This is a genomic window from Pedobacter miscanthi, assembly GCF_003315595.1.
Lineage (GTDB): Bacteria > Bacteroidota > Bacteroidia > Sphingobacteriales > Sphingobacteriaceae > Pedobacter > Pedobacter miscanthi.
Map to the genome: position 1 here is coordinate 228,916 of NZ_QNQU01000005.1, position 40,826 is coordinate 269,741.

The window sequence follows — 40,826 nt, forward strand, 5'->3', positions numbered from 1 at the left end:
AAGTTATTGGCCGATCAGATTAAACAGATGAAAGATCAGATGGGCATGATGGACAAGCAACAACAGGTTCGTTACAGATAGTATTAAACGTATTCGTTTGAAGCCATTTCATAATTGAGATGGCTTTTTTTATGGAGAAAACGTCATTTCGAGCGAAGTCGAGAAATCTACCTTGAGATGGATCTCTCCACTCCACTATGTTCCGGTCGAGATGACGACCCTTTAGTATTGGAAACGATGCAAATACTGATGCCATAATTACAAAGGATCCCTTCCGATAAACCTTTCTTCACCTAATAAAAAACCAATTGCTTTGTTAACATTCTTCTCTACCGATTCATCCGTTTTAAGGTTGGCTATGTAACGAACAATTTCTTTTTGCAGGTAAGGGGCGAGGCTATCGAATATATCTTTTGCTTTTTTATTTCCCGCTAAGGCCTGCTCCAATTTTGGATTCATTTCAATGAAACGTTCTTCAGCATCAAATTCAATTTCGAAAATAGCATTATCGCCAATATCCTTCTTAGCAGCTTTTCGCATCGGCGTGTTGAGATACAAACGCCAATCGCCGGCATATTTTACCAGAGTCTGTTTAAACTCATGGCCATCAATTTTCATGATAACGGGTAATTGTCCTTTATTTTTACCTGCCTGTTTAAAGATATATTCCAAGGTTTTTACGGGTATAAAAACAAAGGGGTTAATGCCTATAATTTTAATCTCAGCCTTAAAAGGTTTAGGTTTTTTGATCTCCATTGTTTAAAGATATTGCGTTTCATTAAAAATCCATAATCATAAATCACTAAACCTTATCTCTGCGACTACGTTTATATTCATCGCCAGCCGCTAAGCGCCTTTCGCTCTGCGCTCTTCTTAAAAAATCAAAACCAAATGCCATTTTTCATTGTAGTTTATATAAAAATCTTAATCCCATGGCAACATCACAAGAAGGAAGTACAAACAATACTCAGGAAGAAAATAATATTAAAGATCTTGGTGGCAAAGCAGCCATCGAAAAACTCAGAGAACTGGCAGATAAGGCCGAAAGCTGTTTTTTCTGTACCAATATTAAAACGGGTATTCCATTATCAGTTAGGCCAATGGCTATCCAGCAGGTCGACGATGAAGGTAATATCTGGTTTATGAGCATGAAAGACAGTCATAAAAATGAAGAGATTTCTACTGATCCCTTTACCCATTTATTATTTCAGGCGGGCGCACATTCGGGCTTTGTTAATATTTATGGTATTTCAGAAATCAGCAGAGATCAGGCTAAGATTGATGAACTTTGGAGTCCGTTTATTAAAACCTGGTTTCAGGGAGGAAAAGACGATCCGAATATTACACTGATTAAAGTAATCCCTTCTGAAGGATACTATTGGGATACAAAACACGGAACTGCTGTAGCATTTTTGAAAATGGCAGCATCCGTAATTACCGGAAAAACAATGGATGATTCGGTAGAAGGAACTTTGGAGGTGGATTAAGCTAATCGTCATGCTGAATTTATTTCATTAGCTATTTCCATTGTTTTTTAATTGTCTAATGGCTACTTCGTGGTCAGCATCTAGCTCGAGTAGACCCTGAAATGAATTCAGGGTGACGTATAGTTTATTTGTCTCCTAAATAATCGAATCCTTCAAATTCTTCTCTTTGAGCTCTTTTGCTTAAGATATCTTCATCTTCAGCCTGGTTTCTTGAGAAAAATAAGGCTTCGGCCTGGATTCTTTTTATTAATTGGCGAACTAAAGTTAAATCAAAAGCATCTTTGCTTAATTTAATGCAGTATTCTCTTTCGTTGATTTCTAAACTTGACGTATTCATAAGGCAATGATTTATTTATCGATTGCTGTAAATATAGAAAAGGCTTGCTAAACAATTGTTAGCAAGCCTTTTAAGTTTTTGTTATGTTTGTGTTAACACTAAAAGCGTATTTTCACCGTTAGGAAAGCCTTTTTTAACTATTTATGTGATAAAAACAAACCATCATCGGTTTTGGCAACCTTTAAAATGCCTTTACCGGTTAATGCTTTTAAAGTAGTATCCCACTTTTTATTGCTCCAATCGGCCAGTTTTGCCTTTACATCTGTTAACAGATATTGTTCGCCTTCTGAAACCAATGCATATAATTCTGCTTCTTCTGGTGTTAACTCTAATTTCTTTTTCTCCGGACGCATCTGCGGGAAGAATAACACTTCCTGGATGGTACTTTGATTGGTCATTAACATTACGATACGATCGATACCAAAACCTAAACCCGAGGTAGGAGGCATACCATATTCTAAAGCACGTACAAAATCGTCGTCCATTGCCATAGCCTCGGCATCACCACGATCGGCCAGTTTCAGCTGATCTTCAAAACGTTCTTTCTGATCAATCGGATCGTTCAGCTCTGAATAAGCATTTCCGATTTCTTTACCATTCACAAAAATTTCGAAACGCTCTACCAATCCTTCTGCGCTGCGGTGTTTTTTAGCAAGCGGTGTCATTTCGATTGGGTAATCGGTAATAAAAGTAGGCTGGATTAAATTGGCTTCTACTTTTTCGCTGAAAATTTCGTCTACTAATTTACCACGACCCATGGTAGAATCGGTTTCGATACCTAAAGAAGCACAGGTTTGCAAAAGTTCTTCTTCAGTCATTTTCGAAACATCAATTCCGGTGTATTTTTGGATTGATTCGTACATGGTCAGTTTTTCGTATGGTCCTTCGAAATTGATTTCGTTTTCGCCAACTTTAACTACAGCAGAACCATTGGTTGCAATGGCTACCTTTTCCAAACATTCTTCAACCATAGCCATCATCCAGATATAATCTTTATAGGCTATATAAATTTCCATTGAGGTATATTCCGGATTATGTGTACGGTCCATGCCTTCGTTGCGGAACATTTTACCGAACTCGTAAACACCGTCGAAACCTGCAACAATCAGTCTTTTCAGATACAGCTCATTTGCAATACGAAGGTAAAGCGGCATATCCAAAGTATTGTGGTGCGTAGCAAAAGGACGTGCGGCGGCACCACCATGGATAGGCTGCAGGATAGGGGTTTCTACCTCCATCCAGCCTTGCTCATCAAAGTAATTGCGCATGCTGTTAATTACCTTGCTGCGTTTGATAAAAATCTGTTTGTAATCAGGATTTACCGTTAAATCTACATAACGCATGCGGTAACGCAGTTCAGGATTGGTAAAGCCATCATATACATTGCCTTCATCATCACGTTTTACAATAGGTAAAGGGCGTAAAGATTTAGCTAAAACGGTAAAACCGGTAACATGGATAGAAATTTCTCCTGTTTGAGTGGTAAAAACGTAACCCGTAATCCCGATAAAATCGCCGATATCCAAAAGCTTTTTGAATACCGTGTTATATAAGGTTTTATCATCGCCAGGACAAAGCTCATCTCTCTTTAAATAAATCTGGATACGGCCTGTCGAATCCTGTAATTCTGCAAAAGATGCTGCACCCATAATGTTACGGCCCATAATACGGCCTGCTAAACTAACGGTCTTATAAGCAGTTTTATCTTTTTCGTAATTTGCTAAAATGTAGGCAGCAGTTACATTAATTTCGTATGCTTCTGCCGGATAAGGCTCAATGCCTAACTGGCGTAGTTGTTTTAACGACTCACGTCGTAATACTTCTTGTTCTGATAATCCTATACTCATTTCGGGTATTTTTTGCAAAAGTAATGAATTACTTCGTTATTGCGAGGAACGAAGCCATCTTAAAGCAGTAGAAATTGATTTTTTAATTGATAATGATGTTGGATACAATCTGGTTTTAACTAAGATTCTGCTTCTACGCCTTCTTCATACATCTCATTAATCGCATCCGCATATTTCTTTTCTACAATGCGGCGTTTAACTTTCATGGTTGGGGTAATTTCTCCTTCATCGATATTGAAAGGATTACGTTTGATCTTGAAGTTTTTAATGCGTTCAAATTTAGCCAGTTCGTTAGAGATTTTCTTAATATCCTGCTCCATCCAGTCGATAATTTCTTGGTTACGGATAAAAGGATCAGCTTCATCGAAAAAGGATGGTTGAAGTTTAAAGGTTTCTTCGAGTGTTTCCCTGTTTGGGATAATGATGGCGGTAATAAATTCGCGTTTATCGCCAATCAAAAATAACTGGTCAATTTTTGGACTCTTTAAATAAATATTTTCTACCGGTGTAGGATATACATTTTTGCCATAGGCATTTACGATCATGTTTTTTAAACGATCGGTAATCTGCAGGTTTCCTTTATAAAACCGGCCAATATCGCCGGTGTGGAACCACATATCTTTATCAATTGCTTCGGCAGTTTCTGCAGGTTTGTTAAAATAACCTTTCATTACACAATGTCCGCGTACAATTACTTCACCTTCTGCACATTCAAAATCTTCGTTAAAAGTGTTGTGTGTTTGGATACTGAGCATTTCTTTGCTTTCCACATCCTGTATCCCAACCTCAATACCGGGAATTATGCGTCCTACTGTACCATAAACTTGTCGGTGGTATTCCGTAACCGACATTACCGGCGAAGTTTCTGTTAAGCCAAAACCTTCCAGTATTTTAATGCCCAGATCGCCAAAAAACTCACCCACATTTTTAGGTAAGGCAGCACCTCCGGAAATCATGAATTTTAAACGCCCACCAGTTTTTTCTTTGATTTTGCTGAACACCAGTTTCTCGGCTATGCCTTTTTTTGCAGATAGAATTAACCCGGGATTTTTGCCAGCTTCTTTTGCTATGCGGTATTTATTCCCGGTTTCTAATGCCCAGGTAAATATTTTTGCTTTTGTTCCACCACCTGCGGTTCCTCCTTTTATTGCTTTATCATGTATACGCTCCAGCAAACGGGGCACACAGCTCATCACGGTTGGACGCACTTCACCCATGTTTTTTGCCAGTAACTCTAAACTTTGTGCGAAAGCAATTTTACAGCCCTGAGCACAGCAAACATGATAGGTAGCAGTACGCTCGAACACATGCGACAATGGTAAAAACGAAAGGAAAGTTTCTGTTTGGTCAATCACCGGGATCTGCTGCAAACAAACCTCTACATTTTTGACGAAGTTATAATGGGTTAACATTACCCCTTTTGGCGTGCCGGTAGTACCAGAGGTATATATTAAAGAAGAAACATCTTCCGGTAATACTAAGCTTCTGCACTGGTCTATTTCGGCCCTTTCAGCTGCGGTAACCTGGTGTTTAAGTGCCAAGATATCGGAAAAAGCGATTACTTCTACATTTACATCTGCAGAGATAGTAACTTTTTCAAAATCCTTAAAAGCCGGGATGATATATTTTAATGCTTTACAATTGGCAGCAACTTTTAAAACCTTGCGGTATAGGAAATTATTCCCAACAAGAATGGCTTTTACGCCAGAGTCATTAATAATATAAGCTACTTCCTGCTCAGATAGCGTAGGGTAGATAGAAACATTAATTACACCAATCTGCTGGATTCCCTGATCATAATAAACGTATTCAGGCGAATTTTCGATCATTAAACCTAAACGATCGCCTTTTTTTATGCCTTTTTCCAAAAAGAATGCAGAAACTGCATCGGCTCTTTTTAGGGTATCCTCGTAAGAAATTTCAACCCATTCTGCACCCTGTTTATGGATCAGAAAGGTTTCTTGTGGTTGGTGTATATTTTTTACAACATTCCGCAACAGGGTAGGGACCGTTGAAAATTCGTTTATTAATGGCATTGCTCGTAATTGGTTCGCTGAATATAATTAACAATTATAAGGCTTTTTGGTTTAAAAATACAAATTGGCGTTAGGGTTTCTTCCATACCTGTCATCCTGAGTGCAACGAAGGATCTTTATAGAATACACTAGCTTTACTTCGATACGACCTTTACGTAATAATATTTGTCCGCCCATCTGCTCAGTATTGCCTCGGCTCGCCGCCGCCGAAGGGCTCTTACCTTTTTCTTGATAAAAAGGTAACCAAAAATCAAGGCTTGGATCTGATGTCGGATAAATTCTTTAAAGCTTTGACGGCGGCAGAATCTAGGCTTTTTTCCTTGCTTTATTCCACCGCTCTCGCTTGATTCTGCTTTGGGTTGTGCTGGGTTGAATAGAAATGCTAAAGCTTTAACGTTTTCTCCTTCCATCATGTCCTATGCCGGATGGGCAGGGCGCAGAGTAAGTTTTCACATTATTTCTATTGCGCTTACTTCATCAGCAAAGACTGTTACTTTTTTTTGATATGCCTTAGCCATGATGACGATTTTATATGAATGCAAGTGAAAAGAATAATAATCTGCCTTATCTGCTGATTTTAAATCTGCGAATATCTGCGGGAAAAATGGGAGAATAAGCCTGTGAAAACAAACTTCCTGAAACGTAAAAAAGGTTCCATAAAATGAAACCTTTTCTTATAAATTTTAGATCCGATTAAACTGAAAAACTCTCACCACAGCCACAGCTACGGCTTGCATTCGGGTTGATAAAATTAAAACCTTTTCCGTTTAAACCATCCGTGAAATCAAGTTCAGTTCCGGCCAGATAAAGGAATGATTTCATGTCTAACGCAATTTTGATTCCTCTGTCTTCAAAAAACTGATCGCCTTTTTGCTCTTCGTTATCAAAATCAAGATTGTATGATAAACCCGAACAGCCACCACCTTTTACCGAAACACGTAAAAAGTAATCAGAACCCATTTCCGAATCCTGCATTAAGTGGGTGATTTTTTCTTTTGCTTTATCTGTTATCGTAATCATAGTAGTATCAAGTTTTTTAGTATTAAGTTATTAGTATCAAGTATCAAGTATAAGTTATCTTGATACTTGATACTCCAATACTTGCTACTAATCCTAGTGGTGCGATTTTTCTAATACAATAGCTTCTAAGCCATTTTTAACGCGGTAATCGTTAATCGCAGATTTAATTGCGTCCTCTGCCAAAACTGAGCAGTGGATTTTTACCGGAGGTAAAGCCAATTCTTCAACAATATCCATGTTATCGATAGATAAAGCTTCATCAATTGTTTTTCCTTTTAACCATTCTGTAGCTAAAGAAGAAGAAGCGATAGCCGAACCACAACCAAACGTTTTAAATTTAGCATCAGTGATTACGTTATCTTCGCCAACTTCAATCTGTAAACGCATTACGTCGCCACACTCAGGTGCACCAACTAATCCTGTTCCTACAAATTTGCTGTCTTTATTTAAAGTACCTACGTTACGTGGGTTATTGTAATGGTCAATTACTTTTTCTGAATATGCCATGATTTTATTTTTTTAATCTCCTTACGGAGCAATTTTTTAATTATTTGTTTAGCGTTGGGCGGTTGGCGCCAGGCGATTATCCTTATGCCTTATAACCTTCCAGCCTTCTACCTTTCTTAGTGTTCTGCCCACTCGATTTTACTCAAATCGATTCCTTCTTTAAACATTTCCCAAAGTGGAGAAAGTTCTCTTAAATGGTTAACCGCTTTTTGGGTTACTTCAATCGCCTGGTCAATTTCTTCTTCTGTCGTAAACCTTCCTAAACCGTAACGGATAGAAGAGTGTGCTAAATCATCAGATAAACCTAAACTTTTCAATACATATGACGGTTCTAACGAAGCTGAAGTACAAGCCGACCCTGAAGATACTGCTAAATCACTCATCGCCATCATTAAACCTTCACCTTCAACATATTTGAACGAGATGTTGGCTACATGTGGTAAACGGTGTTGTGTATTACCATTAACATAACTCTCTTCCATTTTGTTCAGCGTGGTTTCCAACTTATCACGCAAAGCTGATAAACGTGCTGATTCACTTTCCATTTCTAAACGGCAAAGTTCGCAGGCTTTTCCTAAACCAACAATACCAGGAACGTTTAACGTACCCGAACGCATACCACGCTCGTGGCCACCGCCATCCATTTGTGCAGTTACTTTAACCCTTGGGTTTTTACGGCGAACGTAAAGTACACCAACACCTTTCGGACCATACATTTTATGTGCCGAGAAAGCCATTAAATCAATACCATCAGCATTTACATCAACCGGAATTTTACCAACTGCCTGTGTAGCATCAGTCATAAATAAAGCACCGTGTTTGTGTGCAATGGCTGCAATTTCTTTAACGGGTTGAATTACACCGATTTCGTTGTTGCCATACATGATAGAAACTAAAATCGTTTCAGGTGTCATAGCAGCTTCTAATTCAGCTAAATCAATTAAACCGTCTTCTTTAACACCTAAATAAGTAACGCGTGCGCCATTTTTCTCTAAGTGTTTGCAGGTATCTAAAACCGCTTTATGTTCAGTAACCGCAGTAATGATGTGGTTACCTTTTTCTTTGTACATCTCAAATACACCTTTAATAGCCAGGTTATCGGCTTCGGTAGCACCTGATGTAAAAATAATTTCTTTTTCAGTACAGCCGATTAATTTGGCTACCTGCTCACGGGCGTAATCAACACCTTCTTCGGCCACCCATCCAAAGGCATGGTTACGGCTTGCGGCGTTTCCAAATTTTTCAGTAAAGTAAGGTAGCATTGCTTCCAGCACACGTGGATCTAACGGTGTTGTAGCATTATTATCTAAATATATCGGCTGTTTCATCTCTATTCTGTTAATTATACCACAAAGATACGAAAAAACTTATTTAACAATTATAAATAATAGCTATGAGCTTATAGAGAAAAGCTGCATTTTTACATTCACATAACCTTATAATCTATGAAAAAGATAGAACACATCGGTATCGCGGTAAAAGACCTTAATCGTTCCATCGCCATTTATGAGAAACTGCTCAATACCGATTGCTATAAAACAGAGCAGGTTACTTCCGAAGCCGTAAGCACAGCCTTTTTTAAAACAGGCGAAAACAAGGTAGAATTACTCCAGGCCACGACTCCGGATAGTGCAATTGCCAAATTTATCGAGAAAAAAGGAGAGGGGATTCACCATATCGCTTTTTTAGTTGATGACATCCTTGCCGAAATGGAACGTTTACATCAAGAAGGATTTGTGTTGCTAAACGAGTCGCCTAAAAAAGGGGCGGATAATAAAATGGTGTGTTTTGTGCATCCCAAAGATACCAATGGTGTGCTGATCGAGATCTGCCAGGAAATTAAATGGGTTTAGGGGATGGAAAATGGGAGAGGTAAAATGGGAAATGGCTTAGCTCCGGCGTCACCTTGAATTTATTTCAGGGTCTTTTGAAAACGAATGGTTCCGTATTCCATCGTATCTGTAGTCCTGCTGTACATTCTAGGCCCTCTTTTCAATCGGGCGCTGCCATTTCCATCAGGTTTATTTAACTTTGGCCTGCGGTGCTTGGCTTTAGCAAATTGCCTAATAAAACTTGATCTTAAAATCCTATAATCTCAAAAATCCTAATTCCGTGTCATTAACCAGCATCATCAGTAAAGATTTCGATATTCCGGATCAACTCTCCGAAAGCCAGTTACGCGCTGCAATGGTTGATGCTTTTGCCTATCTCATCGATAACGATTTTCCAAAACTGGTACAGATCTTATATAAGGCAGATGTAGATCAGTATAAACTAAAAGAACTGCTGGAAACCGTAGAAGGGCTTAGCTCTGCCGAAGTAATTGCTGATGCATACATTGCCCGTCAGAAAGCTAAAATAGAAACCTGGGCAAAATATAGTCCGAAGAAAGATTAGTCTGGCGTATTTATTCCTGCGAAGGATTAAAGCGGTTGTACATATCCATGTCAAAAAAAGAGATGGAATTGATCTTATCCGCTTTTAATACAAGATCGGTTTTTAATTCATCTGTATTGGCAACGGAACCATCTTCAATATAACTGGCATAAACCGTTAAATACTGGGTGGTAAAAACCAATTCCTTATCATCAGTCTTGCGGTAACCACTAAAAGCAGGCGTAATGCGGATATAACTTGTGGTGAAGGGTTTAGGGAGCTCTTTTACCCAGCCGATGTAAAATTTTCCGCTATCCATGGTAAACTGTAAAAGATGTGCGTCAAAAAAAGAGGAACTTAGTAATAATTCAAATTCATTTCCCGAAGTAGATATGGCCCTCTTAATAGCTTTAAGCCTGTTGATAAATAAATTGGCAATTTCTGTAGCCACTACGGCAACAAATAACGACATGCTGGTTGTACCGAAATAAGGCGCATGGATAGGAAGTAGTTTGCTAAGATGTGTTATGGTTTCAGGCCAGATGGCAATCAGGATTGCCCTTAATAAAAAACATGCACCTAATAACAGAATGCCTGCAAAAGCAGAATTTAATAAAATGCGCTGACTTTCGAGCCGGTATTGTACGTAACGCAGATACCTGAACCTGATTAAAATATAGTAGCCGCCTACAAGGGGAAATAAAAGTAGGTTAAAAGGCATCTATAAGGCTATTTCTTATTTTTATCCTTTTCTATTTTCTTAAAAATACTCGATTCCATTAATGAGCTTACCATTTGGATAATCCTGGGTTGCGCAAAAAAATCGGGACTTTTAATATAGAGCTTTCCGCTGCTATTGGCATGGATAATACCATCTAATTCGCCGTGTTTTCTCATATAACAAATTTACACATATTTTTTAAATATCTGAAAAACAATATTAAGATCAAAAAAGTTTAGTTTTGCAGCGTGTTTTCAGCTAAAGAAGAAGTAGAAAAAACCGATAATTTAAAATTCTTTAATTAGGCTTGTAAATCAAAAATAAAATTAAGATATTTGCATCCTCTAAAATAGAGGTAGAAAGACTAATAGGAAATGTCATAAGCGTTGTTGCCAGCAAATTGCAAGAATGTTCTTGATGCTTTCACACAAATAACTAAAAATAATATTCAAATGAAAAAAGATTTGCACCCAACAAGTTACAGACCAGTTGTTTTTAAAGATATGTCTAACGAATATGCTTTCTTAACAAAATCTTGCGTAGATACTAAAGAAACAATTAAATGGGAAGATGGTAACGAGTATCCTCTTTATAAATTAGAGATTTCTCATACTTCACACCCTTTTTATACTGGTAAAATGAAATTGGTTGATACTGCAGGACGTATCGATAAATTCAAAAACCGTTACGCTAAGAAATAATTTTAGCTGTAAAAAGCATTTTTTGAAGTCCCTTTGCCAAAAGCATCGGGACTTTTTTTATTTTTGCAGCTTATGACAATCAATTTATTTGATGATTCTTGCTGGGCGTCGCTCCGCCCGCTAACTTTTACCAGGCCTGTGGCCGATCTGCGTATTGGTATTTTAACCATTGCCGAAAAATGGGGCAGATATTTAAATGCCGATTTTGGTTTTTATACCCAGGATTACCTTTCCATAAAATTTGCGCCGAAACCTAATGCAGATTTATTTATAAACGGATCTGTTTGTCCGGATGAAGCTTTGCTTAATGCCATTGCTAACCTTAAATCAGGCGAAGCACTTTATAAAAAAGATGTTGTTATAGCTTATATTGCCGATCAGCACGATCTTGAAGCCGTTAAATCATTAAAACAAATTGAATACAAGGAAGATTTTGTACAGATTGTTCATCCCGAACATATTTTCGGTCATAACCCTGTCGAGATCAGAAAAGATTTTAAATTATTAACCGAAGGACGTACTTCGGCCAAAATAAGTAATACCAACCAATTGCTGGGCGAGGATATTTTTCTCGAAGAAGGTGCTAAAATTGAATGCAGTGTGCTTAATAGTGGCTACGGACCGATCTACATCGGTAAAAATGCCGAAGTTTGGGAAGGATCTTTAATCAGGGGATCTTTTGCACTTTGCGAAAATTCTTCGGTAAAAATGGGGGCTAAAATATATTCGGGTACTACAATCGGTCCGAATAGTCGCGTAGGTGGTGAAATTAACAACGCTGTAATCTGGGGCAATTCGGCCAAAGGGCACGAAGGTTATTTAGGCAATTCCGTAATGGGCGAGTGGTGTAATATCGGTGCCGATACCAACAATTCGAACTTAAAGAATAACTATGCAGAAGTTAAACTTTACGATTACGAAAACCAGAAAATGCGGAATACCAATCTGCAGTTTTGTGGTTTAATTATGGCCGATCATGCTAAATCCGGCATCAATACCATGTTTAATACCGGTACTGTAGTAGGGGTTAGCGCTAATGTTTTCGGCGGCGGACTTCCACCAAACCATATTCCTGATTTTAGCTGGGGAGGGGGCAATAGTTTTGAAGCGTATAAACTGGATAAAATGCTCGAAACCACCGAAAAGGTATTCGCCAGAAAGAATCTACCTTTAGGAGAAGTTGATAAAAACATTATTGCAAAAATATTTGAATTAACCGAATCGTATAGACGATTTTAATATAAAACCTTGATCTTAAAAGATCAACCAACCATTAAATAATACAAAATGAGAAAAAAGATTGTTGCCGGTAACTGGAAAATGAACTTAGATTACAACGAAGGTATTTCGTTGTTCAGCGAAATCGTAAATATGGTTAAAGATGAGCGCAAAGGCGATCAGCTGGCTATTATCTGCTCACCGTTTGTTCATTTAAACAGCTTGGCAAAATTGGGTGGTAACGATGTTAAAATTGGCGCTCAAAACATCAGCGATAAAGAAAGCGGTGCTTATACAGGCGAAACTTCGGCTAAAATGGTAAAATCTGTTGGTGCAGAATATGTGATTTTAGGTCACTCGGAGCGCAGACAATATTTTGCTGAAAGCGATGAATTATTGGCTGCCAAAACCAAAACAGCTTTGGCCAATGGTTTAACTCCTATTTTCTGCATCGGCGAAACTTTGGATGAGCGCAACAATGGCAGCTATTACGAAGTGTTGAAAAAACAGCTTGTAGAAGGTATTTTTGGCTTAACCGAAGAAGATTTCAAAAAGATTGTGATTGCTTATGAGCCGGTTTGGGCCATCGGAACAGGTTTAACTGCTTCACCTGAGCAGGCACAGGATATCCATGCTTTTATCCGCAGTGAAATTGAAGCAAATTATGGTTTCAATGTGGCTGATGATACCACAATTTTATATGGCGGTAGCTGTAACCCTGGTAATGCGGCGAGTTTATTCTCTCAAAAAGATATTGATGGTGGCCTGATTGGTGGAGCATCATTAAAATCACGCGATTTTACAGATATTATTAAAGCATTAAATAGCTAAATGCAATACATTAAAGCAATATTTACATTCCAAGGTATCGAAGACTATCAACAGGATCTGCTCATCAGCGATCTTGCCGATTTAGGCTTCGATACTTTCGAAGATAGTGAGGGTGGATTTACGGCTTTCATAATCAGGGATAATTTTAACGAACAGGAATTAAAAGATCTGCTGGGTAATTATAGTGAAGAATTTGCAACCGAATATACTTTAGAAGATGTTGCCGACGAAAACTGGAATGCCGAATGGGAGAAGAACTTTAGTCCGCTGATTATTGATGATGTGTGTTATGTGAGGGCAACCTTCCATGAGCCACAGCCATCGTATCCTTACGAGATCTTAATTGATCCTAAAATGGCTTTTGGTACCGGTCACCACCAAACCACTACCATGGTGATGCAGTATATTTTAGCTGCTGATCTTAAAGATAAAAATATCCTTGATATGGGCTGCGGAACTGGAATTTTAGCCATTCTGGCGGCGAAACTGGGCGCTAAAAGTTTAATGGCCATCGATTATGATGACATCTGTTACCAAAGTACCATCGAAAATGCTGCACTTAATCATGTAGATAATTTAAAGGCACTTTGCGGCAGTAAAGAAGTTATTCCTGATGACGAATATGATGTTATTTTTGCTAATATTAACCGCAACATCCTTTTAGATCAGATCCACCGTTATGCTGAAGTTTTAAAAGCAGGAGGCAAAATTTTCTTTAGTGGGTTTTATTTAGATCCCGATTTAAGCATGATTACAGCCGAATGTGCTAAATATGGCATTAAATACGTTGACCATAAACAAAACGGCGACTGGGTAGCGGCACAATTTGAAAAGAAGTAAGATGTATGATGGAAAATGGATGATGTGGGAAGCACACATTCAATAATTCATTCATTCAAAATTCAATCATTCTCTAATTCCTCCATTCAATAATTAAAAATATGCGCATACATTTTATAGCAATCGGTGGAAGTGCCATGCACAATCTCGCCATTGCCTTACATAAAAAAGGATATCAGATTTCGGGTTCTGATGATGTGATTTTTGAACCTGCAAAATCCCGTTTGGATAAATATGGGCTTTTGCCTGCCGAAATGGGTTGGGATGAAAACCGTATTTCGCAGGATCTTGATGCGGTAATTTTAGGCATGCACGCAAGGATCGATAATCCTGAATTGTTAAAAGCGCAGGAGCTGGGTGTCAAAATCTATTCTTATCCCGAATATATTTACGAACAGAGCAAAAACAAACTGCGTGTAGTAATTGGTGGCAGTCATGGTAAAACAACCATTACCAGCATGATTTTGCACATATTAAATTATTATAAACGCGATTTCGATTACCTCGTTGGTGCACAGCTGGCCGGTTTCGAAACCATGGTTAAAGTAACCGAAGAAGCTCCCGTAATGATAATTGAAGGTGATGAATATTTATCGTCGCCGATTGATAGAAGACCTAAATTTCACCTTTATAAAGCAAATGTTGCCGTAATTAGTGGTATTGCCTGGGATCACATCAATGTTTTTCCCACTTATGCTGATTATACGTTGCAGTTTGATAAATTTATCGATACCATCGAAACTAAGGGTACTTTGATTTATTGTAGAGCAGATGCCGATCTGAACGAAATTGTAGCAAATTCGAAAGCAGACATTACTAAAATCGGTTATGCCATTCCGGAACATGAAATCAGAAATGGGATAACTTACCTGCTTCCGGAAGAAATGGCGCTAAAGATTTTTGGCGATCACAACCTGATGAACCTGAATGCGGCTAAATTAGTATGTAAAGAGTTGGATATCAGTGAAACAGAATTTGATGCTGCAATTGCTTCATTTACTGGCGCAGCCAAACGTTTGGAAGTAATTTCTGCTGATGATTCGACAAATGTTTATAAGGATTTTGCGCATTCGCCATCAAAATTAAAAGCTACTATTGATGCGGTTAAAGCGCAGTTTACCAATCGTAAATTGGTAGCCTGTATCGAATTGCACACTTTTAGCAGTTTGAACAAAGATTTTTTAAAAGAATATACCGGTGCAATGGATAAAGCTGATGAGGCTATTGTATTTATCGATATCAAATCTTTTGAGCAAAAACGCATGGAACCTTTTTCTGAAGATGACGTGCAACAGGCTTTTGCCAATCCCAGATTGAAATTTTTTAACGATGCTGCCAAACTGAAAAGTTATTTGTTAAGCCTCAATTATAAGGATACCAACCTGCTAATGATGAGCTCCGGCAATTACGCAGGTTTCGATCTGCCCGAACTTGCGGCTTCGTTAGATAAATAGATATGAGACGTGAGATTTGTGACATAAGATAACCCCATCTCATATCCAGCATCTCAAGTCTCATATCTCACATTTAGTATCTCAAATCTATAAATGAAAAGCATCGGAGACCGCATTAAACAAAGCAGATTGGCCTTAGGTTTAAGTCAGGCTGATGCTGCCAAAAAATTAGATATTTCTACCCCGGCTTTCTGCAAAATAGAGACAGGACAAACCGATCTCAATATTTCCCGTTTACTCCAGATTTCCAAAACTTTTAAAGTTTCTGTTGCACTATTGATCGATGGTAAATCAATATCGGCAGATTCTTCTTCAGAATTGGCGGCGCTTAAAAAAGAACTGATCGAAAAAGAAGAAGAAATTAATAAACTCCGTAAAAAGGTGATCGATCTATACGATAAACTCGGAATATAAAATTCGGATTTCCACTTGTTAAGCCGACTAATTATCGTAATAAAGCTATATAATAGAATAAAATTCATTTTTATTTAAAATATTTTGAATTATGTTCTTAATATTTATAGTTTTACAGAATGGTAATCGAAAACAATTTTAGCCTTGATCATGTCGATCTGGCTATACTCAGACTCATGCAGGATAATGCCCGGATCTCAAACGTAGATTTGGCTAAGGCATTGGATCTCGTTCCTTCAGCTGTACTGGAGCGCGTAAAAAAACTTGAAAAAAAGAACGTGATTACAGGGTATAATGCCAAGGTAAATCCTGTTGCGGTCGATTTAAAATTGTTAGCATTTATTTCGATGAAATCTGCGCAAAGTTTCAGCTGTAACGATACGGCGAGCGAACTGGCAAAAATTCCCGATGTGCAGGAAGTACATGTAATTGCAGGCGATGATTGTTTCTTGGTGAAGGTGAGAACAACAGATTCGGCTTCATTAATGGCTTTGCTGCGCGATGAGTTTAGCAAAGTGCCCAATATTTTATCGGTAAAAACAACTATTGTGTTAGAAACGGTAAAGGAACAACAACAACTGGTAATTCCTCAAAAATAAAATCATGACAAATTTAAATAAAACAGCATCTCCGGTAATGGTTTATCTCGCCTTTGCCATTGTTTATATTGTATGGGGCTCTACCTATTTTTTTATCCAGAAAGCACTGGCCGGTTTTCCTCCTTTTATATTAGGGATTGTAAGGTTTGCCATCGCAGGTATTTTGTTATTAGGCTGGTGCAAAATAAAAGGGGAGGAGATTTTTAACCTGAAAACGATTAAAATTGCAACGGTAAGCGGTATTTTAATGCTGGGTTTTGGAAATGGTATTGTTATCTGGGTAGAACAGTTTATTCCCAGCGGTTTGGTGGCTATCATGGTGGCCTCGGCAGCAATCTGGTTTGTAATCCTGGATAAATCGCACTGGAAAGAGAATTTGAGTAATAAATATATTGTTTCGGGTTTGATTATCGGCTTTTTAGGTGTTGTAATCTTGTTTGGCGATCAGATTATGCAGACGCTTGATAAACCACAAAGTAATCTGCAGGTTATTGGTATGGTACTACTCGTTTTTGGACCAATTGCCTGGGCTGGCGGTTCGCTTTATTCGAAATATCATCCCACTACCGAAAGTTCAGTTTCGGTTAATACTGGCTGGCAAATGTTAATGGCAAGTTTGGCTTTTCTACCAGGAGCGGTATTAAAATCAGAGTTTAAGCAGCTTGATTGGGGCAACATACCGCTCGATGCATGGCTATCGATCATATATTTGATCCTGTTTGGTTCAATCGCAGCCTTTAGCGCTTACGTATGGTTGTTAAAGGTGCGTCCGGCTACACAAGTGAGTACTTATGCTTATGTAAACCCGGTTGTGGCAGTACTGTTGAGTTTAACTTTTACCAATGAAGTAATTGGAATTACACAAGTGATCGGTTTGGTCATTATTTTGGGAAGTGTGTTGTTGATTAATTTACCAAAGTATAAAAAAGCGTAGGCGAAAATAAAAATGGTTCTTGGTGCCACGAGCTACGGCATATCGTCATTTCGACTGAAGTGCAACGGAATGGAGAAATCTGCTGCATAAAACTTAAAAAAAACTGAAATTAAGTTATCCGTGTTTTCAGCGAATCCATGGCAAAAATAAATAAAAAAAGGTTCGTGGTGACACGAACCTTAGCGAAGAGAAAATATAGTCCTCTTTTTTAACGAGGATTAGCGAAATTCGCATTTGTAATGCGAAAAAGAAGTTTTGTTGGCGATACAATCGCCGTTCTCCTTCATCCTCGTTACAAACGAGGACGATGAAAGGGATGGAAAGTTGTCCGTATTTTTAGTGAATCCGTAAGACGGAAATAAAAAAAAGGTTCGTGGCGACACGAACCTTAGCGAAGAGAAAATATAGTCCTCGTTTGTAACGAGGATTAGCGAGATTCGCATTTATAATGCGAAAAAAGAAGTTTTGTTGGCGATACAATCGCCATTCTCTTTCATCCTCGTTACAAACGAGGACGATAAAAGGGTATTTTTAGTGATTCCGTGGCAGGAAAATAAAAAAAGGTTCGTGGCGACCACGAACCTTGGCGGTTAAAATATTTTGCGCATCGTTAAATGCTTTTTGCCAAAGGTAGCGCCCGTAGCCTTGTGTATCGCGATCATCTGTTCGTTAAAATCGCCAACCCAGCTTAATTCAAGCTCCTTGTATTGGTTTTTGGGTAACACATACTCGCCCAAACGAATAAAAAGAACTGATTCCAGGCCATGTTTCTGGAATTTAGGTTTTGTACCCATCACAATGGCCCTCATGCGGGTAACACCCACCCATCGACGGTATGCAAACTTTAATTTTTCAATTAAACCCAATTTGCCATCAAAACCTTTAATCATCTGGTTGGCATCAGGAATTAACACCACAAAAGATGCCGGCTCACCATTAAAATAGGCAAACTGGATCAAATGTTCGTCCATAATGGGTTCCATACTTTTAAAACTTTCTTCGAGTGTTTCTTTTTTGATCGGAACAAAGTTTTCAAAATCCTGCCAGCCATCATTGTAAATTTCCATTAAATCGTTAATGTATTTGCTTGCATTGGCCTTGCTGAAATATTCGAAGGTATAGCCTGGTTTATTTCTTACCCAATTGGCAATTTTGGTAAAACGCTCGGGAAAAGGAATGGTAAGGTTAATGTGATTGGTTAATTGTTCGTATTCGGTTACAAAACCATATTTATCGAAAAACTTTTGATAATAGGGGAAGTTATAATTCATCCCAAAAGAAGGAGGGGTAAATCCATCAACCAATAAACCCCAAAAGCTGTCGTTTTCGCCGAAGTTAATTGGCCCGTCCATGGCTTTCATACCATTTTCAGTTAACCAGGCTTTAGCGGTATCGAATAACAGAAAGGCTGCTTTTTCATCATCAATACATTCGAAAAACCCCATACCGCCGGTTGGCTGGTCGTAGTGGTAAGCTTTTTTCTCGTTAATAAAAGCTGCTACGCGACCGATCAATTTACCGGCGTCATCTTTTAAAACCCAGCGCGTACATTTTCCATGTGCAAAAAAGGTGTTTTTATCCGGGTTAAAAACATTTTCTACTTCGCTATCCAACGGACAGATCCAGTTCTGGTCGTTTTTATATAAGAGTTTAGGGGTATTTAGAAAATCTTTTTTTAATGATGGATTGCTTACGGATATAATTTGCATGGGCACATTTTAAAATTAAAAAGCATCCTACCAAGCGGGCGGATGCTTTTTCAAATATATGTTTTTTTAAATATTAATAATCGTCGTCGTCATCGTCGAAATTATCGAAGTTATCAATATCATCTAATGGAAGATCAAAATTGTCGTCATCATCATCATCTTGAGACTTCTTTTTCGTTGTTTGAATATCGTCATCATCTTCAAGATCATCATCTTCGTCTACCTGTTTTTTAGTAGTCGGCTTAGTTGGGAGTTTCTTTGGCGCTTTCATAACACAAAAATAAAAATTGCTTTTATAGTTTAAAAATACAAAAAAACTTTTTTTAATAACAACCTGTAAGCAAAGAAATTAAATTATTTATTCAACTTTTTCGCCTACACTATTTTCCTCTTTTACGATATCTTTTAACTGTGGAAGCTGGCTTAAGTTATTTAAACCGAAATAATCCATAAATAAGGTGCTGGTGGTATACAGGATGGGCCTGCCAGGTGTTTCGGCTTTGCCTTCTATACTGATCAGTTCTTTTTCCAATAAACGTTGTACGGAGTAGTCTGAATTTACCCCCCTGATCTGTTCGATTTCGAGTTTGGTAATGGGCTGGCGGTAGGCAATAATGGCAAGGGTTTCCATTGCAGCCTGACTCAATTTTTTCTTCGAGCGGTGAAGCTGTAACTGGTTAACAGTGTCGTGGTAGTCTTTTTTGGTAAGGAACTGATAACCGTTGTTCAAATAAACCAATTCTATGGCGAAATCTTCCTGACTGTATTTTTCTTTGATCTGTTCGATGCTTTCGAATACCTGGCTTTCGATAAACTCTTCGTTAAAAACGGCGTTAAGGGCTAATATGATTTCCTGAGTACCGATACTTTGGCTGGAAGAGAATATGAGGGCTTCGATGTGCCTGGTGATGTTGTGATTGGGCATATACAAAAATAGAATTTTTGGGCATAAAAAAAGCGGTCTCGCTTTTAAAAACAAGACCGCTTTCAACACACAAATGAAACCTGAATTAAGATATAGTTTTAGGTTAGGTTATTAAATATCTATATCAATTCTATAAGAACGTCTTTGATAAACACTATCGTTTATTTCTAACACAAGTTTAAGGCTAAACAAGGTTCGATCAAGGTTCTATTTAGTGAGTGGTATTAATAATTGAGTAAACGGTAAAATTTCTATTTTAACGGTATAGAAATGGATACTGTGGTACCGTTTATAACATTTTGTTTCACATTTAGGTGTATAGGTTTTGCTCCAATCTGCCCTAAAAGGTGTAATCTTTCTTTGGTAAGCTGCATACCTTTACTGATATGGCTTTCCTTTTTATCCTTTAACGAATTATCTATGCCAATCCCGTCGTCAATAATTTCGATGTTTAAATAGAATTCATCCTGCAGTTTAATATTGATCTGGATTTCGCCACCGGTTTCTTTTGGCATAATGCCATGCCATATTGCATTTTCTACATAGGGTTGTAACAGCATGGATGGGATAAAGGTTTCTTCTTTATCGATATCTTCATCAATATTAAAAATATATTCAAGTTTATCGCCGAAACGGTTTTTTTCAAGTTTCAAATAAAGATTAAGATATTCCAGTTCTTCTTCCAATGAAATATAACTTTTTGTACAGATTTCGAGGTTTTTTCTGATCAGTCGTGCAAATCCTGTTAAAACTTTATTTGCTGATGCCGTATTCTGCGTATTGATGTAATGCTGGATAGAATTCATTACGTTAAATACAAAATGCGGATTCATCATTGCCTGTAAGGCCTGCTGCTCGAGCATAAGTACCTTGTTTTTGAGTAATAACTGTTCCTGTTCTTTATCTTTCTGCTTGCGGGTAATATAAACAGCCACTTTATAAAAAATATAAGCCACTAAAAGGATTAAGATGGATAAAAACCACAAACTTTGCCAGAAATGTTTTTTAATGGTGAAAGAGATTTTTGCCGATTCGCCCCAGTTGCCGTTCTGGCTTTTGGCACTTACCTCAAAAACATAATCGCCGGGCTGGAGCGACGAGAAATCCAAACGCCTGGTACGGGTTTCTATCCAGGGCGAATTTTCGTTTAAACGATAACGGTAAGTAATATCACTTGTGGTAAAATCAACCGCGCTAAAAGTGAATAAAATGGTATTATTTCCCGTTTCAAAGGTGAAATTCCCCTGATCTACCGGTAAACGTTCATTATCTTTAATAATAGAGGTAACATACACTTTCGGCAGGTTCTTAATGATATTTTTATTGTTATACTTGAATAAAATCAGGCCTTTGTTTGTTGCAAAGTAAGCTGTGCTATCATCAATAAATAAACTGTTGATATCGTCGCTTAAAAGATCTTTTCCATAATCAAAATTGGCTACGCTGGGTTGATTGGGATAATCAGCAATTTTGTTAACGCCTTTATTGGTCAATACCCATATTTCGTTATTTTTTATAAATATTTTGGTGCAGATATTATTGGTTAAACCATCTTTTTGGGTAATTTGGGTCGTAATGCGGTTATCTTTATAAAAGATCAGGCCATAACCATCGGTAGCTAAAATAAGTGTACCATCTGCAAGTTCCTGGATATCGTTTATTCTTTTGGTAAGCAGGGGATGATTTTCATAATGTTTAATCAGTTTACCTTTTGCAAACTGCGACAAGCCGTTGATGTTAGAAAACCATAAACTGCCTTCACGGTCGTAAAAAACATGGTAAGAGCGGTCTTTAAAAAAGTCTTCCTTTTCGCGGTATTTTGCGGCGTTAAATTCAAATTTATTTCTCCTGTCTGAAAGGAAGACCACACCTGATGATAATGCAAGGGCTAAATGGTTATTATTTCCACCGATACTAAAGTGTTTAATCACAAACATGGAATTGTTCGATTCCTTTAAATAATTTACCTCATCGCTACCGTTATAGATGTTTTTAAAAACACCCATTCCATAATCGGATGCGAAATAAATGGACTGATCTTTTGGATCATAGGTAATCTGTTTAATGGTTTTGTATTTTTTGAAATCATCCAGACCAACTTCATCTACCTGATAATTATTAATGCTTAAAACATCGATTACGGCATCATCTGTACCCAGCCACAGGCGGTTTTTGCCATCTTTAGTAATGCTTTTGATCACATTACTACTGAGGCCCGATTCTGCATCGATAATGGATAAACGGTTATTCGAATTCGGGAGCATGTAAATACCCTGGTTGGTGGCAAACCAAATATTCTGGTTATTATCTTTTATCACCTGGTTAACGGCAATATCCTGTAAGTACTGAACGGTTTTACCATTTTTATCAAGGGCAAAAGCGCCATTGGCGTTCGATAACCACACTTCTTTACTGGTAATATCGTAATAAAAATAACCCGACATATTTTTAATCAGGTTTTGCGGGATAGGGATCAGGTTATTAATCATTCCATGCCGGTATTGCTTTAATCCGCCGCTATCTAAATAAAATAACGACCGGTGCGAACTGTTTGAGGCAGTCATGTAAGAAAGTGGCTGTACCTTTGATTTTACCATGGAAAAGGTTTTTCCATTAAACCGCTGCACGCTTAAATCGCTGTAGGCAAAAATATTTCCCTGTTCATCTTCATGGATAAAAGCATTGATAAATTTATCATTCTGGTTAGGGGAAATGTATTTTTTAATTGTTTTTCCATCCCAGCAAACAATAAGGTTGGCATTGGTGCCGAGCCAGATCCTCCCGGCTTTATCGACCAAAAATGAAACAATTACGGTATTAAAGTTTAATTTTTTTAGTAATTCATCGTTATCCTGGTTGTAGAATTTGCCTTCTTTTAGATAACTCAGCTGACCATTTAGCGCGAAAAACCATAGCCGTCCGTCTTTATCTTCTTTCATCTGGAGGATCTGCGTATCGGGCAGACCATCCTCGATCGTGAAATTCTGAAAATTGGTGCCATCAAAACGGCTTAAACCGTTATCCGTAGCGATCCAGATAAAGCCCTTTTTATCCTGTAAAATATAATAACAGTTGTTGCTGGCTAAGCCATTTTTAGAGGTATAATGTGGCAGATAAGTGGTTTGCGCAGAAAGACTTTCCGGAATTATAAAACCCAGTACGGAAAATAAAAAAGCAATAAAAAAACTGCTGAAGCTGAACTTCAGTATAGCTTTTTGAGGCATTAATCCAACTTTTATTTGTGGTTTAGTGGTCACTGTTTGCTTTTGTAAATAACTTTATTTTTTCAAAAAAATCGCTTGCACGTCTTCTCGAAATGTTGATGCTTTCGCCATTTTTTAAGAAAACCTGAAGTCCGTTTTTAGAATTATATTCCTTTAAGTGGTTAAGATTGATAATACTTGATTTGTGAATCCTGACAAACTGATCGGTTGGAAGCAATTCCTCAAACTCCCTTAAAACTTTCGAAACAGTAATTTTATCGTGACTGTTTAAGTGAACGATAGAATAATTGCTATCGGCTTCTATATAGATAATGTCGTCAATATCGATCATTTTAAAACCTTGCCCGTAGGGTAAAGTAAGCTTCCTGATTTCGGCCCTGGAACTTAAACTTGAAGCCAGATTATTGATCCTTTCGTCGTTTTCATTCTGGCCTTTAAATAGTTTAATATGCTGAAATACCTTTTCTACGGCAGTTTTAAGCTCGTCTATATCAATTGGTTTTAACAAATAATCGAGCGCATTGGCCTTAATCGCTTTTAGCGCATATTGATCGTAAGCTGTGGTAAATATTACTGCTGCGTTGTGTTTTTGGGCATCGGGTATTAGTTCGAAACCATTACCTCCGGGCATGGCAATGTCGAGAAAAATTAAATCGATGGGGTGGTGCGCTAAGATGTCTTTTGCCTCTGCCACCGACCTGGCAATACCGGTAATTTCAACCTGTGCACAGTTCTGTTGCAGTAAAAAAAATAACGACGATCGGGCAAATTCCTCATCATCAACAATAATGGCTTTTAATGTAGTCATGGCTATAGGTTGGTGAATGTATTAAAATGCTCTTATAAAAAAAAATGTAAAAACAAAAAACCAGTACTCTGATTGTCACGTATGTATCATCAAACGAATTCAAAACCACTAAACATAGATGACTATGAAAAACAATGAACTAGAAACAAAAAATGAACTTCAAGATGAACGTTTGTTAAACAGCACCGTAGGCAGAAGATCTTTTCTTCAGTATGCAGGTGCAAGTGCTGCTGCCATTGCTTTGGTTGCTGCCGGTTGTAAAAAAGACCGCGGTTATGAAAATCCAACAATGAATGGTGGTGTAACATTAGATTTTAAAGATGATTTCGGTGTATTAAATTATGCTTATGCTTTAGAGCAGTTAGAAGCAGCGTTTTATATTCAGGTAGCCAACAGTAATACTCAATTCACAGGAACAAATGCTGCTGCTAAAAAAGCGTATTTCCAGGATATTCAGTTTCATGAGATAGCGCATAGAGAATTTTTTAAAGCTGCTCTAAGTACTAATGCGATAGGAAGTTTAGAAGTTGATTTTTCTTCAATAGATTTTACCAGTGAGGCAAGCGTTTTAGGAGCTGCAATGGCATTTGAAGATTTAGGTGTTGCGGCATATAATGGGGCAGGACCGAGAATTAAAACAGGTGCTTATTTATTATTGGCAGGAAAAATTGTTTCTGTTGAGGCACGTCACGCAGCATATATTCGTGATTTGGTTTCGAACGGATCATTTGCAGATCTTAATAGCCTTGCTACTTTGGGTGCCGATAACGGAAAAGGCTTAGATGCTGCTCTAACACCGGATAAGGTTTTAGCTGCCAATGCTGCCGGAAAATATATCAAAACCAAAGTTAGTGTAATCAATCTTTAATTCTTAAAATCAGAAATCATGAATATCGTAAATATATTAGAAGAAATCGAAAAAGTTGATGGTGAAATCTATGAAAGATTAAATCCAAGAAGAGCTGCAATGAAAAGCTTTTTCAACGTAGGTAAAAAAATATCTTTAGCAGCTGTACCATTGGCTTTAAGTTCAATGTTCCAAAAAGCTTATGGACAAACTACTTTACCTGCTGCAGTTGTTGATGTATTAAATTTCGCATTGTCGCTAGAGTATTTAGAATACCATTTTTATAACCACTGTATTGTAGGCAAAACTCCAGGATCAGCAGTTACTGATGTTACTTTTAATTTTCCTAACGCAGCGAGCCAGGCAGCGATTACCACCATTCGCGATCACGAGAAAGCACACGTTGATTTATTGGTAACCACTTTGGGAAGTGCAGCTCGTGCACCAATTGCTTATGCTGATACTGATTTCAGGGCAGGTGGCGCATTTGCCACGGTTTATTCTGATTATAATACCTTCTTAGCTGTGGCACAAGGTTTTGAAGATACTGGCGTTAGAGCGTACAAAGGTCAGGCAGGGAATTTGTTGGTAGATCCAGGAATATTAAAAGTCGCATTGCAGATTCACTCAGTAGAAGCACGTCATGCTTCACATATTCGCCAGATGCGCACAGCAGCTTCGGGAGGAAGTCCAGTATACAAACCTTGGGTAAGCTTAGGTGCATCAGGTCAGGCAAATGACTCTGGCGTAGCTGCGGTTGATGCAGTATATGCGGGAGAAGATTTAACTGTACAGGCAGGGGCAAATATTGTAGGAATAGGTGGTAATGCAGGGATTACCAAAGCAATTGCGGTTGAAAGTTTCGATGAACCATTAGATAAAGCAAGTGTAGTTACAATTGCTAACCTGTTTTTACAACCGGGTAAAAAATTGTAGTCATAATACAAATATTTACATTATTGATTAGGTAATGTTTAGTTTAAGGTAGGGAGGTGGAACTTAGTTTCACTTCCCTTTATTTTAAAATTGTTAAATTGGTAATTATATTATCAATTAAGTAATGCAGATGGAAAAGTATAAACCTAGGCTGAAATATTATGTTCAATTTAAACTTTATTCAGAGTGAATGAATTTTGCAAATCAAAATTTCAATTTCTTCTAATTTAGATAATAAAAAAAGCTATTTTCATTTTGAAAATAGCTTTTTTTATTTGTGAAGTATAACTGAGTTTTCTTGAATATTTATCTTTTCAAGATAAGATTATTGATATTGCACACTTCCATTTTTGCAATCTAATGTAAAAGGTCCGTAAAATACGGCAGGACTACCAAATGGGAAAGATCCAGGTTGACCTAGTACCGAGAATTGAACAAAACTGTTGTCAATATCTCTCCAATAAATATCGTTTCTGTTTGTATGTTGTGATTCAACTGCGTAATGAGAAAATTCACTTCCAGAATTAACGATTGATGATGCCGCTTGTGGATTATTTTCAAGGCCTTTTGATATACACATCACCCTGTCGAAATGTTCTATATTAGAAAGGCCATCAAAAAAGTCAGCTTTCATATCTATCAAATGTGGAAGTATATCATATAGGTCATTCGTTAAGTTATTATAAGATATTGCAAGATAAGGTGTGAAGCCAGTATCTGGAGTAAAACCAGGAGACATATTTACACCTCTATAGGTCCCGAAAACGTTTCTATGTTCTGCCATTCCCTCAAGAGATGCAAAACTTTGGTAGCCCAAGGCATTGGAATGTAAGTTATATAGTTTGACCCTAAAAAGAAGCCGTCCTCGATCTTTATAAATAATATTCCAACCACCTATTGCTGGATAAAAACTATTTGGTGAAGGTGCCTGGGCATATAGTGGTTGAGTTTCTGTGGATGCTGCTTTTGATTTACTTAGTTCTTGTGCTTTTTCGTAAGAATCTACTTTAAAGGTTTTCATTCCTGTCTCTTTAAAATATAAATAATCATTACCTACCTTAACAAATCCATCTTTATTGATGAGCATGGCCTCGGTCGAACCTGAACTGTTTAATCTATAGCTATCTTCAGTAAAAATAAGAGATCCTGAATATTTCGCTTTGAGTTCTGAAAAGCCTCTAAAATAATTTTCCTTATCCTTTGATTCTTTTTCAAGTTTATCCAGTTCGCCGTTGAATTTTTCATAGGTTGTTTGAAGCGATGTGAAATTCAGTGAGCTTTCCCAGGACTGTCTTTGACTTTTACTCATTCCCTTAAGAGCCTTGTAGTAGGAAATAAATGTCGAGTAATCTTTGAATGCTAAATGGTCTTTTTCTAATGTTACTTCAGCCGGAGTAACTTCTTCAATAGTTGTGTTTTGCTTTTTGCATGAGTAGTTAACTACTGCGAACGCGATGAGCATTAAATAGATTTTATTTTTCATAGTATTTTAAATTTACTATAAATGTAGTTATATAATATTTTCATTTGTAGTATTATTATTCTTATTTGTATTTTATTCCTTATTTGTTTGCGATTTTTATGTGTGGTGAAAAGTTAATTTTAATGAAAAATTGTTCTTTTTTTTTAAAAAAAAACTCTAGCTTTTTAACAAAAAAGCCTCATAAGTTTATAACTTATGAGGCTTCTTTTAGACAAAAGAGTTTATCAGTAAGTAATCACCTGTTCTTCCAAATGCTCAGGTAAATCCCTGTAATTATATTTCTGTCCGCGTAACTGTGGTTCGAAACCTGCGGCTTTGATTGATTGCTGAATACCATTGGCCGTAAAACGGTGTGGAGCACCAGCAGCCGATACTACATTTTCTTCGATCATAATCGATCCAAAATCATTTGCACCTGCATGTAAACAAAGCTGCGCCGTAGTTTTTCCAACAGTTAACCAGCTGGCCTGGATATTTTTAATGTTTGGTAACATAATCCGGCTTAAAGCAATCATACGGATATATTCATCAGCTGTTACATTGTTGCTAATGCCGCGAAGTCTTTTTAATAAAGTACCATCATCCTGGAAAGGCCATGGAATAAAGGCCAAAAATCCATTTGCATCAGCAGGTTTTTCACTCTGTACCTGACGGATCCAAACCAAATGTTCGAAACGCTCTTCGATGGTTTCTACATGACCAAACATCATGGTTGCAGAAGTGGTAATATCTAACTGATGGCAGGCACGCATTACATCCAGCCATTCTTGTCCGCCGCACTTACCTTTAGAAATTAAACGTCTCACACGGTCGTTTAAAATTTCGGCACCGGCCCCAGGTAAAGAGTCCATTCCGGCTTCTTTTAAAACTTTTAATACCTCGGTATGCGTCATGCCTTCCAATTTTGCTACGTGTGCAATTTCGGGCGGACCTAAAGCATGAAGTTTTAAATCAGGATATAATTCTTTTAATTTTTTGAAGAGATCGGCATAAAAGGCCAAACCAAGATCAGGATGGTGACCACCCTGTAATAATAACTGATCGCCCCCCAGGCGGAAGGTTTCTTCAATTTTTACCTTATAAGTTTCAATATCGGTAATATAACTCTCATCATGCCCCGGCCTGCGGAAAAAGTTACAGAATTTGCAGTTCGCAATACAAACGTTGGTGGTATTTACATTACGGTCGATTTGCCAGGTTACCTTACCGCTAGGTACCTGAATTTTCCTTAGCTCATTGGCCACAAACATCAATGATGCTGTGTCGGCATGGTGGTATAGATATACGCCTTCTTCCTGAGAAAGAAACTCGAAATTTAAGGCGCGTTTTAATAAATCTGCAGTTTGCATATACAAAGATAGGTAAAAGGGAGGGAAGGTTGAAGGGGTAAGGTTTGAGGTTTGTAAAAAAAAGTATGGAGCGCTAGGAGAAAAGCGTATGGCGTTATAGTGGAGTTTCCATTTTCCATCATCCATTTTCCATCATCCATTTTATCTTCTTAAATTGTCCATCATTTGCCATTTTATATTCTCCATCATTTTCCAGCTTGCGTTTTGCCTTAAAATAATATCTTTACGGTTCTAAAATTAGATATGGTAGATTTTAATCGTTTTACACTGGCCAATGGGTTAAAGGTTTTAGTACATGAAGATGCTACAACCCCGATGGCAGTTTTAAATATTTTATATGATGTAGGTGCGCGTGATGAAGATCCTAACAAAACGGGTTTTGCACACTTATTTGAACATCTGATGTTCGGCGGATCGGTAAACATCCCAAGTTATGATGAGCCTTTGCAAAGGGTAGGTGGCGAGAATAATGCCTTTACGAGCAATGATATCACCAATTATTACATTACGCTGCCTGCTGAAAATATAGAAACAGCATTCTGGCTGGAAAGCGACCGCATGTTAAGCTTAGCTTTTTCTGAAAAAAGTTTGGATACGCAGCGCAATGTGGTAAGTGAAGAATTTAAACAGCGTTACCTTAACCAGCCTTATGGCGATGTTTGGTTAAAACTGCGTCCGCTGGCTTACAAAAAACATTCTTATCGCTGGGCAACCATCGGTAAAGAACTTTCGCATATCGAAAATGCAACAATGGATGATGTGAAAGCATTTTTCAAAAAACACTACACGCCGCAGAATGCCATTTTGGTAGTAGGCGGAAATGTGAAAACAGAAGATGTAAAGAAACTGGCCGAAAAATGGTTCGAACCAATCCCTGCCGGAGAAAAATATAACCGCGATTTGGTGCGGGAGGAGCCGCAAACCGAAGCCAGGCAGGAAACAGTTAAAGCAAATGTGCCCTTAAATGCAATTTACATGGCTTTTAAAATGCCGGGACGTTTAAATGATGATTATTATGCATTTGATCTGTTATCGGATATTTTATCACGCGGACAATCATCGCGGTTATATAACAGTTTGTTAAAAGAACAGCAACTATTTAGCGATATCAATGCCTATATCTCAAGCAGTTTAGATCCGGGTTTGTTTATTGTTGAAGGTAAACTAATAGAAGGTGTTACGGTAGAAACGGCTGAGAAAGCAATTTGGGCAGAACTGGATAAACTAAAAGCAGAACTGGTTTCGGACATGGAGCTAACCAAAGTGAAAAACAAGGTAGAATCGGTACTGGTTTTTTCTGAAATGAGTTTATTGGACAAAGCCATGAATTTAGCCTATTACGAACTACTGGGCGATGCGGCTTTGTTGAACAATGAAACTGAAGCATTTTTAAAGGTTGAGGCAGAAGATATCAGAAGGATATCAAACGAAACTTTCAACCTCAATTCATCATCAACTTTATATTATTTAACTGAAGAAAATGCTTAACAGACAACAGGCGCCTGATTTTAAGCAGGTATCGACAATAAATTTTATCCAGCCCGAAAAAAAGGTAATGGATAATGGTGTTCCCGTTTTTACCATTTATTCGGGAGAGCAGGACCTGGTGCGTATCGAATTTATTTTTGAAAATGTAAACTGGAAACTCGAAAAACCTTTACAGGCCATCGCGGTAAGTGCGCTGATCAACAATGGAACAAACAAATTAACTTCGAAGGAAATAGCCGAACAGATTGATTTTTATGGTGCATTTTTTCAAACAGAATATGTGCAGGATCAATCGTTGGTTACACTCTATACTTTAAATAAACACCTGCATTCGGTACTGCCGATTGTTAAAGACGTTTTATCAGCCAGCCAGTTCCCTCAGCACGAACTTGATATTTATATTCAGAACCAGAAGCAAAAACTTCAGGTTAACCTCAAAAAGAATGATATTCTTTCGAGAAAGGAATTTGCCAATGCCTTATTTGGCGATACGGCTTATGGTGTAAATATAAAAGCTGAACATTATGATGCTTTAAAACGCGAAGATCTGCTCGAATATTTTAAAGCTGCATATGCCCCCAATAATTGCACTATTGTAGTTTCAGGGAAGTTTAATGATGCTGCGTTCAACCTGTTGAATGGTGCTTTTGGAAAAGACTGGGAAAAAAGCAGTGCGGTAAAAAACAGCTTTAATTTCAACACAACCGACAAACAGGTTATTTATGTCGAAAAACCAGAGGCTTTACAATCTGCAATCAGAATCGGGCAATTGGCTATTAACCGTAAACACGAAGATTTTTCCGGACTTCAGATTTTAAATACCGTATTGGGAGGTTATTTTGGATCTCGTTTGATGAATAATATCCGTGAAGACAAAGGCTATACCTACGGCATTGGTTCGGGTATTTCATCTTTACAGCAGGCCGGTTATCTGTTTATTGCCACCGAAGTAGGGGCAGATGTTTGTTCGGCAGCTTTAACAGAAATTTACAAGGAAATAGATATCCTTAAAAATGAACTGATAGGAGAAGAAGAACTCAACCTGGTTCGGAATTATATGTTGGGTTCGATGTTGGGCAGTTTGGAAAATGTGTTCTCACATGCGGATAAGTTTAAGAACATTTACTTTTCAGGCCTGGATTATGATTATTACACCAACTACATTGAAACGGTGAAAAGCATAACTGCCGAAGAATTATTGGCCTTAGCTAATAAATATTTTACTACTGAGCATTTTACGGAAGTAGTAATCGGGAAGAAGTAAGTTTACCCTTTTTATTCGTCATCTCGACTGAAGCGCAGCGGAATGGAGAGATCTATCCAGATAGATTTCTCGACTTCGTTACACTTCGCTCGAAATGACGACTTTTTTGCAATAAATTTAATTACCTATACTGGCATAAATATGCTGTTTGGACAGTTGCCTTTACTTTGAATGATGTATTTGCCGGTACTTCGAATTTATCGCCCGCTTTGATGATCTGCCAGTCAGCACTTTCAGGAAGCAGTGCTTCCAGTTCGCCTTCTATCACGTACATAATTTCTTTTTGGGCTGTTCCGAAGGTATATTCTCCGGGGTTTATAATCCCAACGGTCGATTTTCCTTCGGTGGTTTCGTAACCCAACGATTTTACGTTGCCATCAAAATATTGGTTTTCAGTAATCATATTATAAGGTTTTTGCTAAAACGGCCTTTTGTTTATCGGCCTGGTAAATCTTTTTATAAAAATCGACATATTCACCATATTTTTCCGGAGCATACTTTTTATTGTTCATCGTTTGTGTACGGTTATAAACAATGGTATTATCCTTTACGCTGAATTTCGCTGTATACGATCCGAATTCGGAGGTAATGGTGATGTCTTTTGGTAAAAATTCCACATTATAACCTTTAGGCAGGATATAACTGATTTCGTCATCATCATTGTAACCAAATGGAACAGCGAAATAGGTTTTCCGATTTTCTACTTTAAGCGGAACACTCTCACGGCGGTTAATTTGGATGACCACCAGAAATAACTTATCTCCACCCTTAGTTAATATTGGGTTGGTTTTAAAATTAATCTCTTCTGTAAGCACAGGCACTGTTTTATCAGGCTGTAGGTATTTGTAACTGGTGAGCTCTGCTACCGGGATCGGGCTATCTTCGATAATTCTTTTCCTGAGTTCAACAGGTTCCATCAGTGTCATCGAAAAATTTTCTTCAAACTGGGCATTGCCGTAAGTAGATCTGATTTCTGAACTAGCTGTGCCATCCTCGGCCAGGGTAATTTTCGTTTTCCTGATCTGGTAGTTCTCTTTCGGATTATAAGCCGGGGTATGCACAATTTTTCCGCCATTTTCGGTAACCATTAGTACATTCCTGTCTGAATTGCTATAACCCACAAAGCCCATAGGTTTGTATTGGCTTGTACATTCTAAAAAGGTGGTATCTTTTGGCATGGGTACGCATAATATCATGTGGTTTGCCTGGCCCATGCTCGAATAGTTTGGGTTTAAACTTGGCATATCGTTTCCGATTACAATCAGGTTTGAGGCAATACCTGCTTCGTTAAGCAATGCTTTCATGTAGTTAGAAAGTGCTTTACAATCACCATAATTAACCTGCGCCACTTTTTCGGCCAAAATAGGCCTGAAACCGCCGATGCCCAACTGAACGCTCACATAGCGGGTATTTTGCTGCAAGTGGTTGTATAATATCCTGATTTTTTCTTTAGGTGTTTTGGCATCTTTAATTAAATTCTGCACCATCAGTTTGGTGGCTTCGGGTAATTTATTTCCGCCCTGGTTGAGGTTATATAACCATGAACCGAAATTTTGCCAGTTGTCGAAATTTCCTGATGAGCCATCATATTCAAACTGGTTTGGTGAGGCTTTAACCCAGGCAGAAATATTGTCGATACCGGTACTTAAAGGCTCGCTGGCTACAGCTGCAACATTAGCACTTTTCCATTTATATTGCACTTTTTCGCCGATAATTACAGAATCAGTCTGTAAATTACGACTGGTAAGGTAGCGCATTTTATAGTTTTTTGCCTTTTGGATCGTGTACGACGATTTTTCTACCGATACGCCAAAACCTTTAATATCGCGCCACGACGGAAAATAAAGTATTCCATTATAATCCTGGCTGTAACTGTATTCTATCGTATAGGGATAATTTACACTTACAAATTTTAAAAGTTTTAATCTGTTGTCCTCAAATATCGAGAAATCGGAGATCAGGCTTTGGTCTTTAATATCCGAACTCTTGTAATCTTTGATTTTTTTGCCTGTAGCATCGTAAAGTGTGGCTTTAATATTATAAATGCTGCTGAATTTATCATAAACCTCAGCCATTTCGCTATATTCTTCGCCGGCTTTGTTCAAAATTGTCATGGCCACTTTGAAATCCATCCTTGCTGATCCTAAACCTTTAACATCAAAAAAAGATTCTTCATTTCTGACCACCATAACGGCGTCTTTTTTCAGGTTATCTGGAATTTTGGCTACATCGTAATCTGTTTGTGCAAATGCACTACCCATTGCCAGTAGTCCAAATGCTAAGCTTAAATAGTATCTCATTAGCCTTTCTTTTTAAATACAATCTGCTCGGCCTGTTTTTCTACCACAGCTTTAAACAATTCTTTTAAATCGAAATATTCTTCAGGGGTATAAAATGATTTATTAACGTTAATGGTACTTTTTATCATAAGGGTTTTGCCTTCTGATATATAATTGATGGTGAAAGTTCCATTTTCTTCGGGCAGCTTGTAAATTCCGCCTTTTGGAAGTTTGTCAATTTCGTAATCTTCAGGGAAGTTTACGGTAATACGGTAACTCTCTTTAAATGGATAGGCAAAATCAACGGGAAATTTTCGCTCCTCCAGTTTGAATAGGTTTTCTTTTGTCCGCTCGAAAAGGAGAGGAGTAAAGTATACCAAGTTACCGGCTTCTTCTACATTATCCTCAATTACAACATCCATGCTTTCGCTTAACAGCTCATCGAGGTTATCCAGGTTATCTATTTTATAGGCAGAAACTTCTAAGCCGGTTTTATCTTTTTTCAAATCTTTGATAAACTCGGTTTCATTATTGGTTTTTCTGTATTTATTACGCAGGTTTAAAGCCGAGTAACCTTTTGAATACTGGTTGATTTTTCCTGATAGTTTATGCTCTTTATCGAGCACCATATTGTATACAAAAATCTTTTCGCTTGCAATGCTGGGCTCAGTAGAAAGCCATTTTCCGTTAAAGGTTTTAAAATCCATATAATAACCCTGGTGACTCAGATTTTCGTAATCCAGCATCCCGGCAGGCAGATCTTTATCGGTAGCATCAAGAAAATACAGTTGGTTCCCGATCTGTGTAACTGCAATTACGTTATTAAATGCCGAAATGAGTGGGTAACCGGGGTGCATCCCATTTTCTCTTGTACTGATCAGCACCGGGTAAGCTTCGATTTTTGCCTCTTTTAATAAGCTTAACAGGGCCAGGTTGATATCGCCCGATGAACCGGTTTTCTTTTCAAAAAGGGTCTTTGGGTTAGTCGCGTCTGAATATTTCGAATAATGTTTGTCCCATTTTACATTGTTTTTAACATAGTTGAAGATCAGTTTAACCGTTGCCAGCGTATCTTTTTCTCCTTTTAAAATGCCCGGAAGTACCGACTTTGCATAGCTGTTTTTATTAATATAAGCACCAAAATTTTCATCCTGTGCCAGTTCATTGATGATTTTAGACCATGAGCCGTTATAATCGTGGTAAACATCACCGGGGAAATTGGTCGCCCTAAGCTCAAATTCTATTTTGGGATTGTAATCATCCATAGTAGTAACATAAGGCTCATCCTTTAATGCAGGAATGTTGGCTACGCAATATTTATCGTACACTGCGTTGGAGCTTACGCCGGCTATATATGATGCATTTACATTTTGATGAAGCGGATGATCTACCTGGTAATAACCACTCATATTGGTTTTATAATTAAAATATTCAGGTATCCTTACGTTATACTCCGACCACAGTGTTGGCACACTCGACTGGAATTTCCAGCCGCGGAGGGTAAAAATAAAATCAGATTTGATCCTGTATTTAAACTCAATAATAGATCCTTCCTTTACATTTGGCAGGGCAAACTTCTTGATCACATAATTTTTATTAAACTCCTCGGTAAATTTGGCATCCTTGTTTAGTTTACTGGTAACCATTTTGCCATCAACCATATTATAGGTTGCTGCATCCATGTAGTTAAGATCTTCTTTTGCCGAGCCGCTGCTTTTGTAAAGTTCTACTTTAAAATTGGCCAGGTCATACCCGTTTTTGTTCAGGATTTTGTAGCGGATGTGCCTTTCAAAAACATAAATAAAACCGCTGGAAGAAGGGCTGATTTCGAAATAACATTCGCCTACATCAAACAATTTAACTGCCGATGCCGAAGAATCTGCTCCAGAAACTTTCGTTTCAAATTCTGCCGGTGCAATTTTTCCGAATTTAAATTCCCTTTTTACATTTTGGCCCGTTTGGGCATAGAGACTGCCAACCCCAATGCATAGCATTAAAGTCAGAAATTTGAGAGCATTTTTCTGCATTATATAAATAGTTTATTGGTTGATGCAATTATAAAAACAATCTTTTAAATATTTATAAATAATTGAAGTACAATAATAAATTTAAAGGAGGGATAGGTGCTGTAAGTTCATCGATTATTGCTGGAATATCATTTGTAAACAGATCATATACCTGCTCCTTTTTTTACCGGTTGGCTAAGGGATTCATTTTGGCAGATTAGGGCAATTGTCAGCCAAGCTCAATATTTAAGCATTTTTATCTTTATGCTTTTATTTTCGCGTTATTTCCGTATCTTTGCCTGGCAAATAATAAATCCTAATTTATTTGCTATGCAACTCGATTCCACAAAATTTATTGCCACAGGTTTAACTTACGACGACGTACTTTTGGTACCCGCATATTCAGAAATTCTGCCCCGTGAAGTAAATACATCCACTTTTTTAACCAAAAAAATCAAACTTAACGTTCCGTTGATTTCTGCAGCAATGGATACCGTAACAGAGGCCGAGCTTGCCATTGCCATTGCGCAAAATGGGGGTATCGGGATGTTGCACAAAAACATGACTATTGAAAGACAAGCTGCTGAGGTACGTAAGGTAAAACGTTCTGAAAGTGGCATGATCCAGGATCCGGTTACTTTACTGGAAACAGCAGTTGTGGCCGATGCTTTCAAAATCATGAAAGAACACAGAATAGGTGGTATTCCGGTAGTAAGCAGCGATAATAAATTGGTTGGTATTATTACAAACAGGGACCTGCGTTTTCAGAAGGATATGAAAAGACCGGTTTCTGAAGTAATGACGAAAGAAAACTTAATCATTGCACCAGAAGGTACTACATTGGTACAGGCTGAAGAAATTTTGCAGAATCATAAAATCGAGAAACTTCCGGTAGTAAGCAAAGATGGCTACCTGAGTGGTTTAATTACTTTTAAAGATATATCGAAAGTTAAAAATTATCCTGTTGCCTGTAAAGATGAACGCGGCCGTTTACGTGTTGGTGCTGCGGTTGGCGTAACTGCCGATACCATCGAAAGGGTTGATGCTTTGGTTGCAGCTGGTGTTGATGTAATTACCATTGATACCGCCCACGGACACTCGAAAGGTGTGGTTGATAAATTAAAAGAAGTTAAAGCTAAATATCCTGATTTACAGGTTATAGTTGGTAATATTGCTACAGGTGCTGCTGCAAAGTTCCTGGCTGATGCCGGTGCTGATGCAGTTAAAGTAGGTATTGGTCCGGGTTCTATTTGTACCACCAGGATTATTGCCGGTGTGGGTGTTCCTCAATTATATGCCGTTTACGAATGCGCCAAAGCATTAAAAGGCACAGGCGTACCGGTTATTGCCGATGGCGGTATTAAACACACCGGCGACATTGCTAAAGCAATTGCTTCGGGTGCTAGTACTGTAATGGCAGGTTCATTATTTGCAGGAGTAGAAGAATCACCAGGCGAAACCATTATCTACGAAGGACGTAAATTTAAATCTTACCGTGGTATGGGATCTATCGAAGCCATGGAGCAGGGTTCTAAAGACCGTTATTTCCAGGATGTGGAAGATGATATTAAAAAGTTGGTTCCTGAAGGTATTGTAGGTCGTGTACCATTTAAAGGTACTTTGGCCGAAGTAATGTATCAGTACATTGGCGGTTTACGTGCAAGTATGGGCTACTGCGGAGCAGCCAATATCGAAGCCTTACAGGAAGCTCAATTTGTACAGATTACTGCTGCAGGTATGCGCGAAAGTCATCCGCACGATATCACCATTACTAAAGAAGCACCTAATTATACCAGATAAGGCTTTAGGTGTAAGGCTTAAGGTATAGGGTAAATGAAAATACCTGACAATTTTAAAGAATAAATGAACGGGGCATCGGTTTACGATAGCCCCGTTTTGTTTTATGCCAGACCTCGCAGGTTTTCGAAACCTGCGAGGTCTAGAAAGTCTTTAAACTTCTCGCCTCGGTTCGTGTCGCCACGAACCGAAAGGATATTTGGCTAAGGTGTCTTAGGTGGTCAATATTTTTTTGGGAAATGTTGGGTTCAGTATTAATGGCAGCCGATAGTCCTGCTATCCCTCCAAGTCCGCACTCGTTCCTCGCTTGCGGGCTTTCCGTTCTATCAGGTTTATTTAACCTAAAACAGAGGTTGTTTGGAGCAGATTAGATTTGTAAACTGCTCGCCCTCGTCTCGTTTTGTGTCGCCTTGCCTTGGTTCGTGTCGCCACGAACCGGAACTAAACAAAGACCTCGCAGGTTTTTTAAACCTGCGAGGTCTAATGGAAAAATTCGCAAAATAAAATTTGGCAGATAGATTTTTTTAATATATTTGTCGACTAAATCTATAGGATTTATATAATAATTATGAAAACTCATCAAAAATCACGCATCTATTGTTGTTGTTGCCATGCTAAAACAGTAATCGAATATTTTCGAACGGGCCGTTAATCAACAATAAATAAAACAAACTATCAACTAAATCATGAACAAAAGTTTACTCTTTCTCTTTTCATTTTTGCTTTCGGCAGGCATCGCTTTTGCCCAGAGTCCAATAACAGGTATTATCAAAAAATCCAGCGGTGAGCCGGTACCCCGTGCAACCATTAAAGTTAGGGGCACCAATATTACCGTAAGCGCCGATGATAACGGTGCTTTCAAAATCGACGCAAAACAGGAACCGCCATTTTACCTTCAGGTAAGTTCGGTAGGTTATAAACCTCAGGATTTTCAGATTTTAAGGTATCAGGAAACTCCTATCGAGCTGGTTTTGGTAGAAAGTGCCCTTTTAGATGAAATCGTGGTAACCTCACGTCGCCGTTCGGAGGTTTTACAGGATGTGCCTATTCCAATTACCGTTATCGGTGGTCGTGCAGCAGAAAATGCAGGTGCTTTTAACGTAAACCGTTTAAAAGAATTGGTGCCTTCGGTACAGTTATATGCCTCGAATGCCAGAAATACAACACTTAACATCAGGGGACTGGGTTCTACATTCGGTTTAACCAACGATGGTATCGATCCAGGTGTAGGTTTTTACGTAGATGGTGTTTACCACGCACGTCCGGCAGCAACCTCAACCGATTTTCTTGATATCGAACAGATCGAAATTTTACGCGGTCCGCAGGGTACCTTGTTCGGTAAAAACACTACAGCAGGTGCATTTAACATCACCACCAGCAAACCAACTTTAACGCCCAGCGCAAAAGTAGAATTAAGTGTGGGTAATTATAATTTCATCCAGGCCAAAACTTCTGTTTCAGGAGCCCTGGCAAAAGATCTTGCTGCAAAAATTTCAATTTCAGGTACACAACGCGATGGAACCATCTGGAACACCAGGGAAGAACGTAAATATAGCGGACAGAATAATCTAGGTTTTAAAGGTCAGTTGTATTATACCCCTTCAGAAAAATTACAGGTATTGTTAAGCGGCGATGTAAGCATTCAGCATCCGGCAGGTTATCCGCTGGTAATTGCAGGTGTTGCAACAACTGAGAGGAGTGCATATCGCCAGTATGCTAAAATTGTTTCCGATTTAGGTTATCAGCAGCCTAAAATCGATCCTTTTTCAAGGGAAATCAATACCAATACGCCTTGGCGCCACAACCAATCAATTGGTGGTATATCATTAAACGTAGATTATAAAATCGGTAACGGAACACTTACCTCAACAACGGCTTGGAGATTCTGGAACTGGGATCCTACCAACGACAGGGATTTCTCGGAATTAGCTGCTTTAACCAAATCGCAGGGTACTTCGCGCCACGATCAATATTCGCAGGAAATCAGGTATGCCGGGAATATTACGGATAAATTAAGCGGGGTAGTTGGCGTATATTTATTGGGTCAGAATTTAAAAGGTTTAGCGCAAACCGAAGAAGTAGGTAAAGATCAGTGGAGATTTGTGCAAACCAGCAATACCGGTAGTCAGGCTTTATATTCAACCCCGGGTTTACTCGATGGTTTTGGTATCAAAACCAACTCTACCATCAAATCGTTAAGTGCTGCAATTTTTGCGCAGGTAGATTGGGAAGTATTGAAGAACCTTCATGTGTTACCAGGTTTAAGGTATACGTATGATAAAAAAGATGTTGATTATGATAGGGTAACCTACGGCGGTTTACAAACCAATGATGCTGCTTTACTGGCGCTCAAAGCGGCTGTATATGCAAATCAGCAGTTTACAACAAAGGTTGATAACAACAATTTATCGGGTAACTTCACGGTATCTTACCGTCCGAATCATAACTTAAACGTTTATGGAACTTTCTCTACCGCTTACAAACCAGTGGGGGTTAACGTAGGTGGTTTACCAACTACTTCTACCGGAGCAGCCGATTTATCGGTAGCTGTTGTTAAACCGGAGTATGTTCAGCATTACGAATTAGGTGCTAAAACAAAACCATTTAAAGGTGCTATCGTTAACATCAGTGCATTTAATACTGATATCAAAGATTACCAAACCAATGTTCAGTCGCCGCAATTGGGTGTTAACAGGGGCTATCTGGCCAATGCCGAAAAAGTTAGGGTAAAAGGTCTGGAAATTGACGGCAGTTACCAGTTGGAAAGATTTTTAACCTTAAATGCAGCTTTAGCTTATCTTGATGGTAAATATGTAAAATTTACCAATGCACCACTTCCGTTAGAAGAAACCGGCCATACCGAACTGGTAAATGGTGTAGCCACGCAGGTAGCGTTTAAAGATGCTTCAGGCGGGAGATTACCGGGTGTGTCGAAATGGAATATATCTGGTGGTGCAGAATTGAGTACTGCCGGGAATCTGGCGACAAAAGAGGGCAGGTATTTTATCGCAGGTGATGCCAGCTACCGTTCAGAATATTCTTCTAACCCTACACCATCCAGCGTGTTAAACGTTCAGGGATACGCTTTATTTAATGCAAGGTTAGGTTTCAAATCAGATAAATTCTCACTATTTGTTTGGAGCAGAAATATTGCCAATAAAAACTACTACGAGCAATTACAGGCTGCGGCAGGTAACTCTGGTTTATACGCTGGTGTATTGGGCGATCCAAGAACTTATGGTGCAACAATCCGTTATACCTTCTAAAACAGTAAAATAATCTTTTTTCTAATATATTTGGTTAACAAGGAGTGGCGTTATGCCATTCCTTTTTTTATTTAGGCTAAACCTATCAGTATCTATGTAATAAAAGTGATCTTAGTTCAAGTG

At 38.2% G+C, this 40,826-nt stretch carries 38 protein-coding genes (1 of these 38 running past the window's edge); 18 read left to right on the top strand and 20 right to left on the bottom strand.

Annotated features, from left to right (window positions below; translation table 11 throughout):
- Positions 1-81: the final stretch of a YgaP family membrane protein gene (locus DRW42_RS07880; RefSeq protein WP_113948280.1), read on the top strand. The gene continues 459 nt to the left of window position 1, outside the view; 81 of the gene's 540 nt are visible here — the last part of the coding sequence; its start codon lies off the left edge, out of view; it ends in the stop codon at positions 79-81.
- A 177-nt stretch (positions 82-258) separates the two neighbouring features.
- Here the strand turns inward: DRW42_RS07880 and DRW42_RS07885 are convergent, their stop codons facing one another.
- A complete protein-coding gene (locus DRW42_RS07885; RefSeq protein ID WP_113948281.1) occupies positions 259-756 on the bottom strand; it encodes a YdeI/OmpD-associated family protein in 498 nt (165 codons plus the stop codon).
- 176 nt (positions 757-932) lie between these two features.
- Between DRW42_RS07885 and DRW42_RS07890 the strand changes: the two genes are divergently transcribed.
- On the top strand, positions 933-1,487 hold the full coding sequence (locus DRW42_RS07890; RefSeq protein ID WP_113948282.1) for a pyridoxamine 5'-phosphate oxidase family protein: 555 nt from the start codon (positions 933-935) through the stop codon (positions 1,485-1,487).
- Between the two features lie 124 nt (positions 1,488-1,611).
- Here the strand turns inward: DRW42_RS07890 and DRW42_RS07895 are convergent, their stop codons facing one another.
- The 7 genes from DRW42_RS07895 to DRW42_RS07925 all read right to left on the bottom strand — a co-directional run bounded on the left by DRW42_RS07895 (position 1,612) and on the right by DRW42_RS07925 (position 8,562).
- Positions 1,612-1,824, bottom strand: a complete 213-nt coding sequence (locus DRW42_RS07895; protein ID WP_113948283.1) for a hypothetical protein — start codon at positions 1,822-1,824, stop codon at positions 1,612-1,614.
- Between the two features lie 137 nt (positions 1,825-1,961).
- Positions 1,962-3,671: a lysine--tRNA ligase gene (gene lysS, locus DRW42_RS07900; protein ID WP_113948284.1), complete on the bottom strand. Its 1,710-nt coding sequence runs from the start codon at positions 3,669-3,671 to the stop codon at positions 1,962-1,964.
- 119 nt (positions 3,672-3,790) lie between these two features.
- Positions 3,791-5,707 carry an AMP-dependent synthetase/ligase gene (locus tag DRW42_RS07905; RefSeq protein WP_113948285.1) on the bottom strand — a complete coding sequence of 639 codons (1,917 nt, stop codon included), beginning with the start codon at positions 5,705-5,707 and terminating at the stop codon, positions 3,791-3,793.
- 134 nt (positions 5,708-5,841) lie between these two features.
- A complete protein-coding gene (locus tag DRW42_RS07910) occupies positions 5,842-6,120 on the bottom strand; it encodes a hypothetical protein (protein WP_113948286.1) in 279 nt (92 codons plus the stop codon).
- 280 nt (positions 6,121-6,400) lie between these two features.
- Positions 6,401-6,727 carry a HesB/IscA family protein gene (locus DRW42_RS07915; protein WP_025142623.1) on the bottom strand — a complete coding sequence of 109 codons (327 nt, stop codon included), beginning with the start codon at positions 6,725-6,727 and terminating at the stop codon, positions 6,401-6,403.
- A 93-nt stretch (positions 6,728-6,820) separates the two neighbouring features.
- Complete coding sequence (gene iscU / locus DRW42_RS07920; RefSeq protein WP_025142622.1) at positions 6,821-7,234, bottom strand: Fe-S cluster assembly scaffold IscU; 414 nt, start codon at positions 7,232-7,234, stop codon at positions 6,821-6,823.
- Between the two features lie 116 nt (positions 7,235-7,350).
- Complete coding sequence (locus DRW42_RS07925) at positions 7,351-8,562, bottom strand: IscS subfamily cysteine desulfurase (protein ID WP_113948287.1); 1,212 nt, start codon at positions 8,560-8,562, stop codon at positions 7,351-7,353.
- 117 nt (positions 8,563-8,679) lie between these two features.
- Between DRW42_RS07925 and mce the strand changes: the two genes are divergently transcribed.
- Both mce and DRW42_RS07935 read left to right on the top strand, forming a co-directional pair.
- Positions 8,680-9,087, top strand: coding sequence for a methylmalonyl-CoA epimerase (gene mce, locus DRW42_RS07930; protein WP_113948288.1), 408 nt, complete (start codon positions 8,680-8,682; stop codon positions 9,085-9,087).
- Positions 9,088-9,346: 259 nt separating this feature from the next.
- Positions 9,347-9,631, top strand: a complete 285-nt coding sequence (locus tag DRW42_RS07935; RefSeq protein ID WP_113948323.1) for a hypothetical protein — start codon at positions 9,347-9,349, stop codon at positions 9,629-9,631.
- A gap of 10 nt (positions 9,632-9,641) precedes the next feature.
- Here the strand turns inward: DRW42_RS07935 and DRW42_RS07940 are convergent, their stop codons facing one another.
- Both DRW42_RS07940 and DRW42_RS28720 read right to left on the bottom strand, forming a co-directional pair.
- Positions 9,642-10,331: a hypothetical protein gene (locus tag DRW42_RS07940; RefSeq protein ID WP_113948289.1), complete on the bottom strand. Its 690-nt coding sequence runs from the start codon at positions 10,329-10,331 to the stop codon at positions 9,642-9,644.
- An 8-nt stretch (positions 10,332-10,339) separates the two neighbouring features.
- Complete coding sequence (locus DRW42_RS28720; protein WP_158544299.1) at positions 10,340-10,507, bottom strand: hypothetical protein; 168 nt, start codon at positions 10,505-10,507, stop codon at positions 10,340-10,342.
- A gap of 276 nt (positions 10,508-10,783) precedes the next feature.
- Between DRW42_RS28720 and DRW42_RS07945 the strand changes: the two genes are divergently transcribed.
- The 8 genes from DRW42_RS07945 to DRW42_RS07980 all read left to right on the top strand — a co-directional run bounded on the left by DRW42_RS07945 (position 10,784) and on the right by DRW42_RS07980 (position 17,322).
- A complete protein-coding gene (locus DRW42_RS07945; RefSeq protein WP_025142617.1) occupies positions 10,784-11,032 on the top strand; it encodes a type B 50S ribosomal protein L31 in 249 nt (82 codons plus the stop codon).
- A 72-nt stretch (positions 11,033-11,104) separates the two neighbouring features.
- Positions 11,105-12,271 carry a putative sugar nucleotidyl transferase gene (locus DRW42_RS07950; protein WP_113948290.1) on the top strand — a complete coding sequence of 389 codons (1,167 nt, stop codon included), beginning with the start codon at positions 11,105-11,107 and terminating at the stop codon, positions 12,269-12,271.
- Positions 12,272-12,319: 48 nt separating this feature from the next.
- Complete coding sequence (tpiA, locus tag DRW42_RS07955; protein WP_113948291.1) at positions 12,320-13,081, top strand: triose-phosphate isomerase; 762 nt, start codon at positions 12,320-12,322, stop codon at positions 13,079-13,081.
- Entirely contained in the window at positions 13,082-13,921 is an 840-nt protein-coding gene (gene prmA / locus DRW42_RS07960) for a 50S ribosomal protein L11 methyltransferase (protein ID WP_113948292.1), read from the top strand.
- Positions 13,922-14,022: 101 nt separating this feature from the next.
- On the top strand, positions 14,023-15,375 hold the full coding sequence (locus DRW42_RS07965; RefSeq protein WP_113948293.1) for a UDP-N-acetylmuramate--L-alanine ligase: 1,353 nt from the start codon (positions 14,023-14,025) through the stop codon (positions 15,373-15,375).
- Between the two features lie 93 nt (positions 15,376-15,468).
- Positions 15,469-15,789: a helix-turn-helix domain-containing protein gene (locus tag DRW42_RS07970; RefSeq protein ID WP_113948294.1), complete on the top strand. Its 321-nt coding sequence runs from the start codon at positions 15,469-15,471 to the stop codon at positions 15,787-15,789.
- Between the two features lie 119 nt (positions 15,790-15,908).
- On the top strand, positions 15,909-16,388 hold the full coding sequence (locus DRW42_RS07975; RefSeq protein ID WP_113948295.1) for an Lrp/AsnC family transcriptional regulator: 480 nt from the start codon (positions 15,909-15,911) through the stop codon (positions 16,386-16,388).
- 4 nt (positions 16,389-16,392) lie between these two features.
- On the top strand, positions 16,393-17,322 hold the full coding sequence (locus tag DRW42_RS07980) for an EamA family transporter (RefSeq protein WP_244215227.1): 930 nt from the start codon (positions 16,393-16,395) through the stop codon (positions 17,320-17,322).
- A 590-nt stretch (positions 17,323-17,912) separates the two neighbouring features.
- Here the strand turns inward: DRW42_RS07980 and DRW42_RS07985 are convergent.
- The 5 genes from DRW42_RS07985 to DRW42_RS08005 all read right to left on the bottom strand — a co-directional run bounded on the left by DRW42_RS07985 (position 17,913) and on the right by DRW42_RS08005 (position 23,988).
- Positions 17,913-19,031: a GNAT family N-acetyltransferase gene (locus DRW42_RS07985; protein WP_113948297.1), complete on the bottom strand. Its 1,119-nt coding sequence runs from the start codon at positions 19,029-19,031 to the stop codon at positions 17,913-17,915.
- A 73-nt stretch (positions 19,032-19,104) separates the two neighbouring features.
- Positions 19,105-19,302, bottom strand: coding sequence for a hypothetical protein (locus tag DRW42_RS07990; protein ID WP_113948298.1), 198 nt, complete (start codon positions 19,300-19,302; stop codon positions 19,105-19,107).
- An 87-nt stretch (positions 19,303-19,389) separates the two neighbouring features.
- Positions 19,390-19,956 carry an SMC-Scp complex subunit ScpB gene (gene scpB / locus DRW42_RS07995; protein ID WP_113948299.1) on the bottom strand — a complete coding sequence of 189 codons (567 nt, stop codon included), beginning with the start codon at positions 19,954-19,956 and terminating at the stop codon, positions 19,390-19,392.
- A gap of 251 nt (positions 19,957-20,207) precedes the next feature.
- Entirely contained in the window at positions 20,208-23,180 is a 2,973-nt protein-coding gene (locus DRW42_RS08000; RefSeq protein WP_113948324.1) for a ligand-binding sensor domain-containing protein, read from the bottom strand.
- A gap of 22 nt (positions 23,181-23,202) precedes the next feature.
- Complete coding sequence (locus DRW42_RS08005) at positions 23,203-23,988, bottom strand: LytR/AlgR family response regulator transcription factor (RefSeq protein WP_113948300.1); 786 nt, start codon at positions 23,986-23,988, stop codon at positions 23,203-23,205.
- A 124-nt stretch (positions 23,989-24,112) separates the two neighbouring features.
- Here DRW42_RS08005 and DRW42_RS08010 point away from each other — a divergent pair, with 124 nt between their 5' ends.
- Both DRW42_RS08010 and DRW42_RS08015 read left to right on the top strand, forming a co-directional pair.
- Positions 24,113-24,856, top strand: a complete 744-nt coding sequence (locus tag DRW42_RS08010) for a ferritin-like domain-containing protein (protein WP_113948301.1) — start codon at positions 24,113-24,115, stop codon at positions 24,854-24,856.
- Positions 24,857-24,874: 18 nt separating this feature from the next.
- The gene (locus DRW42_RS08015; protein WP_113948302.1) at positions 24,875-25,771 is read left to right on the top strand and encodes a ferritin-like domain-containing protein; all 897 of its coding nucleotides are present in this window, start codon (positions 24,875-24,877) and stop codon (positions 25,769-25,771) included.
- Between the two features lie 325 nt (positions 25,772-26,096).
- On the opposite strand, the gene DRW42_RS08020 is transcribed toward DRW42_RS08015, so the two are convergent.
- Complete coding sequence (locus DRW42_RS08020; RefSeq protein ID WP_113948303.1) at positions 26,097-27,254, bottom strand: DUF4848 domain-containing protein; 1,158 nt, start codon at positions 27,252-27,254, stop codon at positions 26,097-26,099.
- A gap of 224 nt (positions 27,255-27,478) precedes the next feature.
- Positions 27,479-28,603, bottom strand: a complete 1,125-nt coding sequence (locus DRW42_RS08025) for a CofH family radical SAM protein (protein WP_113948304.1) — start codon at positions 28,601-28,603, stop codon at positions 27,479-27,481.
- Between the two features lie 243 nt (positions 28,604-28,846).
- Here DRW42_RS08025 and DRW42_RS08030 point away from each other — a divergent pair, with 243 nt between their 5' ends.
- On the top strand, positions 28,847-30,091 hold the full coding sequence (locus DRW42_RS08030) for a M16 family metallopeptidase (RefSeq protein ID WP_113948305.1): 1,245 nt from the start codon (positions 28,847-28,849) through the stop codon (positions 30,089-30,091).
- Entirely contained in the window at positions 30,084-31,355 is a 1,272-nt protein-coding gene (locus tag DRW42_RS08035; protein ID WP_113948306.1) for a M16 family metallopeptidase, read from the top strand. The genes DRW42_RS08030 and DRW42_RS08035 overlap by 8 nt, the downstream gene beginning before the upstream one ends.
- Before the next feature lie 121 nt (positions 31,356-31,476).
- Here DRW42_RS08035 and ppnP read toward each other — a convergent pair whose 3' ends face one another.
- The 3 genes from ppnP to DRW42_RS08050 are packed head-to-tail and all read right to left on the bottom strand — an operon-like array spanning position 31,477 to position 35,661.
- The gene (gene ppnP / locus DRW42_RS08040) at positions 31,477-31,758 is read right to left on the bottom strand and encodes a pyrimidine/purine nucleoside phosphorylase (protein ID WP_113948307.1); all 282 of its coding nucleotides are present in this window, start codon (positions 31,756-31,758) and stop codon (positions 31,477-31,479) included.
- A gap of 1 nt (position 31,759) precedes the next feature.
- Complete coding sequence (locus tag DRW42_RS08045) at positions 31,760-33,655, bottom strand: DUF3857 domain-containing protein (protein ID WP_113948308.1); 1,896 nt, start codon at positions 33,653-33,655, stop codon at positions 31,760-31,762.
- Positions 33,655-35,661 (bottom strand): DUF3857 domain-containing protein, encoded by a 2,007-nt coding sequence (locus tag DRW42_RS08050; RefSeq protein WP_113948309.1) that lies wholly within the window; start codon positions 35,659-35,661, stop codon positions 33,655-33,657. Before DRW42_RS08050 ends, DRW42_RS08045 begins: the two co-directional genes overlap by 1 nt.
- A gap of 309 nt (positions 35,662-35,970) precedes the next feature.
- On the opposite strand from DRW42_RS08050, the gene guaB reads away from it, so the two are divergent.
- Positions 35,971-37,440, top strand: a complete 1,470-nt coding sequence (gene guaB, locus DRW42_RS08055) for an IMP dehydrogenase (RefSeq protein WP_113948325.1) — start codon at positions 35,971-35,973, stop codon at positions 37,438-37,440.
- Positions 37,441-38,123: 683 nt separating this feature from the next.
- The gene (locus tag DRW42_RS08065; RefSeq protein ID WP_113948311.1) at positions 38,124-40,703 is read left to right on the top strand and encodes a TonB-dependent receptor; all 2,580 of its coding nucleotides are present in this window, start codon (positions 38,124-38,126) and stop codon (positions 40,701-40,703) included.
- Positions 40,704-40,826 lie beyond the last annotated feature (123 nt).

What these genes read in the sequence shown, in the direction of transcription:
- DRW42_RS08050 (WP_113948309.1), bottom strand. Translation starts at nt 35,661, where the DNA reads ATGCAGAAAAATGCTCTCAAATTTCTGACTTTAATGCTATGCATTGGG.
- scpB (WP_113948299.1), bottom strand. Translation starts at nt 19,956, where the DNA reads ATGCCCAATCACAACATCACCAGGCACATCGAAGCCCTCATATTCTCT.
- DRW42_RS08015 (WP_113948302.1), top strand. Translation starts at nt 24,875, where the DNA reads ATGAATATCGTAAATATATTAGAAGAAATCGAAAAAGTTGATGGTGAA.
- DRW42_RS08025 (WP_113948304.1), bottom strand. Translation starts at nt 28,603, where the DNA reads ATGCAAACTGCAGATTTATTAAAACGCGCCTTAAATTTCGAGTTTCTT.
- DRW42_RS08035 (WP_113948306.1), top strand. Translation starts at nt 30,084, where the DNA reads ATGCTTAACAGACAACAGGCGCCTGATTTTAAGCAGGTATCGACAATA.
- tpiA (WP_113948291.1), top strand. Translation starts at nt 12,320, where the DNA reads ATGAGAAAAAAGATTGTTGCCGGTAACTGGAAAATGAACTTAGATTAC.
- DRW42_RS07895 (WP_113948283.1), bottom strand. Translation starts at nt 1,824, where the DNA reads ATGAATACGTCAAGTTTAGAAATCAACGAAAGAGAATACTGCATTAAA.
- DRW42_RS07985 (WP_113948297.1), bottom strand. Translation starts at nt 19,031, where the DNA reads ATGCAAATTATATCCGTAAGCAATCCATCATTAAAAAAAGATTTTCTA.
- DRW42_RS07905 (WP_113948285.1), bottom strand. Translation starts at nt 5,707, where the DNA reads ATGCCATTAATAAACGAATTTTCAACGGTCCCTACCCTGTTGCGGAAT.
- iscU (WP_025142622.1), bottom strand. Translation starts at nt 7,234, where the DNA reads ATGGCATATTCAGAAAAAGTAATTGACCATTACAATAACCCACGTAAC.
- DRW42_RS08020 (WP_113948303.1), bottom strand. Translation starts at nt 27,254, where the DNA reads ATGAAAAATAAAATCTATTTAATGCTCATCGCGTTCGCAGTAGTTAAC.
- guaB (WP_113948325.1), top strand. Translation starts at nt 35,971, where the DNA reads ATGCAACTCGATTCCACAAAATTTATTGCCACAGGTTTAACTTACGAC.
- DRW42_RS08030 (WP_113948305.1), top strand. Translation starts at nt 28,847, where the DNA reads ATGGTAGATTTTAATCGTTTTACACTGGCCAATGGGTTAAAGGTTTTA.
- DRW42_RS08045 (WP_113948308.1), bottom strand. Translation starts at nt 33,655, where the DNA reads ATGAGATACTATTTAAGCTTAGCATTTGGACTACTGGCAATGGGTAGT.
- DRW42_RS08065 (WP_113948311.1), top strand. Translation starts at nt 38,124, where the DNA reads ATGAACAAAAGTTTACTCTTTCTCTTTTCATTTTTGCTTTCGGCAGGC.
- DRW42_RS07915 (WP_025142623.1), bottom strand. Translation starts at nt 6,727, where the DNA reads ATGATTACGATAACAGATAAAGCAAAAGAAAAAATCACCCACTTAATG.
- prmA (WP_113948292.1), top strand. Translation starts at nt 13,082, where the DNA reads ATGCAATACATTAAAGCAATATTTACATTCCAAGGTATCGAAGACTAT.
- DRW42_RS07990 (WP_113948298.1), bottom strand. Translation starts at nt 19,302, where the DNA reads ATGAAAGCGCCAAAGAAACTCCCAACTAAGCCGACTACTAAAAAACAG.
- DRW42_RS28720 (WP_158544299.1), bottom strand. Translation starts at nt 10,507, where the DNA reads ATGAGAAAACACGGCGAATTAGATGGTATTATCCATGCCAATAGCAGC.
- DRW42_RS07970 (WP_113948294.1), top strand. Translation starts at nt 15,469, where the DNA reads ATGAAAAGCATCGGAGACCGCATTAAACAAAGCAGATTGGCCTTAGGT.
- lysS (WP_113948284.1), bottom strand. Translation starts at nt 3,671, where the DNA reads ATGAGTATAGGATTATCAGAACAAGAAGTATTACGACGTGAGTCGTTA.
- DRW42_RS07940 (WP_113948289.1), bottom strand. Translation starts at nt 10,331, where the DNA reads ATGCCTTTTAACCTACTTTTATTTCCCCTTGTAGGCGGCTACTATATT.
- DRW42_RS07980 (WP_244215227.1), top strand. Translation starts at nt 16,393, where the DNA reads ATGACAAATTTAAATAAAACAGCATCTCCGGTAATGGTTTATCTCGCC.
- ppnP (WP_113948307.1), bottom strand. Translation starts at nt 31,758, where the DNA reads ATGATTACTGAAAACCAATATTTTGATGGCAACGTAAAATCGTTGGGT.
- DRW42_RS07885 (WP_113948281.1), bottom strand. Translation starts at nt 756, where the DNA reads ATGGAGATCAAAAAACCTAAACCTTTTAAGGCTGAGATTAAAATTATA.
- DRW42_RS07975 (WP_113948295.1), top strand. Translation starts at nt 15,909, where the DNA reads ATGGTAATCGAAAACAATTTTAGCCTTGATCATGTCGATCTGGCTATA.
- DRW42_RS08000 (WP_113948324.1), bottom strand. Translation starts at nt 23,180, where the DNA reads ATGCCTCAAAAAGCTATACTGAAGTTCAGCTTCAGCAGTTTTTTTATT.
- DRW42_RS08010 (WP_113948301.1), top strand. Translation starts at nt 24,113, where the DNA reads ATGAAAAACAATGAACTAGAAACAAAAAATGAACTTCAAGATGAACGT.
- mce (WP_113948288.1), top strand. Translation starts at nt 8,680, where the DNA reads ATGAAAAAGATAGAACACATCGGTATCGCGGTAAAAGACCTTAATCGT.
- DRW42_RS07950 (WP_113948290.1), top strand. Translation starts at nt 11,105, where the DNA reads ATGACAATCAATTTATTTGATGATTCTTGCTGGGCGTCGCTCCGCCCG.
- DRW42_RS07945 (WP_025142617.1), top strand. Translation starts at nt 10,784, where the DNA reads ATGAAAAAAGATTTGCACCCAACAAGTTACAGACCAGTTGTTTTTAAA.
- DRW42_RS07910 (WP_113948286.1), bottom strand. Translation starts at nt 6,120, where the DNA reads ATGATGGAAGGAGAAAACGTTAAAGCTTTAGCATTTCTATTCAACCCA.
- DRW42_RS07890 (WP_113948282.1), top strand. Translation starts at nt 933, where the DNA reads ATGGCAACATCACAAGAAGGAAGTACAAACAATACTCAGGAAGAAAAT.
- DRW42_RS07925 (WP_113948287.1), bottom strand. Translation starts at nt 8,562, where the DNA reads ATGAAACAGCCGATATATTTAGATAATAATGCTACAACACCGTTAGAT.
- DRW42_RS07965 (WP_113948293.1), top strand. Translation starts at nt 14,023, where the DNA reads ATGCGCATACATTTTATAGCAATCGGTGGAAGTGCCATGCACAATCTC.
- DRW42_RS08005 (WP_113948300.1), bottom strand. Translation starts at nt 23,988, where the DNA reads ATGACTACATTAAAAGCCATTATTGTTGATGATGAGGAATTTGCCCGA.